Here is a 56,015-nt window from a genome sequence, read left to right as displayed (position 1 = left end):
GGCATCACGATCTCCTCCCTGGCCCTCGGCTGGGTCGGCGAACCGGCCCTGGCGCATCTCATTGTTCCGGCACTGCATTTCCTGCCAGATCCGGTCGGGACCACGGCCGCCCACACCATCGCGGTGGTCATCTCCTTCGTCCTCATCACGGCGATGCACATCGTGCTGGGCGAGCTCGCCCCGAAGAGCCTGGCGCTCCAGCGCAGCGAGCGCACGGCCCTCGCGGTGGTGCGGCCCCTGGGCGTCTTCCTCTTCGTCTTCCGCCCGGCGATCCTCTTCCTGAACGGCCTCGGCAACGGCGTCGTCCGGATGTTCGGCCTGCAGACGGGCCACGGCGAGGGCTCGCTGCACTCCACCGCCGAACTGAACCTCCTGGTCCAGGCGAGCCAGGAGGCCGGCCTGATCCGCGAGGCGCAGCAGGAGGCGGTGCAGCGCATCTTCTCCATCGGCGAGCGCCGCGTGCGCGATATCATGACCCCGCGCCACGAGGTCGAATGGGTCGATGCCGACGAGGAGCCGGAGGCCATCCTGACCTCCGTGCGCGCCTGCGACCACGCCCAATTGGTGGTGAGCCGCAGCGAAGTCGACGAGATCGTCGGCGTCGTGCGCAAGCAGGACCTGCTCAACCAGCTGCTCGACGGCAAGCCCGTCAACGTCCTGGCCGTGACCCAGCCCCCGATCGTCGTGCACGAGAGCATGTCGATCCTCGCCGTGCTGGAGACCTTCCAGGCCAAGCCCGTGCGGATGGCGGTGGTGGTCGACGAGTACGGCAGCCTGGAAGGAATCGTCACGCAGACCGATCTCCTGGAGGCGATCGCCGGAAACATCCCCGAAGTCGGCGACGAGCCGAACGTGGTCGAGCGCGAGGACGGCTCGCTCCTCATCGACGGCATGATGCCGGCCTCGCAGGCCTTCGACCGCCTCGCCTTCGCCGAGCATCCGGATTCCGACGACTTCACCACGCTCGCCGGCTTCGTGATCTTCCGCCTCGGCCGGATCCCGGGCACCGGCGACCACTTCGAGTCGCATGGCTGGCGCTTCGAGGTCGTCGACATGGACGGCCGCCGCATCGACAAGGTTCTGGCGACGCCCCTGTCCTGAGGGCCCAGCGGGTTCGGGGGATGGCTGCGCACGATCGACGGCAGCGCGCCCTTGGCGGATCGCGTTGACGCCCACGGGGGCCGGGAGGCCGCGCCGAATGCGGTTTCCAGGGCACCTTCGAGAACCTCGCCGCTCGCGGGAGCGACGGGCATGCGCGCGTTCGGGATCATAGGACGACGCAGGAATGGCGAGTCGTCCCCCTCACGCACCACGCGAAATGGAGGGCGAGGGCGTCCCGCAAGCACCGGATCTGGAGGTCCGCTGGGGGGACCAACCGATGACCCGCGGCCTGCGAGGTTCAACCGGCCACGCCGACCTCCAGCCGGGCAGTCACGGCGCTTCTGCCGAGCCCATGACACGTCCTGCGCCCCGCTCCTCCTCGGGAGAGCCGACGCTCGAAGGCGCCGGCGAGGGCGCTCTACAGCGGCTCGATCGGAGGGCTACGGACGCGCTGACCGGTGCAGGGCGGGGGCCTCATGGCAAACGCCGCACCGGAGCTGCAGCGGTTACAGGATCGCACGACACAAGCGTCTCGCTGACGCGCACGCGCTCGACCGATGTGGAGCGAAGGGTGCAAGCCCGCAAACATACTCCTCCAGCACTCCGGATGGGACGGGTTGCGAGGCGAGCGCTGGCTCAAGACATCGGCACGTCACGCAAGCAAGCGGACCGGATAACAACACGAGCGGCGCGGACCGGGCGGACACCCGATCAGCGCCCCATCGCCGGTGCAGACCATGTCGAAATCGGTCTGCACGCACCTTGGCGCGTGCAGACCTGTTCCAAACTCAGGCGTCGACTTTCTTGCGCGGGCCGCGACGCTTCTTTTCGGCCTGCGGAGCCTCGGCGGCCTCCTCCTCGGGCGGCGGAGCGGACACGGTCTCCTCCGGCGCGCTCTTGGCTACACCCTTCCGGCGCTGTTGACCGAGGCCGAGGGCTCGGGCCAACTCGGAACGCTGCTCCGAGTAACTTGCCGAGGTCATCGGATAGTCGGGCGCGAGGCCCCACTTGGCCCGATACTGCTCAGGCGTCAGGCCACGCAGGGTGAGGTGGCGACGCAGCGTCTTGTACTGCTTTCCGTCCTCGAAGCTGATCAGATAGTCCGCCGTGATCGAGCGGCGGATCTCCTGGGGAGTCGCCTTCGGCGGACCCGCCTCGGCTGCCGGCGTGCCACTGGCGGTTACGCCACGGATCGCCTCATGCACATCACTGAGCAGCTTAGGAAGCTCCGCGCTCTGTACATGATTATTGCTGACGTAGGCCGAGACGATGTCGGCGGCCAGGGTGATGAGTCGAGCTGCGTCGTTGTCTGTTTCGGTCATGTCTCGTAGCCAATCTATATAAGAGCCGATGTTGTCTTGGAGCGTAGGCTCAGATCTTTTTGCAAGCAAGATGTTACATCACAGAATGAGCGATTTTTCATCCTGTCCGTGTGGATCATTTATCAATTTTTCGCGTATCGCCTGCACACTTTGAAGCAGTCGCGTTCCAGTTGCCCAACAAGACCATCACGGATCGAGCAGGAGCGGAAATTTACGCATGATCCGAGAGACGATGCTGGAACAAACCATTCCGTCAGCGCAACAGGATCGGGCTTAGACCGAATCCGTCCCTCAAAGAACGCTCGGCATTGTTGACGCGTGCGCAAACGGCGGTTTCACCCTACGCGGACAGACGGAAATCCGCGCCTCATCGAGAGCATCGACTGCTGTTCCGACGGTCTCCCACAAGATTCGGACCGACCATCGGACATAACGTTGCGTTCGATAGAACACTTTTACGGTGTTCGCAATGAATGGAGGAGAGTTCGTACAGCATCAGCCAGAAATGCTTGGGGAAGGCCGTGCCGGCATCTGACCAGAGATCGTCGGTGAGGAAGGTGGGTCGCCATTTTCTGGTTTGCCCATAGTTCTTCTTCACGAACGCCGCAGCGATCTCGCGTGGATGAGAACCTGTCTGTGATCAGGGTAAAGTGTTGTCGATCGAGGCTTTGGTACAGCGTCGGCCCGCGCAGCACAGCTACGGCGTTCGGCACGCGAATCCGGTGTCGACGCGGCACACGCATCCCGTGTCGGGTACGACCTTCTCGACGTGTACCATCCCTACCCGAGAGAGCGCCCCCAGCGAACGGGGCAGGGGTGCGCTCCGAGGCGTTCAGTCGAGCCCAAGCATCAGGGTGATGTTCTGTACGGCTGCCCCCGATGCCCCCTTACCGAGATTGTCGAGGCGAGCAACGAGGACGGCTTGTCCATACGCGTCTTTGCCGAAGACCCGCAATTCGAGCCGGTCGGTGTCGTTCAGGGCTTCCGGCTCGATCCGCTCATCTTGGTCGGCGGGGATCACCCGGACGAGATCCTGCCCCGCGTAATAGGCACGAAGGGCGGTCTCCAGATCCGTGACATTCGGTGAGCCCGGCAGGGTATCGAGGTGCAGCGGCACGCTCACCAGCATGCCCTGCCGAAAGTTCCCCACCGACGGGATGAAGATCGGCCGCCGCGTCAAACCGGAATAAGCCTGGGTCTCGGGCAGATGCTTGTGGCCGAGACCCAGGCCGTACAGCAGGAAGGGCTCCCCCTGTCCCGCCTCGTAGGTCTCGATCATCGCCTTGCCGCCACCACTGTAGCCGCTGACCGCGTTGATGCTGATCGGGAAATTCGCGGGGATCAGACCGGCTTCCACCAGGGGGCGGAGCAGAGCGATCGCGCCGGTCGGGTAGCAGCCGGGATTGGCCACGCGGCGGGCTTCCCGGATCGCCTGCGCCTGGAGGGGCTCGAGTTCGGCGAAGCCATAGACCCAGGCCGGATCGACCCGATGGGCCGTGCTGGCGTCGAGAATGCGGGGCCCGCCGCCCGGCAACGTGTCGGCCAGGGCAACGGTCTCCTTTGCGGCGGCATCGGGGAGGCACAGCACAACGAGATCGACCGCCTGCAGAAGGTCGCGCTTCACCGCGACGTCCTTGCGGCTTTCGTGCGGAATGCTCTTCAGGGCGATGCGGCCGTCGCGCTCGAGGCGCTCGCGAATTCCGAGACCGGTGGTCCCTGCCTCGCCGTCGATGAAGACCGTGGGCTTCCGCCCGACACCGTTCTCGCTCATGGACACCTGATATCCTTTTCGTCGAGTCGACGAAGACGCATCCTGCATCGACCCGTATGCGCCACGTGGCCGGGACGCTTCGTCAAGTCAATGTCTTCGCGACACTCGAAGAAGGGCGGATGACGGGCGATCAAGCCTGTGTATCGTTTCCCCTTGCCTGGAACGGCGCCGTCGACTGGCCTGTTATGGGCCAAAGGAACCATCAATCGAGGAACAGCGAATGTCGGCCAGCGCGGAGAAGAGTGATCCCAAGCTCTGGGAGAAGGTGAAGAACGAGGTCACGGCATCCGACAAGGGCGGAAAACCCGGACAATGGTCGGCACGCAAGGCGCAGGCTGCGACCAAGGCCTACAAGGATGCCGGCGGCGGCTACAAGGGTAAGAAGTCGGACGACAACCACTTGAAGCAGTGGACCGAGGAAGAGTGGGACACCAAGTCCGGCAAGAAAAGCGGCGAGACGGGGGAGCGCTACCTGCCCAAGAAGGCGCGCGATTCGGTGTCCAAGTCCGAATACGACCGGTCGTCGAAGAAGAAGCGTGCCGATTCGGCCAAGGGGAAGCAGTTCTCGAAGCAGCCCGCCGACGTCGCGAAGAAGACCGCCGCAGCGCGTAAATCCCAATCCGGTAAGACCAAGGCGGACCTCATGAAGGCGGCACGGGAAAAGGACATTCCGGGACGCTCGAAGATGTCGAAGAGCGAACTCGAGCGCGCCCTTCACGCCTGATCCATCAGACGACCAGCGTTCCCCAGGACGGTTGCCACACGTTCTGCGGGTCGATCACAACGATCTCACGATCGCTCTCGTTCGCGACATGGACGGCGATGCCGAAGGCTTGGGCGATCGGAAGCGCGCCGGTGGTGCTGAAGAGGCGGCCGTCGGCGAGCTTCACTTCCCCCGTCGTCGCGCCGTCCGCCTGTGCGAGACAGAGGGTCACTGAGGAGGCGTCAGGCTCGGTCACGCGTCGGAAGGGCTTGGCCATGGGGACTCGTCTTTCGGAGGCTCAAAAAGGAAAGGGCGGCCGAAGCCGCCCTGACCAGACATATCTCAAAGGAAGCGCTTAGCGCTTCGAGAACTGGAAGCTGCGGCGGGCCTTCTTGCGGCCGTACTTCTTGCGCTCGACCACGCGGCTGTCGCGGGTGAGGAAGCCCTCACGCTTCAGCGGCGAACGCAGCTCCGGCTCGTAGTACGTCAGCGCCTTAGAGAGGCCGTGGCGCACGGCGCCGGCCTGGCCCGACAGACCGCCGCCATGCACCGAAACGGTGATGTCGTACTGGTCGACGCGGTTCGCGATCTGCAGGGGCTGGCGCAGGATCATGCGCAGCACCGGACGGGCGAAGTAGGTCTCGACGGCGCGACCGTTGACGACGACCTTGCCGGTGCCCGGCTTGATCCAGACGCGGGCGACCGCGTCCTTGCGCTTGCCCGTGGCGTAGGCGCGGCCCTGGGCGTCGAGCTTCTGAACGTGGACCGGGGCGGCGTTCTCCGGCGACTCGACGTTCGCGCGGTTCAGGTCGGAAAGGGACTGAAGGGTCGCCATGATCAAGCGCTCACGTTCTTGCGGTTGAGGCTGCCGACGTCGAGCGCCTGCGGCTGCTGGGCGGTGTGGGGATGCTCGGAGCCCTTGTAGACCCGGAGGTTGCCCATGATCTGACGGAAGAGCGGGCCGCGCGGGAGCATGCGCTCGACGGCCTTCTCCACGACGCGCTCGGGGAAGCGACCGTCGAGGATGAACTTGGCCGTGCGCTCCTTGATGCCGCCCGGGTAGCCGGTGTGGTGGTAGTACACCTTCTGCTCGCGCTTGCGGCCGGTGAACTTCACCTTCTCGGCGTTGATGACGATGACGTTGTCGCCGCAATCGACGTGGGGCGTGTACGCAGGCTTATGCTTGCCGCGCAGGCGCATGGCGACGATGGAGGCGAGCCGGCCGACGACCAAGCCCTCTGCATCGACGATGATCCACTTCTTGTCGACGTCGGCGGGCTTCAGAGAAAAGGTCTTCATCCCGTGGCGTTCCGTATGGTGTCTGGACAAAACGATGCGCCGTCGCGTGCGGGACGCGACGGCGTTGGCGGCTGCATTAGGCCCCCAACTGCGTTTCGTCAAGACGGACAGGCTCTCTTCCACGCCAGTGAAACGCCGAAAGGTGCGATCTTTCAAGCCTTTCGAGCACGAGGTATCTGGTTACCGCATGACGATCCGCTGATCGCGGGGATCTCGTCTCGTGACCCTCAAGGCCTCACGGAAGGCCCTTGAGCGAGCAATTCGTCGTCAGGAAGACGCGGCGTCTGTCACGTGAACGCACCCTGCACGCACAGACGAGCGAACGTGCAGGGCAACCGACTGGGCCGGGTAATTTGCGAGATCAGCGGTCCGCCTTGTCCCCGGCCAGGGTCAGTTCGATGTAGCGCACGGTGGTCGGACGCACGAGGTCGCGAACCTTACGCGCCATCGCCTCTTCTTCCCGCAGGGATTGCTGGAATCCCGTGAGCGCCGTCTGCTCTCCGGCGGCCTCCGCAATGGCGAGGAGCGACTCGTAGGCCGCGATCTCGAAGTTCTCGAAGGCATGGTTCGCGAAAGCGTTCTTCAGGATCTCGTCCTGGGCGGGCATATGCCCGAGCGCCATCATGTTTCCGACGAAGCCGAGCACACCCTCCTTGAGGCTCGAGGGACTTTCGGAAAGGCTGTGCAGGGCTTCCTCCAGGCGGGTCCGCTGACCGTGCGTCTCCTCGATATGACGGCGCAGGGCCGCCTCCATCTCGGGGTAGCGCTGCAAGCGCTCGACCTGCCGCTCCATGATCTGAAGCGCCTGCATCTCGAGTGCATGCGTGTTCTTCAGAGCCGTGACATAGATTTCGCGCGTCTCAATAGCCACGTTTCTCGTCTCCTGATCGGTAGCGAAGGCGTTCGCCGTCGTTACGAGAAGATCTCCATCGCGGCTCATGTTCCGGCGCAACCTGCGACATCTGTGGGTGCCGCCGCCGCGACATGCCAGCATCGAGGAGCGCCACGTTCGCAAACCGCTGACCCGCATCGACGCGGAGATGTGGCCACGCTCAGCCTCGCTGCAGCCGCTCCAGTTCCGCCTCCGCGGCCAGCGCCCGCGCCTTCCACGCATCGCGCTCGGCCTCGGTGGCGCGCGCCGCGGTCTCGGCACGCTGAGCGCGCGCCGCCTGGGTCGCGGCCAGGGCCTGAGCCCGTTCGCGGGCGCGGGTCTCGCCCGCCATCTGCACCTTCAGGTCGCGGGGCGTGGCCATCGCGGCATTCCTTCATTCCGGTCCGTGGGGCTGCCTTCCCGCGCCGGTACGCCGGGGTCAAGGTCCGCGCCGCAATCTCAGATGGTCGTCGAGAAGGTAGACCCGGCCCAACAGGAGTCGGCGTCGACCCGGGAGATCCCGAGGATCGGCCCCTCCGCCGCAGAAAGCCACGGCAACAGAAGCCGCCCGAGACCGGGCCGGTCAGGCTTGCCCCCGTCGCAGGCGAGCGAGGCCGATCGCAGCATGGCGAGCCCCCGACTCAGAGACCGGATCCCCTTAGGACGGTTCGGGAGCATGAGGCGCTTCAGGCGAAGGGGTCCTATCGTCTCGGGACCAGCTGCACATCCGAGGTGCTGTCCCGTCGCCGCATCGTGCGCGAGCCGGCCAGCCCCGCAAACCACATCGGCCATCCGGGGCCGGCGCGGCTGCGAGGGGGCCAGGGGATCCTGATGCGACCCTTATGAAACGACGCCTCGTTGCCGCTCGAACCCTCACGCGCCGCGACGCAAATTCCTCCTGCGATCCGACACCGGGATCGTGCGAACCCACGAGCCATCCATGCCCCGTCCCCGTCCGGTCACGCCCGTCAGCCCGATCTCGGGCCCCGACACGCCACGCTTCGTCATCGGCCAAGACGGGCGGGGGTGCTGGGTGGCCATCGAAGTCCATGGCCGGGCCGGCGGCCTGTTCCGCACCTGCCAGGCCGCGCTGCACTACGCGGTGGAGGCGACGGCGCATCGACCGAATGCCGTCATGATCGCGGCGGAGCGCGTCGACCTTCGGATCTGAGGGAGCGAACGGCGTTCGGACTGGCTCTCAACCGCCGGCCCCGAGCCCATTCCGGCGCAGGGCAGCATGCAATCCCGGCACGTCACGGGCGGTGCGCAGGGCCACCGCGACGTCCGGATCGCGCAGCCGCCGGGCGATGCAGGCCAGCGCAGTCACCGAGACGTCCCGGGGGTCCGCCGGCAGGAGCAGGAGCGCGACGAGGTCCACGGGACACCCATCAATGGCCTCGAAGTCGAGGGGATCGCGCAGGCGGGCCAGGAGCCCGAAGGGTCGGTCCAGGCCGTCGAGGCGCGCATGCGGCAGGGCGATGCCGTCGCCGATCCCGGTGGAGCCGAGGCTCTCGCGCGCCGCCAGGGCCGCGCGGATCGGCGCCGCCTCGCGCCCGAGGGCGAGCGCCGCCCGGCGCGCCAGGTCGTCGAGGAGCGCCGCCTTCCCGGCCGTTCGCAGACCGCAGATGACGCGGTCCGCGGGCAAGAGATCGTCGACGGTCATCGGATTGGTCCGCCCCCATCGTCGGGCGCGCGCAGGCGGTAGCCGACGCCGGTCTCGGTGAGGAGGATCCGAGGGCGCTCGGGATCGGCCTCGAGCTTCTGACGGAGTTGGCGCATGTAGACCCGGAGATATTGCGGGTCGGACGAGGTCGAGACCGCGTTCATCAGCTGGGCGTGGGTCAGGGCCTTTCCGGCATGCTGTACTAAAACCCGCAGGAAATCGTATTCCCGCGGCGTCAGCTTCACCTCCGCGCCGCGGACGCGGACGATGCGGCGCACGAGGTCCACGCTGAGGCCGTCGATCTCGAACAGGGCGCGCTCGCCCTGTACCGCCAGCTGATGACGCAGGGCCGCCCGCAGGCGTGCCAGGAGTTCACCCATGCCGAAGGGCTTGGTGACGTAGTCGTCCGCGCCGAGGTCGAGGGCCTCGACCTTGCCCGGCTCGTCGTCGCGGCTCGACAGAACCACCACCGGGAGGTCGCGATGATCCTCGCGGATGCGACGAAGAAGATCATGCCCGCGCATATCCGGCAGGCCGAGGTCCAGAATGATCAGGTCGATCGTCTCGCGGGCCAGGATCTCAAGAGCGACGCGCGCGTTCGGCGCCTCGAGGATCGTGTAGCCCTGCGTTGCCAGCCCCATTCGCAGGAGTTTGCGGATGGGCGGCTCGTCATCGACCACGAGAACGGCGGGGCTCATGCGGCGAGGTCCGAGGCGGTGGCGCTCGTGGCGGGCACCGGGAAGAGGAGGGTGAAGACGGCGCCGCTGCGGTCTTGCCGGTTGCCCGCCGTGAGCGTCCCGCCCATCGCCTCCACGAAGCCACGGGCGATGGCGAGGCCGAGTCCGGTCCCGGCCCGCACGCTGTCGCCCTTCCGAGCGCGATAGAACTTGTCGAACACCCGCTCCCGCTCCGCCTCCGGCAGGCCGTCGCCCGCGTCGATGACCTGAAGGCGGACCTGGGACGGCCCGCCGGACGGGCCGGAGACGATCTGCGCCGTCACCGTGACGGTCGAGCCGTCCGGGGCGTACTTCGCAGCGTTGTCGAGGAGGTTGACCAAGACCTGTTCGAACAGGACCGGGTCGAGGCGAAGGGCCGGGAGATCCGGTGCGAGGTCAAGGACGACCCGGTGCTCGGCCAGGATCGCGCCCAGGCGGCGCAGGGCGGTGTCGACGATCTCCGCCACGTCCTGTGCGGTCAGGTTCGCCGCGACCGCGCCGGCCTCGAGCCGGGTCATGTCGAGGAGATTGACGATGAACCGGTTCAGCCGCTCGGATTCGGCGATGATCGTCGCCAGAAGGTCGCCCTTCGCGTCCCGGCCGAGATCGGCGTCGAGGTCGCGCAGGGTCGTGGCGGCCCCGAGAACCGAGGACAGGGGTGTCCGCAGGTCATGGGAGATCGAAGTCAGCAGGGCCTGGCGCAACCGGTCGGTCTCGGCATCGCGTTCGGCCCGCGCCAGATCCTCCACAAGACGGACCCGTTCGATGGCGAGGGCGCCCATGTCGGCGAGGGCATCGAACAGCCGTCGATCCTCGGGCGTCAGGATCGGTCCGCTGCCGTCCGCGTCGAGGCCGATCACCCCGATGGGGCCGCGACCTGTTCGCGTCGGTATGAAAATACGACGGGCCCCCGGAAGCGTATCGGCACCGCGTCCCGCCGGCCGATCGTTTGCGAAAGCCCACTGCGCCGCGGCCAGATCCGCGGCGTCGAGGCGGTCCTCGGGGGGATACCCGGCCCGGACCGTCACCGTGTCGCCCTCGGGCAGCAGCAGCACGACCCGTACGTGCAGCATCGCGGCGATCTGCGCGGAGGTCGCCCAGAGAACGTCGTCGAGGGTTCCGCAGGCGGAAAGCTTGCGGCTGAAGCCGTAGAGACGCTCCGTCGCCCGCGCCCGGCGCTGGCTGACCACCGCCACCGCCCGAGCCCGGGCGGCGAGGTTCGAGACCAGCACGGCAACCAGGGTGAACAGCAGGAACGCGGCCACGTTGGTCGGGTCGGCGATGGTCAGCGTGTAGACCGGCGGCAGGAAGAAGAAGTTGTAGGCCAGCGACGCGGCGACCACGGCGGACAGCGCCGGCCCCAGGCCGAAGCGCGCCGCGACCGCCACTACCGCAGTCAACAGGAACAGGTCCGCGTTCTCGACCCCGAGGTAGGGCTGCAGCCCGAGGGCAAGGCCGAGGCCGGCGAGGATAGCCAGGGCGGCGAAACCGTAGCCGGCGCCGTCAAGGGCGGGTCGGACCGGAGCCGTCGCCACCCTCTTGGGGGAGACGGGCGCCGGCAGCGTCTCACCGGGCACGACGTGGATGCTGATGGCGCCGCTGCGGCGCACGAGATCGTGGACCACCGAGCCGTTGAAGAGTTCGAACAGCCAGGACCGCGTCGCCTTGCCGACGACGATGTGATTGACGTTGGCGCCCCGGGCATAGGCCAGGAGGTCGTCGGCGACGCGCCGGCTCCCCGGCAGGGTCACGGCGTCGCCGCCCAGCCGATCGGCGAGGCGCAGGGCGTCGGCGACCCGATCGCGGTCCGCTTCGCTGAGGCCGAGGCTCCGCGCGCCCTCCACCGTGACGGCAGTCCACGGCGCGTGCAAGCGATCGGCCAGACGCTTAGTGTAACGGACGAGGCCGGCTGAGCGCGGATCCTCGCTCACGCAGACCATGACCCGCTCCCCGGCACTCCAGGGTCCCGCGATGGCATGAGCCTGCATGTGGCTGAGGAGTTCGTCGTCGACCCGATCGGCGGTCCGCCGCAGGGCGAGTTCGCGCAGAGCGGTCAGGTTGCCGCGGGAAAAGTAGTGGCGTAGGGCACGCTCCGCATTGGCGGGCACGTAGACCTTGCCGGCCTTCAGGCGCTCGATCAGGTCGTCGGGATTGAGGTCGACCACCTCGATGTCGTCGGCCCGGTCGAGGATGCCGTCCGGCACCGTCTCGCGCACCCGGATGCGCGTGATCTGCGCGACGACATCGTTCAGACTCTCGACGTGCTGAATGTTGAGGGTCGTGTGCACGTCGATGCCGGCGGCGAGCAATTCCTCGACATCCTGGTAGCGCTTGGGATGGCGCGAGCCCGGCGCATTGGTGTGGGCGAGTTCGTCGACTAGCGCCAGGGCCGGCCGCCGCGCCAGCAGGGCGTCGAGGTCCATCTCCTCGATGACGCTGTCATGGTAGGGGACCCGCCGGCGCGGAACGACCTCGAAGCCCTCGATCAGGACCTCGGTCTCGCTGCGGCCGTGGGTCTCCACGACGCCGATCACCACGTCGGTCCCGGCCTTGAGGCGAGCCCGGCCGATCGTGAGCATCTCGTAGGTTTTGCCGACCCCGGGAGCTGCGCCGAGGAAGACCTTGAGGCGGCCCCGTCCCGTCTCGTCCCGGCGCGCGCGGTCGAGCAAGGCCTCCGGCGAGGGACGCTGGCGCTCGCGGACATCCTCACTCATGGAAAGTCCCTCATCCCACGTGTCCTCCGGCGCGGATTATTGCCGAAGGCGCGCGTCCAAAGCGAGGTTCAGCGCCAGGACATTCACGCGCGGCTCGCCGAGGACCCCGAAGGTCCGGCCTTCGACCTGCGCGGCGACGAGGTCGCGCACCCGGTCCTCGCTGACGCCTCGCGCACGGGCCACGCGTGCCACCTGGAACAGGGCAGCCTCGGGGGACAGGTCGGGATCGAGCCCGGAACCGCTGGCGGTGACGAGATCCACCGGCACCGTCACGCCGGGGTTCTCGGCCCTCAGGGCGTCGAGGTCGCCCTTCACGCGCTCGGCCAGGGCGGCGCTGGTCGGTCCAAGGTTGGAGCCGGCCGAGTTGGAGGCGTTGTAGGGCGACGGCACGGTCTTGGCTGCATCGGCCGGATCGGGGGCCACCGTCGCCGAGGGGCGCCCGTGGAAGTAGCGCGGGCTGGTGAAGGATTGGCCGATCAGGCTGGAGCCGATAATCGTGCCGTCGCGACGGATCAGGCTGCCGGCGGCCTTGGCGGGGAAGATCGCCGCGGCGAGGCCGGTCATGGCCAGGGGATAGGCGAGGCCGGTGATCGCCGTCAGTACGACGAAGAGGGCGAGAGCGGGACGCAGGGAGGCGAGCATGGAGACAACTCTGGTTCGGACAGGAAGGGGGGGGGTCAGGCGAGGTGCAGAGCGTTCACGGCGAGGTCGATCACCTTGATGCCAACGAACGGCACCAGGATGCCGCCGAGGCCGTAGATCAGCAGGTTGCGCCGCAGGAGCGCGGCGGCTCCCACCGCCCGATACGAGACGCCTCGGAGGGCGAGCGGGATCAGCGCCACGATGATCAGTGCATTGAAAATGATCGCCGACAGGATCGCGCTCTGGGGCGAAGCGAGCCCCATGACGTTCAGGGCCTGAAGCTGCGGGTAGAGCGTCAGGAACATCGCCGGGATGATGGCGAAGTACTTTGCCACGTCGTTGGCGATGGAGAACGTGGTTAGGGCCCCGCGGGTCATCAGGAGCTGCTTGCCGATCCCGACGATCTCGATGAGCTTGGTCGGGTCTGAATCGAGATCGACCATGTTCCCGGCCTCACGCGCCGCCACCGTGCCGGTGTTCATGGCGACGCCGACATCGGCCTGGGCCAGGGCGGGCGCGTCGTTGGTGCCGTCGCCGCACATGGCCACGAGCTTGCCGTCCGCCTGCTCCCGCCGGATCAGCGCGAGCTTATCCTCCGGCGTGGCCTGCGCCAGGAAATCGTCGACGCCGGCCTCTGCCGCGATGGCCGCCGCAGTCATGGGGTTGTCGCCGGTAATCATCACCGTGCGGATGCCCATGCGGCGAAGTTCGGCGAAGCGCTCGCGGATGCCACCCTTCACGATGTCCTTCAGGAACACGACGCCGAGCAGCTGCCCGTCGCGGGCGACCGCCAGGGGCGTGCCGCCGGCCTTCGCGATGGTCTCCGCGATGGCCCTGATCTCCACCACGGCCTGCGAGTCCTCGACCGGTCGATAGGCGAGCGCCGCATTCGCGCCGCGGGACGCGATCGGCTGTACTCCCAGAGAGGCGATCACCGCCTCGACCGCACCCTTGCGGATCGACCGTCCGTCGAGGTCGACCCCGGACATCCGCGACTGGGCCGTGAACGGCACGAAGGTGGCGTTCAGGACTGCCATGTCGCGGGCTCGGATGCCGTAGCGGTCCTTGGCCAGCACCACGATCGAGCGGCCCTCGGGCGTCTCGTCGGCAAGCGAGGCGAGTTGTGCCGCGTCGGCGAGATCGTGCTCGTCCACCCCGCCAACCGGCCGGAATTCGGTCGCCTGACGGTTGCCGAGGGTGATGGTGCCGGTTTTGTCGAGCAGGAGGGTGTCGACGTCACCGGCGGCCTCGACCGCGCGGCCCGACATGGCGAGGACGTTGAAGCGAACGAGGCGATCCATGCCGGCGATGCCGATGGCCGACAGGAGCGCACCGATGGTGGTTGGGATAAGAGTCACGAACAGGGCGACGAGGACGATCAGGGGGATCGCCCCGCCGGCGTAGTTCGCAAAGCTCGGGATCGAGGCGACCGCGAACACGAAGACGAGGGTCAGGCCGGCGAGCAGGATGTTGAGGGCGATCTCGTTCGGGGTCTTCTGGCGGGACGCGCCCTCGACAAGAGCGATCATGCGGTCGACGAAGGTCGAGCCGGCCGCCGCCGTGATGCGGACCCGGATCGCGTCGGACAGGACCTGGGTTCCGCCCGTCACCGCCGACCGGTCCCCGCCGGATTCCCGGATCACCGGTGCGGACTCGCCGGTGATGGCCGCCTCGTTGACGGAGGCGACACCCGCGATGACCTCACCGTCGGACGGGATCAGGTCGCCAGCCTCCACCAGCACCACGTCGCCGACCTTCAGGGCGGTCCCGGGCACCGAGTCCCAGGCATCGCCCGGACCGGTGAGGCGCTTGGCGGTCATCTCGGTGCGGGTCCGGCGCAGGCTGTCGGCCTGCGCCTTGCCGCGGCCCTCGGCCAAGGCCTCGGCGAAGTTGGCGAAGATCAGCGTGAACCAGAGCCAGAGGATGATCTGGCCGGAGAAGCCGAGCCCGGACGCGCCGGTCGCGAGATCGCGGACGAACAGGACGGTGGTCAAGACCGCGACGACCTCGACCACGAACATCACGGGATTGCGGATCATGATCCGGGGATCGAGTTTGCGGATCGAGCCGACGACGGCCGGGCCGACGAGGGCGGCGCTGAAGAGGGACGTGGAGGAGCGAGACATGATGGGGGGTCCACGAAGGGGCGCGGGACGGCCGGGCGCGACGCGCCGGGTCCGTGGCTGGTCAGGGTGCGAGGGCACGGCGCGTGAACTCGGCGGCGAGCACCAGGGCGAGGGCGCCCAGGAGGGTGACACCGAGCACCGCCAGGATCAGGTCCGAGAGCCGGGGCGGCCGGGCCCCGGGAATTGGGTGAGGCTGGCGGGTACCGGATCGGAGCCCGTGAAGGTGGTGGCGCCGGACCCGGCGCGGTGGAAGGGCGGGGCGCACCGCTCAGCCGCCCGTCGCGAAGGTCAGGCCTGCGGTGCCCGCCAGGTGCTCGACGATCGGGCCGAGAGCCAGGGACGGGAAGAACGTCAGGCCGCCGACGATCAGGATCACGCCGACCAGCATGCCGATGAAAAGCCCCCCATGGGTCGGCAGGGTTCCGGCGGAAGCCGGCACGGTCTTCTTGGCGGCGAGGGCGCCTGCGATGGCGAGGGCGGGGATGATCACGAAGAACCGCCCCACCAGCATGCCGATCGCCAGCGTCGTGTTGTAGAACGGCGTGTTGCCGCTGAGGCCGCCGAAGGCCGAGCCGTTGTTGGCCGCGGCGGACGTGAAGGCGTAGAGGATCTCCGAGAATCCGTGCGGCCCGGCATTGGCGGGGCCGGCGAGGCCGGCGGCCACCACGGTGGCGAGGCCGGTGAATCCCAGCATCATCAGAGGCAGGCACAGGATGGCGAGCATGGCCATCTTCACCTCCCGCGCCTCGATCTTCTTGCCAAGATACTCGGGGGTCCGGCCGACCATGAGCCCGGCGACGAAGATCGCCACGATGACGAAGACAAGCATGCCGTAGAGGCCGGCGCCGACGCCGCCGACGATGATCTCGCCGAGCTGCATGTTGATCATCGGGATCAGGCCGCCGAGGGCGGTGAAGCTGTCGTGCATCGCGTTGACCGCGCCGCAGGAGGCGGCGGTGGTCACCACCGCGAACAGCGCCGAGGCGACGATGCCGAAGCGTAGCTCCTTGCCCTCCATGTTGCCGCCCGCGAGCCCGAGCCCATTCAGCACGGAGCTGCCCGCGGCCTCGCTGGCGTACGTGACGAGGACGCCGGCGAGAAACAGCACGCCCATGGCGCCGAGAATCGCCCAACCCTGCCGCTCGTCGCCGACCATGCGGCCGAAGACGTTGGTCATCGCTGCGCCGAGGACGAAGATCGAGACGATCTGGATGAAGTTGGACAGCGCGGTCGGGTTCTCGAAGGGATGAGCCGCGTTGGCGTTGAAGAACCCCCCGCCGTTGGTGCCGAGCATCTTGATCGCGACTTGGCTCGCCACGGGCCCGATTGCGATCGTCTGGGTGGCGCCTTCGAGCGTCGTGGCCTCGATGGAGGCGCCCAGGGTCTGGGGGATGCCCTGTGAGACCAGGAACAGGGAGTAGACCACGCAGATCGGCAGCAGCACGTAGAGGGTGCAGCGGGTCAGATCGACCCAGAACGAGCCAACCGTCCGGGCCGAAGCTCGCGCGAAGCCCCGAACGAGAGCGACCGCGAGGGCAATGCCGGTGGCGGCCGAGAGGAAGTTCTGGTGGGTCAGCCCGAGCATCTGCGACAGGTAGGAGAGGGTGCTCTCGCCGCCGTAGTTCTGCCAGTTGGTATTCGTCACGAAGCTCGCCGCGGTGTTGAAGGCGAGATCCGGCGCCACGGCCCCTTGTCCGGCCGGGTTCAGAGGCAGGACGTCCTGCAGGCGCAGGAGCCCGTAGAGCATGGCGAAGCCGAGGGCGTGGAACGTCAGCATGGCGAGCCCGTAGCTGAGCCAGCTCTGCTCGCCCCGTGCGTCGATGCCGGCCAGGCGATAGAGTCCGGTCTCGACGGGCCGGAGAACGGGCGAGAGAAGGGTACGCTCGCCTTGGAACACGCGGGTCATGTACCCGCCGAGCGGCCTGACGAGCGCCAGCACGATCGCGCAGAACAGCGCGACCTGAATCCAGCCGTTGATGGTCATGGAGGTGGTCCTTGGGAATTCGTCCGGAGGGCGCGTCAGAACCGCTCGGGGCGCACGAGGGCGTAGGTGAGGTAGCCGAGCAGCCCCAGGGTCACGAGGGCGCCGAGGGTGAGGTCGAGGGTCATGAGGGGGATGCTCCCGTCAGCGCGCTCAGAGGCGTTCGCACAGCAGGGCGTACCCGGCGGCGAGACCGAAGAAGGCGAGTCCTGTGGCCAGGAAGGCGATGTCGAGCATGAGGGGTCCGATCCTGTGCGGCGGATCGGCCCGGGTCGTCACGACCGATCACGCTCGCCCGGAGCATGGACGGGAACCGCATTAGGGTTCGAGTGAGCGCGCCACGCGATTTTATAAGGATGGCATGAGGATCGGAGCGCGCGGCGTCGGCGGCTCGAACCCTCGCGAACGGGTCGCTGCCGAGCCGCTGGTATACACGAGGGTCGTCGTCGAGGTCGCGCCGAAAACCCGTCCCCGTCGGCGGCGTTTCATATCCCGCGCCGCTCCCGCGCGGGATGAACAGAAAAATAGCCGGTCGGCCTCATCGAACGGAGAAGGGCAGCTGATACGGGCGTCCGAACGGGACGCCGTTGTTCACGGTCTGGACGGGCGAGAGGAAGCCCGTTCCGTCGCGGCGGTTGTTGCGGGTGTCGACCACGGAGAGCGGCCGCTCGACCCATTCCATCACCGAGACGTCGCCCGGCGCACCGACCTGCAGCGTCCCGAGCTTCGCGTCCCGGTCGATCACCCGGGCGGGTGCCGCGGTCGCCATCGCGATGACCTGTTCCAGGCTGAAGCCCAGGGGCAGGAACTTGCTCATCACCAGGGGCAGGAACGGCATGCCCGGCGTATTGCCGGAGACGACGTGCAGATCCGACGAGATCGTATCGGGCGGAGCTCCCTGCGCGATGGCCGCCTCCGCCACGGTGAAATCGAAGGAACCGCCACCGTGGCCGATGTCGAACACGACGCCGCGCTGCTTTGCGGCCAGGGCCGCCGGGAGGAGCTTGCCATCCTGGACGATGTTGGTGAACTGCCCAGCCATGTTGGGCGCGCCCGAGTAGCAGTGCGTGAGGATGTCGCCCGGCCGCAGCAGGTCGAGGATGCGGCTCATCAGGTCGGCAGTCTCGACGCCGCCGATATGCGCCATCACCTTGGCGGGTCGTCCCGATAGCTCACAGGCCTGGATCGCCCGGCGCAGGGGCTCGGCGCCATGCTTGAAGATGACGTTCTCCGACATTCGCACCTTGGCGCCGAGGACGAAGTCCGGGTTCTCCGCGATGGCCAGCGCGCAGGCGTCCACCTGGGCGTTGTCGATGGTGTAGAGTTCCGCGACGGGGAAGGCCGACAGTCCGTGATTGGCGATGTGCACGAAGGCGAACATCCGCGTCCGGGTCTGCGCGGCGATGTGTCGGCGCAGGGCGGCGATGGTGTTGGCGCCCGCGTCTCCGGCGGAGACCACCGTCGTCACCCCGGAGAACGGGACCGTCTCATCGGCCGGGATGCCGATCGCCGAGCCATAGGGAAAGGTGTGGGCGTGGAGGTCGACGAGGCCGGGCAGCACGAGCTTGCCGGTAGCGTCGATCGTCTGCTTGGCCCGATCCGTCGGCAGATCCGCCGCGAGGGCGGCGATCCGTCCGTGACGGATACCGATGTCGCGCTTTCCGCGCAGGGACTGGCTCGGATCGATCACCTCGCCACCCCGTATCACGAGGTCGAAAGGACCGCCCGGGTCCGGTTCCGCCGAGGCCCCGGTCGTGGCCACGAGGCTTGTCGCGGCCGCCCCAGCGAGCCACGCCCGGCGGGTCACCGCGTCCATGTGGTCGCTCCGTGGAGGCGGGGGCAGGGCTGGGGACGCGGAGGGCGGGACCGCCGATGCCGGTCCTGTGGGGCGGGCGGCGCTTGGCACCACGACATCGCTTCTGATCCCTGACCGCGGCGCTCGTTGATTGGCTCCGACGCTCCGGATGCTAGAGGCTGACGGGCACGCTCGGCAATGCTTTTCGAAGATGGGCGTGCGTCGACGGCGGGAAATGGGTGGGGCGAGGTTCGTCCCCTGGACGACCGGCACGCGTTCCGCAGACACCGCATCCCGATGACGGGTCGCTGAGGCGCGAGCCGCCGCACGAACACTTCGGCAACTCTTTGTGCCGGTCCGATCCACCAAGGAATTGCGTCAAACTAACCGTCGCGATCGACCTGCAGAAAATCGATCGGCGGCCCCTGCGTCTCATCGAAGACGCCGGCCGTGAGGCACCGGCCGTAGACGCATCCCGTGTCGAGGTTGGTGCGGTAGGGTTGCCGGTCGGGCATCCCCTCCAGTTGCGGCGTGTGTCCGTGAACCACGTGCTTCCCGAAGTCGAAGGCCGCGCCGAGAAACGGCTCTCGGATCCAGAGGCGGTTCCACATATCGGGATCGACGCCGGTTCGCCCGGGGCGAAAGCCGGCGTGGACGAAGTAGTGCGCGGCGTCCTCATGGACGGTGGGCAGGTATGAGAGCCAGGTCAGCACGTCGGGCGGAAACGCTTCCGGGCCGGTAATCCCAAAGGAGCGGAGGGTCTGCCGGCCGCCGTTGCTCAGCCAGGTGGAGGCTCCGTGCGGGTCGCGATAGGCCTCCAGCATCATCTGCTCGTGGTTGCCCATCAGGCAGGTGAGGGCACTCGGTGCGTCGCGCTGAAGGTGCCTGAGAATCTCGATCACCCGGGCGCTCTCGGGACCCCGATCCACGTAGTCGCCCAGGCAGACGATGCGGGCCGGACGCCCGGCCCGGTGCAGGTTGATCTGCTCCAACAGACGGAGCAACGCATCGGCGCAGCCGTGAATATCGCCGATCGCGTAGGTGAGGACGTTCATGCGAAGTCCGGTGACAGCGTTGGGAGCATCCCCGTCGCATGGCAGGAAACGGATGCGCTGAACATCCTTGCGTTGGGCCGGCTCCGGAGCCAACGCCGCGTTCAAGGGTCACGGGCCACGCGAATGTGAAGGCTGGGTCCTAACGGAAGATCTGGATCATCGCCGGGGTCAGGATGACGACGAACAGCACCGGAAGGAAGAACAGGATCATCGGCACCGTCAGCTTCGGCGGCAGGGCGGCGGCCTTCTTCTCCGCCTCGTTCATCCGCATGTCGCGGCTTTCCTGGGACAGCACGCGCAAGGCCTGGCCGACGGGCGTTCCGTAGCGCTCGGCCTGGATCAGTGCCGTCGTCACCGCCTTGATCTGATCGAGACCGATGCGGTTGGCGAGGTTTTCAAAGGCGATGCGCCGATCCGGCAGGTAGGAGAGCTCGGCGGTCAGGACCGCGAGTTCCTCGGCGAGCACGATGGATTGCCCGACCACCTCGGTGCTGACGCGCCGGAACGCGTGTTCGACGGACATGCCGGACTCGACGCAGATCAGCGTGAGGTCGAGGGCATCCGGCCAGGCGGCCCGGATCTCGGTCTGCCGCTTGCTGGCGCGGTTGTGGAGGTACAACTCCGGGGCCTTGATGCCGAACAGGAGCACGCCGATGACGATCATCGTGCGGATGGCAAACGGCTGATCCAGGACACCGAGCACGAAGAGGTAGAAGATCGCCACCAGAGCCAGAACGATCGGCGTCACCAGGCGGAAGAACAGGAATCCCGTCTCGGCCCCCGGCGACCGATAGCCCGCCATCATCAGCTGCTTGCGGGCGGTCTCCGTCCCGAGCCAACGGCTGAGATTGAACTGCTCCACCACCCGTTTCATGTAGGCCTTGGGGGCGACCCGGAGCGTCGCCTTGGAGCTCATGCGCTCGCGTTCGCGGCGCCGGATCTCCTCCCGCTCCTCGCCGATCAGCTTCATGCGCTTCCCGAGGCGGTCGGGCTCCAGCATCGGCTGGAGCAGCGCGAAGGCGGTCGCAGCCGCCGCGATGGCGGCGAGGGCGGTGCCGAGGAAGCGCGGCTCGGTGACCTTGGCGGCGATGAGATCCAGCATGCGGTGTCTCCGTACGATCCGACCGGACGAGGATTCGAACTTGATACCGGGTAGGCATCGACGAATCAGACGTCGAAGCTGATCATCTTCTTCATCGTGAAGACCCCGAGCGACATCCAGATCGCGGAACACACCAGGGCAAGTTTCCCGATATCGGTCCGCCAGAGCAGGGAGATGTAATCCGGGCTCGACAGGTAGGTCAGGAGGGCGACGATGAAGGGAAGCGCCGCGATGATGCCGCCGGACGCCTTCGCCTCCATGCTCATCGCCTGGATCTTCCCGGCCATCTTCTTGCGTTCGCGCAGAACCCGGGACAGGTTGGCGAGGGCCTCGGACAGATTGCCGCCGGACTTCGCCTGGATGCTGATCACGATGGCGAAGAAGTTGACGTCCGACACGGGCACGCGCTCGTGCATCTTCATCAGGGCTTCGCCGAGGGACAGGCCGAGAGTCTGGGACTCGACCACCTGACGAAACTCGCTGCGGATCGGCTCCTCGGCCTCCCGCGAGATGATCCGGAAGCAGTCACCCACCGGGATACCCGCACGCACACCACGGGTGATGATGTCGATCGCCGTCGGCAATTCGTTGATGAACGCCTTGATCCGCCGCTTGCGCAGATACGTGATGAGCCAGAGAGGCAGCCCGAAGCCGCCGGCGAAGACCGCGCCCAACCCCGCGAGGGGATTGCCGGTCGCGATCAGGATCACCAGGCCGAACACCACCGCCATCACTGCCGCGACGGCGAAATATTGCTTGCGCGACCAGGACAGGCCGGCGCGGGCCAGCTTCAGCTCCAGCGTGACCTTGGTACCTTCGCGCTTCGCCTCGACGTCCTTGAGGCTCTTGGCGACCTGCTCGCGGCGATTGACGGTCGCGACCCGGTTTCCCGGCGCCGTCACGACGCTCACGGTGCGACGGCGTTCGGCGGACCGCTTCTCTCCCGAGAGGTAGGGAAAGACGAAGACGTAGGCGAGGCCCCCGGCCGTGAGCGCGAGGAGACCGGAGGCGAGGGCCAGGCCGCCGGCGTTCACAGCCCACTCCCGCCGGCGCTGGCCGCATCGAGGGCCGCCGCGAGCGCTTCGTCCTCGCCGTAGTAGCGCGCGCGCTCCCAGAACCGGGGGCGGCCAATACCCGTGGATCGATGGCGCCCGATGAGCTTGCCGTTCGCGTCCTCGCCGAGCACGTCGTACAGGAAGAGATCCTGGGTGATGATGACGTCGCCCTCGAGTCCCATCACCTCGGTGATGTGGGTGATCCGGCGCGACCCGTCGCGCAGGCGGGTGGCCTGCACGATGACGTCGATGGAGCCGCAGATCATTTCGCGCAGCGTCCGCGACGGCAGACTGAAACCGCCCATGGTGATCATCGACTCGATACGGGCCAGGGCTTCGCGCGGGGAGTTCGCGTGGAGCGTCCCCATCGAGCCGTCGTGACCGGTGTTCATGGCCTGCAGGAGATCGAAGGCCTCCGGGCCGCGGACCTCGCCGACGATGATCCGCTCGGGCCGCATGCGGAGGCAGTTCTTGACGAGGTCGCGCATGGTGACCTGCCCGGACCCCTCCATGTTGGGAGGCCGGGTTTCGAGGCGCACCACGTGCGCCTGCTGGAGCTGCAGTTCCGCCGCGTCCTCGCAGGTGATGATGCGCTCGTCGGCGTCGATGTAGCGGGTCAGGCAGTTCAGCAGCGTGGTCTTGCCGGATCCGGTGCCTCCCGAGATGACTACGTTGCAGCGCACGCGGCCGATGATCTGCAGGATGCGGGCGCCTTCCGGCGAGATCGCTCCGAAGGTCACCAACTGGTCGAGGGTCAGCTTGTCCTTCTTGAACTTGCGGATCGTCAGCACGGGCCCGTCGATGGCCAGCGGGGGCGCGATGATGTTGACGCGCGACCCGTCCGGAAGACGGGCGTCGCAGATCGGCGAGGCTTCGTCGACCCGCCGGCCGACCTGGCTCACGATCCGCTGGCAGATGTTCATCAGTTGCTGGTTGTCGCGGAAGCGGACGTTGGTCAGCTGGATCTTGCCGCCGACTTCGATGAAGGCGCGGCTGGCGCCGTTCACCATGATGTCGGCGATGTCGTCGCGGGCCAGCAGCGGCTCTAGCGGGCCGTAGCCGAGCACGTCGTTGCAGATGTCGTCGAGCAGCTCTTCCTGCTCGGCGATCGACAGGACGATGTTCTTAAGGCCGATGATTTCCGAAACGATGTCGCGGATTTCCTCGCGCGCCGATTCCGCGTCGAGACGCGAAAGCTGGGACAGATCGATTGCCTCGATCAATGCCCCGAAGATCATGCTCTTGGTGCGGAAGTAGTCCTCGGACTTGGCCGACTCCGTGACGGGCGCGGGCTCGGGCCGGCGGGGCGCCTCCGCGCGGGGGCGCAGGGCGGAATCGTCGTGGACCGGCAGCGAAACTTCCGGCTTGTCGACCACGGCCGCCGGACGCGGCGCCTGCACCGCTGCGCTGCCGGATCGTCTACCGAACATGGTGCAGCCTCCTGGCGATCAGGTCACGGGGAGCAGGCCGGAGCATCACGACGCCTTGCGACGGGCGAGCTTGGAGAGCAGCGGCTCGAACAGGTTCGGGCGCGCCCGGCGCAGTTCGGCGCGGCCGGTGATGGAGGCGGCGAGCGACGAATAGATCTCGGCCGCCTTCGCGTTGGCCTGCACCTCGCCGATCATCTGCCCGTTGTTGGCGGCGGTCCCAAACAGCGCGGCATCGAAGGGAATCGCGGCCGTGATCGTGGTGTCGAGGGACTTGGCGAACTCGGCCGCGGCGATCTCGGGACGCTTGGGCACCCCGACGCCGTTGAGGATGATGCGGGGCTTGCGATCATTCGGGCGGTTCTGCTGCAGAAGCGTCAGAAGATTCTTCGTGTTGCGCAGGGCGGCGAGCTCGGGACTTGCGACGATCAGGATCTCGTCCGCGCTGATCATGAGCCGTCGCGACCAGGCGGTCCACTGGTGCGGCACGTCGAGGACGACGCATGGCACGGCGGCCCGCAACAGGTCGAGCAGATGGTCGAAGGCCGGCTCGGCGAGATCGGTGGTGCGGTCCAGGGTGGCGGGGGCCGCGAGCAGGGAGAGATTGTCGCTGCACTTCGACAGGAGCCGGTCGAGGAGATTCGAATCCAGGCGATCCGGCGCGAACACAGCCTCCGCGATGCCCTGGGGCGGATCCTGATTGAAGTTCAGGCTCGCGGTCCCGAAGGCGATATCGAGGTCGGCGATGACCGTCGCGGTGTCCTGCTCCCGGCCGATCGTCCAGGCCAGGTTGTGCGCGAGGGTGGAGACGCCGACCCCCCCCTTCGCGCCGACGACGGCGACGGTGCGGCCGACCGGCTTGGCGCCCGGCGCCGTGAACAGGTCCGAAATCGCCTGGATGAGATCGATCGGGCGCACCGGCGCCATCAGGTACTCGCTGACGCCTCGCTGGATGAACTGCCGGTAGAGCGCGACGTCGTTGACATGCCCGATGACGACGACCTTCGTTCCCTCGTCGCAGACCTCGGCCAGCGAATCGAGGCATTCGAGCGGGCGCGACTTCGCCCCCTGGGTCTCGATGACGATGACGTTCGGCGTGGGAGCATGCCGATACGCTTCGACCGCCGCCGCGCCGCCGCCCATCTGAACCTTGATGTGCGCCTTCTGCAGGCGCCGATCCGCGCCGGCCGACTCGATCAGCGCTGCGCTCTCCTGCGTCTCGCAGAACGCCTGAATCGTGATCCGCGGCACGGGAGCGATGATGCGCTCGGACGTCTCGTTCAGATCCGTCATGGAGGGAATTCCGGTTCAGGTTGCCGCCGATGCGGGAGCGAAGATGGGGCACGTCGCGGGCGAGACGGTGCGCCCGCCCGACGCGGTTATTGGGAGACCTGCGCCTTGATCGAGGTCTTCCCATCCTGACGCCATTCGATTGACGGATCCTTGCCGTCGCGGATCTTGCCGATGTCGTTCGTGCGCCGGATCGTATCGATCCGACCTTCCGGGCGGGCGCGGACGAGATCGACGGGATCCGCGATCTGCGCGGCGACGTTCGACTGCGTCGCGCAGCCGAAGTTCCAGTAGGCCTCGTTGCGGCCGCTGAAGGCCGGATCTCCGACGCCCAGATCCTGGGGCCAGGTTCCGCACTGGCTCCCGCCCCTGGCCTCCATGCGCTGGAAGCTGAGCCGGAGGGGCGCCGCAAGGTTCGGATTGGCCACCGCATAACGGGCGACCACCACCTGGCGGTCGGAGACGCCGCCGTTCAGGCTCATGCGATGCAGGGCCGCGGCCGTCCGTTCCACCGCGGCCGCTGTCCGGGGCGTGCCGCCGGCGGGAACGTCGAGGGCCAGCGTCCCGCGCCCGTAGCGCCGGAATTCCAGCAGGAACGCGTCGACGTCGGCGGCCTGACGCGGATCGAGATGGCCCGTGCCCGTGACGAACACGTCGAGGGTGCGCACGCCCTCGGCGAGGGCGAGGGGATGCCGCGCGCGGTAGTCGGCCGGATAGAGCGAGCCGGTGGTCACGACGGGATCGGCTCGGCAGGCCCCGAGCAGGGCGGCGACGCCGGCCACGGCCACGAGGGCCAGGGGGGTGCGGAGGGGAGAGGTGGACATCGGGGGAGGGTCCTGCAGAGGCCGGGGCCGGAGCGCCTGGATCGGTCGGGAGAGCGCCGGACTAATCGGTGATGAAGCCGACGCGGCCGCGATAGGCGCTGCCGAGGGGACTGGCGCCGGCGACGCCGTAGAGGCGGTTGAAGCGCCCGAGCAGGATGGCCTGCGCATCCTGCGCATCGACGAAACCGTCATCCGGGCGGGAGACCTGGCGCGGCTCCATCGGCTTGGCGATGTAGGGCGTGACCATGATCATCAGCTCGGTTTCCTGCCGCTGATAATCGCGCGACCGGAAGAGCGCGCCGATGATCGGCAGGTTGATCAGGCCGGGCAAGCCGGTGATCGCCGCCTTGTTGCGCTGCTGGATCAGGCCGGCGGTCATCATCGTCGCGCCGGAAGCGAGCTCGATCGTGGTCTCCGACTTGCGGACGGTGAAGCCCGGCACGGCCGTGGTGGTGCCGGTGAAGTTCAGGTTCAAGGCGTTCTGCTGGTCGATCTCGGTGACCTGGGTGCCCACGCGCACCGAGATCTTGTTCTCCGCCAGCACCACAGGCGTGAAGTTGAGGCTGACGCCGTAATCCTTGTAGCTGACGCTCGGAACGCAGGTTTGGATCGTGCTGGTGCCGACGGAGGTACAGCTCAGGTTCGACGGGACCGGGATCTGCCCGCCGGCCGTGAAGGTCGCCGATTCGCCGGAGATCGCCGTCAGGGTCGGCTCGGCCAGAACACGGGAGACGCCGGCCTGCTCGAAGGCCCGCAGGGTGGCCGTGAGGTTCGCTCCGCCCGGCCCGTTGATCGTTCCGGACAGGAGGTTGCCGGTGGGGAACGAGCCGCCGTTCAGGGCGAGCGGCGCCGTGTTGACGAGGTTCAGGCCGGACCAGCCGCCGCTGAGATTGACGCCGAACTGCTTCAGGACCGTGCGCGACACCTCCACCACGGTGACGCGCAGCATGACCTGATCCTTGCCGCGGATCGTCAGGTTGTTGATGACGGCGCCGCGCGCCGCGGCGCCGGCGGCCGAGATCCCCACGAAGGCATTGGCGATGTCGAGGGCCTGGGCCGCCTCGGACGCCGAGTTGACGGTCCCGGTCAGCACGACCGAATCCCCGGCGGCGCGCACGTCGAAGCGTCCCCCGGCGATGCTCTGGTTCAGGGTCTGGCGAAGCACGTTGAGGTCGCGCGCCACCGTGACGTCGAGGGCCGTGATCTGCCGGCCCTCGGCATCCATGATGAAGATCGACGTGGCCCCGTTCTCCATGCCGATGATGAACACCTTCCGGGTCGAGCGGACGACCGCGTTGGCGACCTTCGGATTGGCGACGAAGACCTCCTTGGCGTCGCGCGGCAGATCGATCACCAGGGAGCGTCCCATGGTGAGATCGATCCGGCGCGAGGTCGCCGCCTCGTTGGTCCCGACCGCGAGGATCGGCGCCGCCGTCAGTCCGCCGGAGGGCTGGCCGTAGCTCGGATTGACCATCGCGTTGGGCAGGATGCCGGCGAGGAGGCAAGCCAGCAGTGGGGTGCGGCGCGCCGCCGGCCAGGGGGAGAGGGTCATCGACGTGTCCTCAGTCATGGTGCGTGTGCTTCCCTCAGCGTCGCGATTGCTGCTTCGCGACGCCGAACCGCACCACGGTCAGGGCCGTCTCCGGACGACCCTCGAGAATGGGCTCGCCCGCGCGCCCGCTATCCACGAGGCTCCGCAGGGAGAGCGAGAGTTGACCGACTTTCTGGGCGAGCGTGACGGTCTCGGCCTGGGCCGGCGTCAGGGCCAACGTCGCCGTCTGGCCGGTGGCGACGGTGTTGCCGTTCTTCTCCTGGAGGATCTGCCCGATCGCCAGGACGCGCACGTCCTGGAGCAACGTCTCCGAGACCTGTACCTCCGCGCTCCCGCGCGAGGATTCCTCGTCCCGATAGGTCCGGAGCACGTCCACGTGGTCGTTGGGGAGGATGAAGCCGCCTGCCGTGCTGCTGCCGATCGCGTCGATGGTGATGGCGACGGCGCGCATGCCGGCGGGCAGGATCGCGGCCATGAAGCCGCCGTCGGAGCGGGCGAGCTTCTGCGGCCGGATCGGTTCACCGGCGAGGAAACTCGACCGGGCGATCGACCCGACGATCTCCTCCATGCCGCGGGGCGAATTGGTGCGGGTGATGTAGCCGCTGGTGACGGCATCGTTGGGCCAGGGCTGCCAACGAAGGTCCGGTGCCTGGATGTTCTGGCCCATCGGCAATTCGGCGGCGGCGACGAGCACGTCCGTCATCGGCACGACGGGAGGCGGAACGATGGCGGCCGGCTGCACGACCGGCCTGTCCTCCCCACTGATCAACAACGCCGCGCCACCACCTGCCACGAGGGCTATGGCAAGGACGGCCAGTCTGGCTGGTTTCATCGCCGAACTCGAACCTGCGACGGCACATCGCCGTGTCGGTTCAGATTGGCCTGGCATTCCTCAAATTACGGTTAACAAGGAGTAATCGGTTCGACGCATTGCCGAACCGAGGAGCAATGCCGTTCAGACCGCGACCAGGCGAAGCCAGATGGCCGTGTCGGGCAGCACGAGGAGCGCCGAGAGGGCGAGGGCGATGCCGTAGGGCACGCCGGTCTTCGCATCGTGCAGGTGAAGCACGAAGGGAAGGCGGGCGATCGTGGGCGGGAGCGGCTGCTGGCGCAACGCGAGGAGCGTCAGGGTCAGTGCGCCGCCGGCGAGCGAGGCGATGAGGAGGTAGCCGGCCAGCTGGTCGAAGCCGATCCACAGGGCCGTCGCGGCCGCGAGCTTCGCGTCGCCGCCACCGATGAAGCCGAAGGCGAAGAGCGTGAAGGTCACGACGAGGGTCGCGGCGCCGGCGCCGAGGTGCCCGGCGAGATCGTCCCAGCCCAGGCCGGTGGCGACGGCGAAGACCGCGAAGCCGACGACCAGTGCCACCGAGACGGTGTTGGGGATCAACATCGTCAGGAGGTCCCTGACGGCGGCGTAGGCCATGAGAAACGGAAACACGACGAGGAGGCTGACGCTGGCCATGTCGTTCTCGGTCCTGTCTCTTGCGGGCGCAACATTTTGCGGGCGCGGGTCTCTCGCGGGCGGAAGGCCCTGGGGAACCCCGGCCTTGCCCCATGATCCCGGACCGGGATTAAGAGTCCGTGCCGCGAAACCCGAAAGGGCGCACGCCACGCGCGCGAACGATCCCGCAGATCCGAAACGGAGCGAGGAGCATCGCGGACATCCCGCAATACTCCTCGAAACCGGCAAAATCGGAAGATCTACAGCGAACCGCTCGGCCACCGGGGCCGCAGCCGCGAGACCGTCCCGGGTGCGCGGACCGCGATTACGAGCTCTTGAGGTTGTTCGCCACGGTGGTGAGAGTCGCACGCAGGTTCGTGCCGACCGTTGTCAGAACGGTGACGACGGCGACGGCGATCAGAGACGCGATCAGGCCGTACTCGATCGCGGTCGCGCCGGACTCGTCGGCCACGAAACGCTTGAACATGGTGGTCATGGCAAAACTCCCCTGGAAAGGCATGTGCCGTTCACGCTGTAGGCGTCTCAATCGGCGACAGGTGGAGTGTGCCCCGGCGCCGTTGCCATTGGGTTAAATCGGTCGCCGAAACCCGGGCGGAGGAAACCGCTTCGTGATGTGGTGAAGGGTTGGTTAAAAGCCGCACGCCGCCCTCGTCAGCGGAGCTTGGGGCTCGATCCGAGACTTCTGGTGATCGAACGCGTCGACTTCACGCCCCCCGCATTCACGGGCGGTTCCGATGGGGGTCTCTTATCACTGGTCGGACAACGTGATTATCGGTTCGTTTACCGTACTGGTGTCTCTTGGTCGTCGAGCTTCGGCCGGTGGGTGCGTCCCGATGCACCGAGATCAATCACGATCTGCGTCGTGCCGTGCGGTCCAGTGAGCGTCCGATGCACTCCCCAACCAATCCGTCCCACATCCCTCTCCGGATCCTGACGGCGCTTCTCCTGGCCGGGTACGCCGTCTTCGGATGCGGGTCGGTGCGCGCTCAGGCACCGGACGCGCCGCCGACCATCGTGGCGGTCACGGTCGACAACGCCAAGGTCATGCGCCTGCCCGAGAAGACCCAGACCGTCATCGTCGGCAATCCGATGATCGCCGACGTCGCCCTCCAGCGTAACGGCATCCTGATCCTGACCGGGAAGAGCTTCGGCAGCACCAACCTGATCGCCCTCGACGCCGCCGGCCACATGCTGGCGGAATCCACGATCAGCGTGCAGGCGCCGCAGGCGGCCGTCATCACGGTTCAGCGCGGTCTCGAGCGCGAATCCTATTCGTGCACGCCGAATTGCCAGCCCTCGATCCAGCTCGGCGATGCGAACAAGTTCTATGGAGAAGTCAGCAGTCAGGCTGAGAACCGCCGCGCCTTGGCTACCGCTGGCGCCGGACCCACGAATCGCTAGCCCGTTCGCGTGCCGGGAGCCGCGAAGTCCGCTCCCCGGACCTCAACGGACCGGTGTATGCCGCTCGCCGGTCTCGGGCGCCGAGGCCAGGCGAAACCCGTCCAGCCCCTCGACCGTGGCCGCGAGGCCCGCGCGCCGGTCGGCGACGTAGCGCAGCGCGCCGGCGACCACCCGCTCGGAATAGGGTTTCGCGATGACCCCGACCGCGCCGGCGAAATCGTCGGGGATGCGCTTGGCGTTCGCGGTCATGAACACGACCGTGGTGTGAGGATCGGCGCTGAGGGCGCGGGCTACCTCGACGCCGGTGGGGCCGTCGATCAGGTGGATGTCCACGAACGCCACGTCGGGGGAGGTCGCCTGCCCCAGGGCGATCGCGTCCGCTGAATTCCCCGCGACGCCGACCGTGATGTGGCCGAGGTCATCGAGCAGGCATTCCAGTTCGAGGGCGATCAGGACCTCATCCTCGACCACGAGGATCCGCAGGGGCGTCTCGGTCATGGGGAAGCCCATTCGGGCCCCGGCGCCCGATCCGTGATGGGACTCTGGAGGGAGATCGCGTCGAGGGGAACGAGGATCTCGACGCGGGTGCCCGGTGCGACGTCGCTCCAGGCGATCACCCCGCGAAGCTGCCGCACAACCATCTCCACCAGGGAGCGACCGAAGCCGGCCGGATTCGGCGTGCCACCGGCCAAACCGACGCCGTCGTCCTCGATCAGCATGCGCAGGCCGTCGTCGCTGCGCTGCGCGCTGATCGTGATGCGCCCGGGCCTGCTGTCCGGGAATGCGTGCCGGACGGCGTTGGTCGCCAGTTCGTGCAACATCAGCGCCAGGGGCGCCGCCATCGCGGCCGATACGGCGATCGAGTCGATCTCCGCACTGACGGCCGTCCGGTCCGTGTCGAGCCCCGCCACCAGCTCCGAGACGAAGTCGTCGGCGAACTCGCGCAGGTCGAACCGCGTGACGTCGCCGGTGGAGTAGAGCATCCGGTGCACCGTCGAGAGGGCGCCGATGCGCTCCGCCATGCCCTGCAGGGCATCCTTGGCCTCTCCGCGCGGGGTGCGCCGCGCCTTGAGAAGCATCAGCGAGGAGATGACTTGGAGGTTGTTCTTGACCCGATGGTCGACCTCGTGGAGGAGCGCGGTCTTCTGCTCGAGTGCGGCGCGAAGGTGGGCGGTCTGCTCCCCGACCCGTCGTTCGAGCTCGTCGTGCGCGTCCTTCATCGCGACTTCGGTCCGGTACTTGCCGGTCATGTCGGCCTGCGCCGAATAGAAATGCACGATCTGCCCCGTCTCATCGTGCACCGGGGCGACCGTCATGCCGTTCCAAAACGAGGTCCCGTCCTTCCGGTAATTGACCAGCTCGATCTCGATGGGTCGCCCGGCGATCACCGCGTCGCGCAACCGACGCACGGCCCGCGGATCGGTCTCGGGTCCCTGCAGCATGCGGCAGTTCCGACCCGAAATCTCCTCCCAGGCGTAGCCGGTCAGGCTCAGGAAGGCCTCGTTCGCCCAGACGATCGGGTTGTCGTGCTGGCGCGGGTCGGTGAGGACCATGGGCGTCGGACTCGCGGTGAACGCCGCCACGAATGCGCCTGCGCTGATGCCGAGGCCGCGTGCTCCGGTGCCCGGCGTTTCCCTATGCGTCATGATCGGCTTCAGCCAAGACGAGACACCCGAAATGTTGACCTGAACGTTGGCCCGTCGCCGGTCCACTCGGGCGCGACCACAGACTTGAACTGCCGGGAAACCCCGCCGTCAACACCTGGATCGAGGAACCTCTTGGAGGCGATCGGGCCGCTAACAGGAAGATGCGAGACCTCGCGTTAAGATTTCGGAAGGCATGCTGCCGATGGTAAGCGATGCGCCACGGCACGCGGGCCCGGCGACAGCCCCGTGCCGGGGCGGCGCGGAGGCCTGCTATGGTCTGCGGGCATCAAGCCTTTCGGCCCCCAGGAGTTCCATGCCATGGCCCAAAGCGACGCGCTGGAGATCCCGAGCCGCCGCCTCCGACTGAGGGACATCGTCGAGGATCCCCGGATCCTCCTGATGCTCGCCCTGGGCTTCTCGTCGGGATTGCCGCTGCTGCTGGTCCTCGGGACCTTCTCGACGCGCCTCGCCTACTCGGACGTCGACATCAAATCGATCGGCCTGTTCAGCTATCTGGCGCTCCCCTACAGCCTGAAGTTCTTCTGGGCCCCGATCATCGACCGGTTCGACGTGCCGGTGCTGAGCCGGGCGCTGGGCCGCCGCCGGGCCTGGATGATCGCGACCCAGTGCGCGGTCGCCCTGTCGCTGAGCCTCATGGCCTTCGCCGATCCCGGCACCAGCCTGGCGCTTCTCGGCCTCGGTGCGTTCCTCGTCGCCTTCTGCGCCGCGACGCAGGACGTGGTCATCGACGGCTGGCGCATCGACGCCGCCGGCACGGACCTGCAGGGGGTGATGGCCGCCACCTCGAACCTCGGCTACCGCCTCGCCCTGATGTCGGCCGGCGCCGGAGCCCTCTTCATCGCCAGCGCCTATGGCTGGAACGTCGCCTACCTGTCGATGGCGGCCCTGATGGCCGTCGGCATGGTGGCCGCGCTGCTCGCCCCGGCCTACGACCGCGCGATCACCGACGCGACGCCGGCCGCCCCGGCGAGGACCTGGACCTTCCGGGGCGCGGTGCTGGAGCCCCTCACCGAACTGCACACGCGGCTCGGCGCCCGCCTCTGGGCGATCCTGCTCCTCGTCGCCCTCTATCGCCTGCCGGACTTCATCTCCGGCGTGATGGCGAGCCCCCTCTACCGGGAGGTGGGGTTCAGCCTCGTGGAGATCGGAGCCGTCTCGAAGCTCTACGGCATCTGGGTCGGCATCGCGGGCGCCTTCGTGGGCGGCTGGGCCATGACGCGCTTCGGCCTGTTCCCCACTCTCGTGGTCGGCGCCTTCCTGGGTGCGGCCTCGAACCTCGCTTTCTCATGGCTGTCCTTCGGCGGACCGGAGGTCTGGCGTCTCACGGCGACGATCTCGATCGACAACTTCTGCGGCTCCTTCGCCGGGATGGCCCTGATCGCCTACATGTCGAGCCTGACCGCGCCCGGCTTCGCGGCGACGCAGTACGCACTCTTCTCCTCGCTCTATGCGCTGCCGGGCAAGCTCGTGGCCGGAACCTCCGGCTTCGTCGTGGCGGCCTACGGATATCCGGTCTTCTTCGCCTTCACGGCGGCGGTCGGCATCCCGGTGGTCGTCCTCTGCCTGCTGGTCGGCCGGGCGGGCGGGCGAAAGGCGTCCGCCGCCGAAGCGACCGCGACGGACCCGGTCCGCCCCGAAGCGGCCGCGGGCGACGAGATCGGCGGGAACCATCCGCGGGGCCCCGGCCTTGCTTCCACCGGCCAGGACCACCCTGGCGCAGGCCGGCCCGCGAAACCCCACCCGGCACACGGATGAGACAGCAGACGTGAGCAACATCAAACTCGTCGACGACACCACCACCGCCCCGGCCGTGAGCCCCGGCATTCCCGGCCTGAGCGAGGCCGATCGCGCGGCTTTGCGGCGCGCCGTCGAGGCGCTGGAGAAGCCCGGCCTCGCGGCGCGGCTCTCGGCCGTGGCCGGCGCGCCCCTGGACATGATCGGACGGGCCCTGCCGGCGCAGGTCACCGACGCGGTGTCGCAGGCGACGGAGAGCGCCATGCGCGCCTCGCTCAAAATCGCCCTGGCGACGCTGCCGGAGGGGCGCGCGATCGCGGTTCCGGCCGATCCGCTTCTCGCCGGTCCGGCCGACACGGATTCCGCGACGGTCCGCACGACCACGCGCCTGGCGAAGTACCTGCCCTCCAGCGCCTTCGGCCACAAGGCGATGGCCGCCGTCTCCGGTGCCCTCGGGGGCGCCTTCGGCCTCGCGACGCTCGCGATCGAACTGCCGGTCTCCACCACCCTGATGCTGCGCTCGATCGCGCAGATCGCCCGGGAGGAGGGCGAGGACCTCAGCGATCCCGAGAATGCCCTGGCCTGCGTGCAGGTCTTCGCCCTGGGCGGTCGCGAGGCGGCGGGCAGCGCGCTCACCGAGAGCGGCTACTTCGCCGTGCGCGCGGCCCTGGCCAAGACGATGGTCGAGGCGGCGCGCTATGCCGGCAACCGCGCCCTCCTCGACGAGGCCGCGCCGGCCCTGATCCGCTTCTCGACGCAGATCGCGGCCCGCTTCGGCCTGGTCGTCTCCCAGAAGGTGGCGGCGCAGGCCGTCCCCATCCTGGGAGCCGTCGGTGGGGCGGCGGTGAACGCCGCCTTCATGGACCACTTCCAGTCCACCGCCCGGGCGCATTTCACCGTGCGGCGGCTGGAGCGGCTCTACGGGGCGGAGCCGGTCCGGGCCGCCTACGAATCCGAGAAGGCGATGCTCGGCCTCTGAAGCCACGCGCCCGCGCGGGCCTCCTCGCAATCAGGCTTTCGGATAGCGGCGCGCGAGGAGGTCGTGGACGAGGCGGGCGGTCTGCACCTCGCCCCCCTCCGGCCGACCGGGTTTGGTGGACGGGTTCCAGCCATACAGGTCGAAATGGACGTGCGCCCGGGTGCCGGGGGCGAAGCGGCGCAGGAACAGGGCCGCCGTGATCGCCCCGGCGAAGGGGCCGCCGGAGACGTTGTTCAGGTCGGCGACCTTCGAATCGAGCAGGCGCGCATAGGGCTTGTGCAGGGGCAGGCGCCAGACCGGATCCGCGACGGCGATTCCGGCCTCGGACACCGCCGCGGCCAGGGCCTCGTCCTCGGTGAAGAAGGCCGGAAGGTCGGGTCCGAGCGCGACCCGTGCCGCCCCCGTCAGGGTGGCGAAGTCGAAGAGCAGGTCCGGTGCGTCGGCATCCGCCAGGGCGAGGGCGTCGGCGAGCATCAGCCGCCCCTCGGCATCGGTGTTGCCGATCTCGACGGTGAGCCCGGCCCGGCTGCGGATCACGTCGCCCGGACGGAAGGCGCTGCCCGAGATGGCGTTCTCCACGGCCGGCACGATCAGGCGCAGGCGCAGGTTCAGCCCCGAGCCCATGACCATGTCGGCGACCGCCAGGGCGGCGGCGGCACCGCCCATGTCCTTCTTCATCAGCAGCATGCCGCTGGACGGTTTGATGTCGAGTCCGCCGGTGTCGAAGGCGACGCCCTTGCCGACCAGGGTCACGCGGGGCGCGTCCGTCGGTCCCCAGGCGAGGTCGATGAGGCGCGGGGCCCGCGGCGAGGCCGCCCCGACCGTGTGGACGAGGGGAAACGCCACGGCGAGGTCTTCCCCGGTCACGACCGAGACGGTGGCGCCGTGGCGCTCGGCGACCGCGCGCACCGCGGCCTCGATCTCGGCCGGCCCCAGGTCGTTCGCCGGCGTGTTCACGAGGTCCCGGCCCCGCGCCACGGCCTCGGCGATGCGGGTGACGGCCGCACCGTCGACCCCGTCCGGCACGACGAGGGCCGGGCGCTCGGAGCCGGCCTCGCGGTAGCGTGCGAAGCGATAGCTCCCGAGGAGCCAGGCGAGGGAAGCGGCGCCGGCATCGAACCCGTCCGCAGGAACGAGGCGATAGGTGCCGGGCGGCAGGGCGCCGGGGAGCTTGCCGGCGATCAGCGGATCGCTGCGATCGCCCAGGCCGAACAGGATCTGCCCCAGCCGACCGTCGGCCGCCGGGAGGAGGGCGATCCGCCCGGCCTTCGGCACGAACTCGGTCGCGCGGGCATAGGCCGCCTGCGGGGCCGGCAGCGCCGCCTCGAGCCGGGGCCAGGTCTCCGGAGTCACGCTCAGGATCGGGATCGCGTCGCCCGGATCGGCAACGAGGCGGGACAGGGTCTGGGTCATGGCGCTCGCGAGGGCAGGGGCGGGAGATTAACGGCGGGTTAGGGTTAACGCTCTATCACCGGGGCAACGGGAGCGCGAAGCGCTCGCCGGAGCAAATCCTAGGCCCCTGCGGGCCGTCGTGGAGCGCGTCATGGTCCGGCCGCTGGTCAACTTCTCCCGGGTGCGCCCGATGCCCGTCCTGGCGGCGGCGCTCATCGCGGCCCTCACCGCCGGTTGCCAGTCCCGGTCGCCGGAAACGACCGGCTCCATCGGGGGGATCTCCCTTCCGGGTTTCGGCCGCTCCCCGAGCCCCGCCGTCATCAGCCGACGGGAGGTCGAGGCCCTCGGCGAGAAGTACGCCGCCGACTCGAACGACCTGTCGCTGGCCCTGCGCTACGCCCAAGCCCTGCGCGCCACGAACCAGAAGACCCAGGCCGTCGCGGTCCTGCAGCAGGCGGCCCTGCGCAACCCGAAGAACAACACCGTCCTGGCTGCCTACGGCAAGAGCCTGTCCGAGGTCGGTCGATTCCAGGAGGCGGCCGACGTCCTTCAGAACGCCCACACGCCGGCGCGTCCCGACTGGCGCGTCCTCTCCGCCCAGGGCGCGGTGGCAGACCAGCTCAACGACCATACCCGGGCCCAGGGCTTCTACGAGGCGGCGCTGAAGATCCAGCCGGACGATCCCGTCATCCTGTCGAACCTCGGACTTTCCTACGCCCTCGGCCGCCAGCTGCCGCAGGCCGAGGCGACCCTGCGGCGGGCCTCCGAACAGCCCCGCGCCGACGCACGGGTACGCCAGAACCTCGCCCTGGTGCTCGGGCTGCAGGGCAAGTTCGCCGAGGCGGACGCCGTCTCCCGCCAGGATCTCTCACCCGAGGAAGCGGCGGCCAACACCGCGGCGCTGCGGGCCTTCGTGGCGCAGCCAAACAGCTGGAAGGCGCTGAAGGCCGCGGATGCCCGCAGCGCCCGGCCGATGCGCCCGGTCGCCTCTGGCCCGGCGGAATGAGGCCGTCTGCCCCCGATGGGGCGGGTGACTTGAGGTTAACCGCAGGTTAAGGCCCACGGCCTAGTTACAAGATGGACAGGACGCGGAGCGACGCCAGCCCGCGGCTGTGCCCCCGGAAGAGGAGAGCGCGTGCGTTGGGGGACTGATCGCTGGCGCTTCTATCGGCTGATCGGACGCGAAGTCGCGCGCTCGGTGCGCGACACCTATGCCCGGGTGACCGGCCGACCCGATATTCTGGCCCGCGCCCGGGTCACAGCGCTCGTCATCGCACCGCACGACCTACGCACCAGCGACGCGACCTTCGCCGACGACATCTATGCCGGCCTGTTCGTCTTCGCCGGGCGCTCCCTGTCTGTGAGCGGTCGCTCGCCCTTCGACTACGCACCGCCCTCTCCGGAATGGGCCGACATCCTCTACGGCTTCGGCTGGCTGCGCCACCTGCGCGCGGCCGATACGGCCCTGGCCCGCGCCAATGCCCGCGCCTTCGTGGCCGATTTCATCGCCGGCCGGGGCGACGCGGCCCTCGCCCGGCCGACGCCGGTCGCCGCCCGCCGGCTGATCTCGTTCCTGTGCCAGTCGCCCCTCGTCCTGGAGGGGGCCGACCACGCCTTCTACCAGGCCTTCCTGAAGGCCCTCGGCAAAACGGCCCGCGACCTCGAGAGCGACCTGCGCCGGAGCATCGCCCCGCAGAACCGCCTGCTGGCGGCGGTGGCGCTCTGCTACGCGGGCCTGTGCTGCGACGGCATCCAGGCGATCCTGCGCCGCTCGACCCGCATCCTGGTGCGGGAACTCGAGCGACAGATCCTGCGCGACGGCGGCCATCGCAGCCGCGATCCGCGGTTCGCCATGGAACTGCTCCTCGACCTGCTGCCCCTGCGCCAAAGCTTCCTGTCGCGCAGCATCGACCCGCCGGAAGCGCTCCTGCACGCCATCGACCGCATGCTGCCGCTCCTGCGCCTGCTCCGGCACCCCGATGCGTCGCTGAGCCACTTCAACGGCATGGGCGCCACGGCGGCCGACCACCTCGCCACCCTGCTGGTCTACGACGGCGCCCTGGCCCAACCGATGATGCACGCGCCGAATTCCGGCTACGAGCGCCTGGAGGGCGGGCGGGTCCTCGTCGTCGCCGATGTCGGCGCGCCGCCGCCGCTGCCCGATTCCATCAACGCCGGGGCAGGGTGCCTGTCCTTCGAGATGTCGAGCGGCCCCCAGCGCATCGTCGTCAATTGCGGCCTGCCCGCGAGCGGTCCCGAGCTGCGCCGTCTCGCCCGCAGCACCGCCGCCCATTCCACCGCGACGGTCGGCGACACCTCGTCCTGCCGCTTCCTCGTGGGGGGCGGGGCCTGGTACGAGCGCTGGGCCGTGACCTGGCTCTCGCACCGGATCGGCCCCGTGATCCTGCGCGGCCCGCGCGACGTGAAGTCCGAGCGGACGACGGAGGAGGGCGCCACCATCCTGGCGGCGCGCCACGACGGCTATGCGGGCGATCTCGGCATCGTCCACGAACGACGCTGGCGCCTGGCGAGCAACGGCAACGTCCTTGAAGGCGAGGACGCCTTCCTGCGCCCGCCGGCCGGCAAGCGGGGCAAGGCCCGGCATCGGCCGCAGGAGGTGGCGGTGCGCTTCCACCTCCATCCGGCGATCGCCGCGCGCGGTCTCGACGACGGCCGCCTCGAACTGACCTCGCCGATCGGCGAGATCTGGCATTTCGGTGCCGAGGGCGTGCCCGTGGCCCTGGAGGAGAGCGTCTACTTCGCGGGGATCACCGGCGCCCGGCGCACCGACCAGATCGTGCTCTACCTGCCGGTCGCGGACGACACCCGCATCCGTTGGGGCTTCGCCCGGGTTCCGGCGCGCCAGGGCTGAGGGGACGACTGGCCGCAGCGCACAATTTCATGGTAGGCGCCGCTCAGTTTCTCGTCGCTTGCCTCCGGACGCAACGCCATGTCGCATGACCAGGTGCGGGTCACCCGCGCACTCCTCTCCGTCTCGGACAAGGACGGCCTCGTCGCGTTCGCCACCGCCCTCGACCGCCTCGGCATCGCGCTCGTGTCCACGGGCGGGACGCACAAGGCTCTGCGCGAGGCCGGACTCCCGGTCACCGAGGTCGCCGACCTGACCGGCTTTCCCGAGATGATGGACGGGCGGGTGAAGACCCTGCATCCCGGCGTCCACGGGGGCCTGCTGGCGGTGCGTGACAACCCCGAGCATCAGGCCGCCCTGGCGGCGCACGGGATCCGCGCCATCGATCTCCTGGTGGTCAACCTCTACCCGTTCGAGGCGACCGTGGCGAAGGGCGCCGCCTACGACGACTGCGTGGAGAACATCGACATCGGCGGCCCGGCAATGATCCGCGCCGCCTCGAAGAACCACGCCGACGTCGCGGTCGTGGTGGACGTCGCGGACTACGCCGATCTCCTCGCCGAGCTGGAGGCGAATGCCGGCAGCCTGCACGCGCAGACCCGCCGCCGCCTCGCCCAGAAGGCCTACGCCCGCACGGCGACCTACGATGCGGCCATTGCCAACTGGCTCGCCGGCCAGATCGAAAGCGCGGCGACGCCCACCTATCGGGCTTTCGGCGGCAGCCTCGCCCAGCCCCTGCGCTACGGTGAGAATCCCCACCAGAGCGCGGCCTTCTACCGGTCTCCCGGCCTGCCGCGCCCGGGCGTCGCCACGGCGCGCCAGCTCCAGGGGAAGGACCTGTCCTACAACAACCTCAACGACACCGACGCGGCCTACGAATGCGTGGCCGAATTCGACCCGGCGCGCTCGGCGGCGGTGGCGATCATCAAGCATGCCAATCCCTGCGGCGTGGCCGAGGGCGCGAGCCTCGTCGAAGCCTACGAGCGTGCCCTCAGTTGCGATCCGACATCCGCCTTCGGCGGCATCGTCGCCCTGAACCGCCCCCTGGATGCCGAGGCCGCGCGCCGGATCGTCGAGATCTTCACCGAAGTGATCATCGCACCGGACGCCACCGCGGAGGCGATCGCGATCGTCGCGGGCAAGAAGAACCTGCGCCTCCTCCTGGCCGACGGCCTGCCCGACCCGCGCGGGGCCGGCGAGACCATGAAGACCCTCGCGGGCGGCCTCCTGGTCCAGGCCCGCGACGCCGCGGTGGTCGACGACATGCCGCTGACAGTCGTCACGCAGCGCGCGCCGTCGGAGCGCGAATACGCCGACCTGCGCTTCGCCTACCGGGTCGCGAAGCACGTCAAGTCGAACGCCATCGTGTATGCGCGCGACGGCGCGACGGTCGGCATCGGAGCCGGACAGATGTCGCGGGTGGATTCCGCGCGCATCGCCGCCTGGAAGGCCGCCGAGGGCGCCAAGCGCCTCGGCGCGATCGAGAGCCTGGCCAAGGGCTCGGTGGTCGCGTCCGACGCCTTCTTCCCCTTCGCCGATGGGCTGATCGCGGCGGCGGAAGCCGGCGCCACGGCGGTGATCCAGCCGGGCGGCTCGATGCGCGACGCCGACGTGATCAAGGCCGCCGACGCGGCGGGTCTCGCCATGGTGTTCACCGGCCACCGCCATTTCCGGCACTGACGCCTCGCCCGGGCGGCTGGGAACGGCTACGCTTCTTCGAGTCCACGAGGCCCGATCCCATGACTCATACCCACCAATCCAGCCGCCGCGACGAGCGCCGCGCGGCGGGTAAGCGCCTGCGCGAGCAGGTTTCGCGGGAGTCGCACGCCGACTGGCGGCCCGCACCGCAGCGCGATCCCCTCGCGATCCTCGAGGCCGGGGAAACCGGCCGGCTCGCCGAGCTCGTACCCCTGCGCCGCGAGCGGATGCGGGCCGACCCGTTCGCCTTCCTGCGCGGGGCCGCCGCCGTGATGGCGGCGGACCTCGAGGGCGTACCGGTGCCGGGCATCCCGGTTCAGGCCTGCGGCGACTGCCACATCGGCAATTTCGGCGTCTACCGCAGCCCCGAGGGGCAGACGCTGTTCGACATCAACGATTTCGACGAGACCCTGTGGAACGTCGACTTCACCGTCGACGTGAAGCGCCTCGCCGCCAGCATCGCCCTGGCCGCCCTGCCGCACGGCGCGGACAAGGCGCGGCGGGCGGCACGGGCCGGCGTCCGGGCCTATCGCGAACATATGCGCGAGCTCGCGGCTCTCTCGCCCCTGGCGATCTGGCACAGCCGGATCGACCTCGACCACGAGGTCGGGCGCCTCGGCGACGGCGACCTCTGCCGGCGCCTCCTGTCCGAGGCCGGGACCGAGAATACCGATGGCCTCAGCCGCGGCGACGTGCCCACCCTCGCGGTGGCCCCGCACGAGACCGACCCGGTGGAGTGGCGCATCGCCGACAAGGCGCCGATCATCTTCCACGAGGGGCCCCGCGGCCTCACCGAGGCGGTGCGCGACGCGGCGGCGGCCCTGCTCGCCTACCCGCACAGCCTCACCGCCGACCGCTGGACCCTCCTCTCGCGCTACGCGCAGCGCGACGTGGCCTTCAAGGTCGTCGGCATCGGCTCGGTGGGGCTGGTCTGCGCCGTCGGGATCTACAGCGACGCGGACGGCGCCCCGCTGTTCCTGCAGATCAAGGAAGCCCGCCCGTCCGTGATCGGCCAGCTCGCGCTAAAGCCCTTCAGCGTCGCCTCGGAGGGCCAGCGGGTCATCGACGGCCAGCGGATCATGCAGGCGGCGAGCGATCTCTTCCTCGGCACGACGGTCTCCGACGCGAGCGGCCGCTGCTACTACGTGCGCCAGCTGAAGAACCGGAAGCTGTCGGCGGTGGCGGAGATCCTCGCCGAGAGCGGCGCCAAGCCCTACGCCCGGCTCTGCGGCACGACCCTCGCCCGCGCCCATGCCCGCTCGGGCGATGCCGCGATGATCGCCGGCTATCTCGGCAAGGGGTCCGCCTTCGACGAGGCGGTCGCCGACTTCGCCATGGCGTATGCCCGCCAGAGCATCGCCGACCACGCCCTGCTGGTCACCGACTTCCTGACGACGCCCGAGCCTCAAGCCACCTGAAACGAAAAGGGCCCCGCCTCGCGGCGGGGCCCCTCGGGGGAGAGCCGGCCTCAGCGGACCGGGTTCTCGTCGTAGGTGAAGATGTCGCGGTCCTTGGTCTCCGGGATGAAGAGGAGGCCGATGACGAAGGTCATCGCCGCGATCGCGATCGGGTACCACAGGCCGTTATAGATGTTGCCGGTCTGGGCGACGATGGCGAAGGAGGTGGCCGGCAGCAGGCCACCGAACCAGCCATTGCCGATGTGATAGGGCAGCGACATCGAGGTGTAGCGGATGCGGGTCGGGAACAGCTCCACCAGGGCCGCCGCGATCGGGCCGTAGACCATCGTCACGTAGAGGACGAGGATCGTCAGGATGCCGATGACGATGAGCTTCTGGCCCGTGAAGATGTCGATCGGGTTGGCGACCTTCACGATGGTGGCGTTGCCGGCGGGCGCCGGGTAGCCGGCGGCGGTCAGGGCGGCCGGAACCGACTTGGCGAAGGCCGGGTCGGCGACGGGGAAGTCCTTGCCCGCGATGGTCACGATGGTCGGCGCGCCCGCGGCGACCGGCTCGGTGGTGTAGTTCACGGCCGAACGGGCGAGCAGCGCCTTCGCGACGTCGCACTCCTTGGTGAACTTGGCCGTGCCCACCGGATTGAACTGGAACGAGCACTCGTCCGGGTTGGTCTTGACCACCACCGGCACCGTGGACTGCGCCTGGTAAAGCGCCGGGTTGGCGTTGGCGGTGAGCTGCTCGAACAGCGGGAAGTAGGTCAGCGCCGCGATCAGGCAGCCGCCGAGGATCACCGGCTTGCGCCCGATCTTGTCGGAAAGCGCGCCGAAGAACAGGAAGCCGCCGGTGGCGAGAAGCAGCGACCAGGCGATCAGCACGTTGGCGGTGAACTGGTCGACCTTGAGAATGCTCTGGAGGAAGAACAGGGCGTAGAACTGACCGGCGTACCAGACCACGGCCTGACCCGCGGTGAGGCCGAGGAGCGCGAGCAGCGCCCACTTGGCGTTGCGCCACTGGCCGAAGGCCTCCGAGAGCGGCGCCTTCGAGTGGGTGCCCTCTTCCTTCATCTTCTTGAAGGCCGGGCTCTCGTTCATCTGCAGGCGAATCCAGACGGAGATGCCGAGCAGCACGCAGGAGACGAGGAACGGGATGCGCCAGCCCCAGGCCTGGAAGGCCGTGATGGTGGTCTGGGTGCCGTCGGCGGCCGTGGTGACGGTGGGCGCGTAGGCGCCGTTCACGTAGCCCTGCGTCGACAGGATGATGACCAGCGAGAGCAGCAGGCCCAGCGTCGCCGTCGTCTGGATGAAGGCGGTGTAGAAGCCGCGGCGGCCGCGGGGCGCGTGCTCGGCCACGTAGACGGCGGCGCCACCGTACTCGCCGCCCAGAGCCAGGCCCTGCAGCATGCGTAGCGCCAGCAGCGTCACCGGGGCGACCCAGCCGATGCCGTAGCCGTTCAGGGTGTCGTAGGAGGGCAGCAGGCCGACGCAGAAGGTCGAGATGCCCATGATGAGGATGGTGATGAGGAAGGTGTGCTTGCGCCCGACCATATCGCCGAGCCGGCCGAACACCAGGGCGCCGAAGGGCCGGACCAGGAAGCCCGCCGCGAAGGCCAGCAGCGCAAAAATGTTCCGCGTCGCTTCCGGGTAGGCCGAGAAGAACTGCGCTCCGATGATCGTCGCGAGCGATCCATAAAGGTAGAAATCGTACCACTCGAAGACGGTACCGAGGGAAGAGGCGAGGATGACTTTCTTCTCGCCGGCGCTCATCGGCCGCGTGGCCGAATCGCTGACGGGAATTGCGCTGGACGCAACCATGGGACGTTTCTCCAAGTCTTGTTTTGCCCAGGCGTAGTCCGCCCGTGACGTGTTGGACCCTGCGGCGACCGCAGCATTGCGGCAAAAGCTGCCCGGACTGTTCAGCCCGCGGCTCGCCTGAGCCTAAGTCTGAGGACCCGCGGCTCGATGCTAGGCCATGCCACGTTTTCGCCCAAGTCCCCCGACGACCGCGAGAGATCGAATCCAGATATTTTTTTAGCCGTCCGCGAAGTTTTTTTGTCTTTGGCCGGGATTAAAGTCAGGCCAGGAAACGAAGAGGGGCGCGACTCGCGTCGCGCCCCTCTTCGAGTGGCCTTCGTTTGCGTCAGCGGCGGCTAGTGCGCGTGGGCGCCGTCGGCACCGATTCCCGTCTCGGAGCGAACGAACTGCGCGTCGAACAGTGCGCGCTCGGCTTTCGCCCGCCGGGTGTTGTCGAGCTTCGAGACGAGGAAGATCGTCAGGAAGGCCAGCGGCATCGAGAACAGGGCCGGGTTGTCGTAGGGGAAGATCGCCACGGGATTGCCGAAGGTCGTCACCCAGACTGCCTTCGACAGCACCACCATCCCGACCGCCGCGACGAGGCCGACGAGGCCGCCGATAAGGGCACCCCAGGTGGTGGTGCCCTTCCACAGGATCGACATGGTCAGGACCGGGAAGTTGCAGCTGGCCGCCACCGAGAAGGCGAGGCCGACCATGAAGGCGACGTTCTGGTTCTCGAAGACGTAGCCGAGATAGATCGCCACGATGCCGATGACGACGGCGGCGATCTTGGAGAGCCGGACCTCCGCCGCCTCGTTGGTGCGCCCGCGGGCGATCACCTGAGCGTAAAGGTCGTGGCTGACCGCCGAGGCGCCGGCGAGCGTCAGGCCCGCCACCACCGCCAGGATGGTCGCGAAGGCCACGGCCGAGATGAAGCCCAGGAAGTACGGGCCGCCCACTGCGTTGGCGAGGTTCACCGCCACCATGTTGGTGCCGCCGATCATGCCCTTGAGCTTGTCGAAGGCGCCGGCCGCGTCGAGGGAGAAGTAGGCCGGGTCGGACATCAGCAGGGCGATACCGCCGAAACCGATGATGAAGGTGAGGATGTAGAAGTAGCCGATCAGGCCGGTGGCATAGAACACCGACTTGCGGGCCGCCTGGGCGTCCGACACCGTGAAGAAGCGCATCAGGATGTGCGGCAGGCCGGCCGTGCCGAACATCAGGCCGACACCCAGCGAGATCGCCTCGATCGGATTGTTGACGAGGCCGCCCGGCGCCATAATCGCGTCACCCTTGGGGTGGGTGGCGACGGCAGCGGCGAACAGGGTCTCGGGGTTGAAGCCGTACTTGTACAGCACGGCGCCGGCCATGAAGGTCGCCCCGCCGAGGAGCAGGCAGGCCTTGATCACCTGCACCCAGGTGGTCGCCTTCATGCCGCCGAAGGCCACGTAGACGATCATCAGCACGCCGACGATGATGACCGCGTAGAGGTAGGGCAGGCCGAACAGGAGCTGGATCAGCTTCCCCGCGCCGACCATCTGGGCGATCAGGTAGAACGCCACCACCACCAGCGTGCCGGTGGCCGAGATGATGCGGATCGAGGTCTGGTCGAGGCGGAAGGAGGCGACGTCCGCGAAGGTGAACTTGCCGAGGTTGCGCAGGCGCTCCGCGATCAGGAACAGCACAATCGGCCAGCCGACGAGGAAGCCGGTTGAGTAGATCAGGCCGTCGAAGCCCGAGGTGTAGACCAGGCCCGAGATGCCCAGGAACGAGGCGGCGGACATGTAGTCGCCCGCGATGGCCAGGGAGTTGGTGCCGGCCGAGATGCCGCCGCCGGCGGCATAGAAATCGGCCGCCGACTTGGTGCCTTTGGCGGCCTTGTAGGTGATGCCGAGGGTGAACAGCACGAAGAACGCGAACATGCCGATGGCCGGCCAGTTCGTCGCCGACTGCTTGACCGCGCCGAGATCGGGGCCCGCGGCGTAGGCCGCCGTCACGGCCAGGGCCGCCAGAGCGGAGCCGAGGACGAGGGGATGCTTCGCACGGATCATCGGCCGAGATCCCGCTTGAGGGCGGCGGTCAGCTGGTCGAAGCGGCCGTTGGCGCGCTGGACGTAGATGCCGGTGAGGATGAAGGCGAGCACGATCACGGCGACGCCGAGGACGAGGCCCAGGGAGGCGGTGCCGCCGCCGATCTTGACGGCGAGCAGCGCCTTGTCGAAGGCGATCAAGCCGATGAAGCCGAAATAGATCAGCAGCATGATGATGGTGAGGGTCCAGCCGAAGCGTGTCCGCTCGTGGACCAGTTCCTTGAAGTGCGGGCTCTGCGCGATCCGCGCAGTCTCCAGATCGGCCATGACGGTTTTCTCCCAGGGATCCGCCTCTTGTCAGGGCGGCTTCCGGATTGAAGGCGTGTGAATTGTCGGCGCAGCAAATTGCGCGGACACGGGGTTGCCGTATCCGCGCGATCGAAGGGAACGGGGCGCTCAGTGCGTCCGGTTCTGACGATTCTCGATGAGGTCGTCGACCACCGCCGGCTCGGCGAGCGTCGAGGTGTCACCCAGCGAGGAGAACTCGTCCTCGGCGATCTTGCGCAAGATGCGGCGCATGATCTTGCCCGAGCGGGTTTTCGGCAGGCCCGGCGCGAACTGGATCAGATCCGGCGAGGCGATCGGACCGATCTCCTTGCGGACCCAGGTCACGAGTTCCTTGCGCAGTTCCTCCGAGCCCTCCTCGCCCTCCATCAGGGTGACGTAGGCGTAGATGCCCTGGCCCTTGAGATTGTGGGGATACCCGACGACCGCGGCCTCTGAGACCTTCGGGTGCGCGACGAGGGAGGATTCCACCTCCGCCGTGCCCATCCGGTGGCCCGAGACGTTGATGACGTCGTCGACGCGGCCGGTAATCCAGTAATAGCCCTCAGCGTCGCGGCGGCATCCGTCGCCGGTGAAGTAGTTGCCCGGATAGGTCGAGAAGTAAGTCTGCTCGAACCGCTCGTGGTCACCGTAGACCGTACGCATCTGGCCGGGCCAGGAATCCTTGATGCAGAGGTTGCCCTCGCATGGCCCGTCCAGCGTCTTGCCCTCGGCATCGACCACGATGGGCTGGACACCGAAGAACGGCCGCGTCGCCGAGCCCGGCTTCAGCTTGGTCGCGCCCGGCAGGGGCGTGATCAGGATGCCGCCGGTCTCGGTCTGCCACCAGGTGTCGACGATGGGGCAGCGGGAATCGCCCACGACCTTGTAGTACCAGTCCCAGGCCTCCGGATTGATCGGTTCGCCGACCGAGCCGAGGACGCGCAGGGACGCGCGGGAGGTCTTCTTCACCGGGCCTTCGCCACCGCCCATGAGCGAGCGGATCGCCGTCGGGGCGGTGTAGAAGATATTGACCTTATGCTTGTCGACCACCTCCCAGAAGCGGGAGTTCGACGGATAGGTCGGGATCCCCTCGAACATCAGGGTCGTGGCGCCGTTCGCGAGGGGCCCGTAGACGATGTAGGAGTGACCCGTGACCCAGCCGACATCGGCCGTGCACCAATAGACCTCGCCCTCGCGGTAATCGAAGACGTACTGGTGCGTCATCGAGGCGTAGACGAGGTAGCCGCCAGTGGTGTGGACGACGCCCTTCGGCTGACCGGTCGACCCCGAAGTGTAGAGGATGAAGAGCGGGTGCTCGGCCTCCACCGGCTCGGCCGGGCATTCGTCGGTGACCTGGGCGGCGGCCTCGTCGTAATAGACGTCGCGGCCGGGCTCCATGGCGATCGACGACCCGGTGCGGCGCACCACGACCACGTGGTCGACGCTGTCCTGGGGCAGGCGCGCGATGGCGGCATCCACATTGGCCTTGAGCGGCACCTTGCGGCCGCCGCGCAGGCCCTCGTCCGCCGTGATGACCATCTTCGAGGCGCAGCCCTCGATACGCCCGGCCAGCGAATCCGGCGAGAAGCCGCCGAACACGATGGAGTGGATGGCGCCGAGGCGGGCGCAGGCGAGCATCGCGTAGGCGGCCTCGGGGATCATCGGCAGGTAAATCGTGACCCGGTCGCCCTTGGACACGCCACGATTGCGCAGGACGTTGGCCATCTTGCCGACTTCAGAATGAAGCTGGCGATAGGTGATGTGCTTAGACTCGCTCGGGTCGTCGCCTTCCCAGATGATCGCGACCTGATCGCCCCGCGACGCGAGGTGGCGGTCGATGCAATTGTAAGCGACGTTCGTCCGCCCGTCCTCGAACCACTTGATCGAGATGTGACCGGGCTCGAAACTCGTGTTCTTCACTTTCGTGAAGGGTGTCATCCAGTCGATGCGCTTGCCGTGCTCGCTCCAGAACCGCTCTGGATCGGCGACAGAGGCCTCGTACATGGCCAGGTACTTCGCGTTGTCGACGTGGGCGCCCTCGCTCCACGTCGAACGCACTTCGACCACCTTCTCGTCCATCGCGTTGTCCCTATCGGTGCCCGATCGTATCGCGACTGTTCACGCAGCCGGGTCTTCCAAATACCGTCATAGGCTCAACGAGATATTCCCCGCAAGCACCCATATGGCGCGGTGCGGGACAGGACCGGTCTTTTGTCTGAACACTCGTCAGTTGCACCCAATGCAGATGCCGGTCTCGACCTTCTTGTCGATGGCGCGCTGCTTGCGGGTGGTGTCCGACACGCGATCCTCTTCGGGGGCGGCCGCCCGGCCTGGAGGCTTGGTCACGCCGGTCGAAGTGATATTCCGGAACTGGCCGGCCGATCCCAGATTCGGCTCGGTGCCACTCTGTTGGGCCAGGGCCACCCCCGGCAGACCGATCGCCAGACCGGCGATCAACGTCAACGCACGCATCTTCGTCTCCATGGCAGGGGAGGGCTCCCCTCCGCTGTGAATCCAACGCGCGCTGCGTGGGCCGGTTGCAGCGACCCCGGCCCGGTGTCAGGCCCGCTTCGTCGCCCCCGGCACAGGGAAGAGCATCTCCACCAGGGTTCCCTCGTCCTTCCGGCTGGAGATGCGGAAGCGACCGTGATTGGCCTCGGTCAGGGCCTTGGTCAGCGGCAGCCCGAGTCCGGTACCGCGGGATGGTTCGACCCGGGAGCCCGACCGGAAGGGATGCAGGGCGCCCTCCATCTCGGCCGCCGTCATCCCGACCCCGGTATCGCGGATGCGCAGGGCAATCTCCCCGCGATCCGCGAGCGACGTCGACACGATGACCTGTCCGCCGGCCTCGGTCAGCGCGATGGCGTTCGCGATGACGTTCATGGTCGCCTGGCGCACGAAACGCTCGTCGGCCGAGAGAACCGGCAGGTCGGTGGAGAAGCTGGTGCGCAGGACGATGCGCCGGCGGACGGCCTCCGGGTGGAGGAGGGTGACGCAGTGCGTCACCACATCGTTCAGCGCGATGTCCGCGACGACGCGGTCGATCTTCCTGGCCTCGATCCGCGCCAGGTCCAGTAGATCCGTGAGGAGATCCAGCAGGCGCGCGCCCGAGGCGTGCACCTCCCGGAGGGATACGCGGTAACGCTCCGACCCCGCGGGACCGACGGTCTCGTCGACGAGGCCCCCGAGCGAATCGAGCATCTGCTTGACCGGCGCCTGAAGGGTCTGAGCGACCTGAGCCAGGAGCTCGGCCTGCTGCGGGATCGCCTCCCGTGCCGCGATCGAACTCCGCAGGTCGGCCCCGCTCCGGTCGGCGGCTGCGGCCTCATCGCGGATCACGGCGCAGACACGTTCCTCCGCGTCCCCCGAGAGCGGCAGCACCTTCACCCGAAGGCGCCGTCCCGTGCCGCGCACCGCCACCGGCACCTCGTCCCGCACCATTGAGCCCGGCTCGGCATGCAGGCGTGCCAGCAGATCGACGGCATGCTCCGAGGCGAACAGGCCAAGGAAGCTCGCGCCCACCACCTCGCGCGGATCGAGCCCGAAGGTCTCGGCGGTCCGGCGGTTCAGGGAGAGGATGCGGGCCTGGTGGTCGAGCAGCACGATGCCGTCCTCCAGCGCATCGAGGACCGCGCGGGCATCCACGCTATGGCGGGCGGCGAAATCCTGGGCGATCGCGGTCGCCGTCGCGGCGCGGGCTTCCTCGCTCGGCTCGGCATCGCGGGCGAGCAGGAGGTGGGCCGGTCGGCCGGCCCAATCGAGGGCGGAATGCTCGATCAGGACGCTGACCCGTCCGCCGTCCCGGGTCGTCAGCACCAAGGGTGCCTCACCCGCCGGTCGGGCCTGGGGATCGAGGCCACCGAACAGGTGTCCGATCCCACCGGCCGCCGTCAGATCCTCTCGCGTCGCGTACCCGACGAGGCGGAGGAGGGTCTGGTTGGCAAACAGCACGGTGTCGTCGCGATAGACCAAGACGCCGGAGGGGATGCGCTCCAGGGTCGCCACCATGGAGGCGTCGGGCGACAGGTCTTCGGCCGACCGCGCGAACGGAACCGGAAACGGCATCACCGCGCAGGGAAGGCTGGGCTCGGCCTCCCTGTCCGAACGCTCGTCGCCCGCGAACCGGGCACCGAGGGCCCGTGCGATCTCGCGGAACGCCGCGTGCTCGTGGCTCGAGAGATGCGGATCGCCGGAATCGACCGCCGGCTCGACCGGCACATCGGCCTCGGTATGCGAGGCCGCGGGCGCGTCGGGCACGACCGCGTCCGCGGTCGTCGCCTGGGCGGGCGCCGCCGCGACCGTCGGTGCCGGCAGCGCCGCGACGAAACCCGTGATCGAGCGGATCTGCCCGAAGCCTCGACATCCCGATCCGGCCCGGCTCTTCGGAGCGCCGGACATTTCGAGATCGCAGAGGGCGCCATCCGCCGCGATCAACGTCAGCGGGATCGCCCGGAAGGTCCGCCCAAGATCGAGGGCGGCGAGAAGGCCGCCGGCATCGCGCAGGATGTCCGCATCCGCCAGCGCCTGCCAGCTCCGCCCCTCAAGGCGCCGGCGCAAGCCCGGTCCGGCCGTCGACGAAACCTGGAGGATCGTCCCCGCCGCGTCGCTTTCCCAGGTGAAGCGCTGCCGGGCGACGATCGGCTCCCCCGTCTCCACGACGGGTTCGCTCGCGACCGGCGCGCCCGCGTGCTCCGCCGCGTCCGGCTCGGCAATCGCAGCCGTGTCGACGGCCGGCACACCGGGTGCGCGGCGCCCGCGGAGACCCTGCAGACGCATCGGGAGCGGCGAGTTCGCGAGGAGCACGACCGCGTCGCGCGACTCGGTGAGGGCAATGCGCATCACGCTGACCAGGACCGGCGGTGCCAGGCGCCGGGCATCGAGATGCAGGCGCATGAGCACCGGCTGGTCCTTTCGCAGGCGAGCCTGCGCGATCTGCTCGCCGAGCCTGAGCCCCGCGTCGACGCGGCCGTCCGCTCCGCTGATGCCGTCCCGGAGATTGGCGGCCCGCGGCGACGCGTGCAGGATGCGCGTCCCGTCCGCATCAAGGATCAGAACCGCCGTCTTCGAATCGCTCAGGCTGGGGCCGAGACGCGAATCATCCGCGCATCGACGCAGAGCCGCCTGAATCGCCCCGTCGTCATTTCTGCCAGGCCCTGAGGCTCCACTCTCGAACATCCGCACCTGTTTCGCGTGACGAATCTTGGAACGTGACGTCCTTTTACCGCGTCACCGCCTCTCCATAAGCCACGAGAGGGGCCGCCGCACGTTTACCTGTTGTCAACCTTAATGCGCCCGAGCAGGGTGGCATAGGGCCGGCGCTGTGCTATTGTGCAGTGCACAACGCGCCATCAACAACGAGATCGAGGAGAGGATAATGAACAGCACCCCGAATTACGAGGTTCCCGCCGAGATGCGCGATTTCGCCGAGAAGAGCGTCGATCAGGCCCGCAAGGCGTTCGACACCTTCATCAGCGCCGCCCGCCGCACCGCCGACACCGTGCAGGGCTCCGCCGAGATGGCGCGCACCAACGCCCAGGACGTGTCCGCCCGCGGCTTCGAATTCGCCGAGCAGAACGTGACGGCGGCGTTCGACCTCGCCCAGAAGCTCGTCCGTTCCCGCGACCTGCAGGAAGCGATGCAGCATCAGGCCGAGTTCGTTCGCAGCCAGTTCGCCGCCATCCAGGCCCAGGCCAAGGAATTCGGCGGCCTCGCCCAGTCGGCGATGCAGCAGAGCGCCGAGAAGGCCAAGGGCGCCATGCAGGAGGGCGCCGAGCACGCCCGCAGGGCGATGGAGCAGGGTTCCGAAGCCGCTCGCAAGGCCGGCAGCGATGCCGAGCAGGCCATGCGGAACGCCACCAACTCCTAAATCTCGCTCCGCGAAGCCCTCGCGGCTTCCGCCTCGCAGCCCGCTTCGCCCTTCGGCCAAGCGGGCTGTTCGCGTTCGAGCCCGGGCGAGCAGAGCGGCACCGGCTGCGATGCGAACCGTCGCGAACACGACTTGCCCGCCACGGGCGGGTCTCCTAACCCTGTCGCCGCGCTTGCCCGAGTGTTCCGGGCCGGCGCTGTCAACGAGGGCGTATGACCATGCGACGTATCTCCCGAGGCAGTCTGATCCTCACGGTCCTCGCCGGGCTTTTCGCGGCACAGGGCGCCAGCGCGCAATATGATGACGACGGCTACGACAGGCCGCCGCCGCGCCGCGCCTATGACGAGCGCCGCCTGCCGCCCCGTCGCGAGGTCGGCCTGAACTGCGATGCGGTGCAGTCGGGCCTGACCGGCTACCAGCCCTATTCCTGCCCGCTGCCGGGTCCGCGCCCCCTCGGTGCGCGCTGCTTCTGCGACATGCCGATCGCGCCCTTCAGCCCACCGCAGACCGCGGTCGGGCGCGTGGTCCCGTGAGCGGTCGACGATCCGACGCCCGGAACGCCGAAGGCCGCGTCATCCTTCCGGATGGCGCGGCCTTCGCGTGATCGTCCCTGTCGCGAAAAATCAGTTCAGAACGACGACCTTGGCTCCGACCTTCACACGCTCGTAGAGGTCGGTGACGTCCTCGTTGGTCATCCGGATGCAGCCCGACGACACGGCCTGACCGATGGTATCCGGCTCGTTGGAGCCGTGAATGCGGTATTCGGTGTTGCCGATATACATGGCGCGGGCGCCCAGGGGGTTCTCGACGCCACCTGCCATGTAACGCGGCAGGTCGGGGCGACGGGCGATCATCGCGGCCGGGGGCGTCCACGACGGCCATTCCTTCTTCGCCGTCACCGTCTTGACGCCCGACCAGGTGAAGCCCGGACGGCCGACGCCGACGCCGTAGCGGATCGCTTCGCCATTCGGCATCACGAAGTAGAGGCGCCGCTCGGCCGTGGAGACCACGATCGTGCCCGGCTTGTAGTTGCCGTCGAAGGCCACGATCTCGCGCGGGATCGGGGCGACCTGCGCCTGGGGCGCCGCCTGGTAGCCCTGGCCGGCGGTGGCCGGGTAGCCGTACGGATCGTCGGTCGCACGGCCGTAGCCGTAGGCCGGATCGGACGCGTAGTAATCCTCGCCGGCATTCGTGCCGAACGGATCATAGGGAGCCGCCACAACAGGGCTCGTGGAGAGAACGCAGACACCGAGTAGGCCTGCGAGGGCAGTCGCCAAGGTCTTCATGTTGGGTCCCTTACCTATGCCGTAACCTTTGCTATACAAGCGTAAGCATGGGGAGTGGTTCCACGGCCCGCGAGGATTCCGTCATTTTTGCGGCGCCCCCGGTTTTAATCCGTTCCTTCTGCCGCGTGCTGGACGGCGGCGACGTCGCGCTTCACCAGGGACTGCATGGCGGTGAAGACCCGACCGGCCAAGGCGGGATCGCCGGAACGATCGGCCAGGGCACACCCCAGCGGTCGCGCAGCCAGCCCTACGGGATATGGGAACCACCCTCCGCCCGGCGCCTGTCGACGCCGCCCGATCCACGAAGGCAACCCTGATCGAGGCGGCCGTGCCGTCATCGGCCACCACGTCGCCGTTCAGGGCCTGGAAGCTCTGCCCGCCGAGGGTGAAGCGGATCAGGATCACGTCGCCGGGCCAGAGGCCGCGGGCCCGCGGGAGGTGATCGGGGCGGGAGTCCGGCACCCGCGAGACGTCGTGGCGGATCGCCTCTTCTGCATTGCACGTGGACCGGAGGTTCGTGCAGATTGGCGCGCTGACCTTGACGCTCTTCTCGGAGGTGACCGCATTCCCCCGCGTTGGTCCTCAGGGCGGCCTGGGTGAAGGCCGCATCAGAGGTTTGCGGCGAGCGCGGCCCCATTCGTTTGGGAAGCCCATGGCCACCTGGGCCGCGCAGTCCTCCGCCGACCAGTGCCGCAGCCGCGTGATGTGGCGGGTGGCCTCCGCCCTCCGGCGCGAAGGTAACGAGGCCGGTGGAGAGCGGTTTGGCCGAGGGGTCCCGGGCTGGGACAGAGGCGTTCGTGGAGACGATCCGGGGGTTCTTCATCGGTTCGAGGTTGAAGCCGGCGCTGGGAATCTCGCGCCGTCCGGGCCCCGCATGACGAATCATGACGAATCGAGTCGCGCCGCCCGGCTCCAGGTCGGTCTCCGCCGCCGCCACAAACGGCTTGCGGGCAAACCAGCGCCCGATCGCGTCCCGCTCGGTCCAGCAGCGACAGAGGACGGTGGGCGAGAGAGGGTCAGCGCTTCGGCTGGTTCATCGCCCAGAGCACCCCGAAGGGGTCGCGCAGCTGGCCGTAGCGATCCCCCAGAACATGTCGGCCGGCGGCGTCACGGCGGTCGCGCCGGCCGCGACGGCATGGGCGTAGCGCGCGTCGATGTCGTCGACCATCAGCATCAGGGAGAAGGCCTGCGGCGGCTGGAGCGCGTGCCCGTACTCGGGAAACGCGTCGCTCAGCCTCAGCGACGCCCCGTTGACGTGGAGATGCACATGCATCGTCCGTCCCTGGTCGTCGACGGGCAACGCGGCAGCGATCTCCGCCCCAAAGGCCCGGACGTAGAACTCCGCCGCCTTCATCGCGCCCGCCACGGTCAGGTAGGCCACGAGGCCCCCCTTTACAGGGGCCGGTCCTTCGAGTTGATTCGCGCTGCTCATCGGGATGCTCTCCGCGCCGGCCGCCGACGCGCGTCCGCTCCCGGCGGGGCCGCCCTCGACGATGGATCGGCATCCCACAGGACCGGCCGGACTTTTTCAAGCGGCCGCCCGCGCGAAGCCTCGAAAGGACCGACCCGGCGCGGTACACGTCGACCCTCCCCGTGCGCCGGAAGCCGGGGCCTCGCCCCCGCGGCCGAAAGGCTTGACCCCGGGCGGGACCCATGCCTTTTACGGGCGACGGCACCCCCGACTCCGTAGCTCAGCTGGATAGAGCAGCCGCCTTCTAAGCGGCAGGTCGTTGGTTCGAGCCCAACCGGGGTCGCCACTTCGCGCTTAATCTTGTTGAATTTACCCTCCTTTTTGTTCGGACTGTCCAACCGAGAATCGGACTGGCCCGAAGCTGGGACCTGCGTCCGCACGAATTCGATGTGGCCGATGCAGCCCTCGGCAAGCCGTTTCTAGCGGGCTTTCTTCATGTAAAGCTTGGACATGTCGGTGGTGCGCCAACCGAAGACCGCCATCATCGGATTAGTCGTGGAGCCGTTCTCGGCGGCCAGCGTGGCGCCCGCCTTCCGCAGCCCACCGGGTGAGCAATGCGGTTAGCTGTCGTTTTTGAAGAGGTTGTTCAGCCTTTGCCAGGATATCTTTCGTCTGAGGGCGGCGTGGGCTCGGCTGGTGTTGGACTGGTCGATTCAGGGGCTCATGGCCCAGGACAATCGCTTGAAGGGTTTGGATTCCGATATTGCGGTTTACGTGATTCCTAAGGCGCCTCTCTGGGGTGAGGCGTTGGATGTCAGGCCGGGCGTTGTTGGACCTTTTTTCGGCGTTGGAAGATCCGCGCCAGAGCTGGAAGGTGGTCTATCCGCTGCCTGAGATCATGCTTCTGGTCCTGTGTGCGACCCTAGCGGCGGCTGAGGATTTCGTCGAGGTCCGGCGCTGGGGTCGGGAGAAGCTGAATTTCGTGCGCACTATGCTGCCATTTGCCCAGGGCATCCCGCCACACGACACCCTGAACGACGTGCTGAATGCTCTCGATCCTGGCCTGTTCTCGGCGTACTTCACCAGCTGGATCGAGGCCCTGCGGGAGAGCGAGCCGGACATCGTGACCATCGACGGCAAGAGTGCGCGCCGCGCCCGTGCCAAGAGGGGCCATTCCCTTCACGTCGTCTCGGCCTAGGCCACGCGCCAGCGCCTGGTGCTCGGCCAGGAGGCGGCGGACGAGAAGGCCAACGAGATCGTCGCGATCCCATTTTGGACTTGCACCGCAAAAGTGGAGAGCTCTGTTCCCGAAGGAGGAGGGTTCCGATGGCAAGCGGAAGCAGACCTTTAGCCCCGAGCTTCGCGCCGAGGAGGTGCGGTTGGCCCAGACGAGTGGGCGGTCCCGCCGGGAGATCGCCGCCGATCTCGGTGCGGGGCTCTCGAGGCTGCGCAACTGGATCGACGGCCGGCGTGAGCGGGGTGATGGACCACCCACCGGCCGACCGGCAGGAGGACATGGCCGCCGAGCTTAAGCGCCTGCGGCGTGAGAACGAGGTGCTGCGCCGGGAACGGGATATCCTGAAGCGGGCCACCGCTTTTTTTACTAGGCCGGCAAAGCTGGCTGTCTGGTAGGTTTAGTTCTGGGGGCGCCATTTTGGAGGCGCGGGATGTCGCGAAGGC

Annotated in this window: 50 protein-coding genes, 1 tRNA gene and 4 pseudogenes (1 of these 55 running past the window's edge); 16 read left to right on the top strand and 39 right to left on the bottom strand. The window is 68.3% G+C overall.

Annotation, left to right across the window (positions count from 1 at the left end; all coding sequences use genetic code 11):
* On the top strand, positions 1-1,101 hold the 3' portion of the coding sequence (locus AC6EUL_RS18115; protein WP_499871755.1) for a hemolysin family protein. The gene continues 192 nt to the left of window position 1, outside the view; only the last 1,101 of its 1,293 coding nucleotides appear in the window; the start codon falls outside the window, past its left edge; it ends in the stop codon at positions 1,099-1,101.
* Positions 1,102-1,889: 788 nt separating this feature from the next.
* On the opposite strand, the gene AC6EUL_RS18110 is transcribed toward AC6EUL_RS18115, so the two are convergent.
* Positions 1,890-2,423, bottom strand: a complete 534-nt coding sequence (locus AC6EUL_RS18110) for a Ros/MucR family transcriptional regulator (protein WP_499871753.1) — start codon at positions 2,421-2,423, stop codon at positions 1,890-1,892.
* An 832-nt stretch (positions 2,424-3,255) separates the two neighbouring features.
* Positions 3,256-4,194 (bottom strand): N-acetyl-gamma-glutamyl-phosphate reductase, encoded by a 939-nt coding sequence (gene argC / locus AC6EUL_RS18105; RefSeq protein WP_499871751.1) that lies wholly within the window; start codon positions 4,192-4,194, stop codon positions 3,256-3,258.
* Positions 4,195-4,414: 220 nt separating this feature from the next.
* Between argC and AC6EUL_RS18100 the strand changes: the two genes are divergently transcribed.
* A complete protein-coding gene (locus tag AC6EUL_RS18100; RefSeq protein ID WP_056274408.1) occupies positions 4,415-4,918 on the top strand; it encodes a hypothetical protein in 504 nt (167 codons plus the stop codon).
* A gap of 4 nt (positions 4,919-4,922) precedes the next feature.
* Here the strand turns inward: AC6EUL_RS18100 and AC6EUL_RS18095 are convergent, their stop codons facing one another.
* The 5 genes from AC6EUL_RS18095 to AC6EUL_RS18075 form a co-directional block, all read right to left on the bottom strand.
* Positions 4,923-5,174 (bottom strand): hypothetical protein, encoded by a 252-nt coding sequence (locus AC6EUL_RS18095; RefSeq protein ID WP_499871748.1) that lies wholly within the window; start codon positions 5,172-5,174, stop codon positions 4,923-4,925.
* Between the two features lie 78 nt (positions 5,175-5,252).
* The gene (rpsI, locus tag AC6EUL_RS18090; protein ID WP_056222465.1) at positions 5,253-5,732 is read right to left on the bottom strand and encodes a 30S ribosomal protein S9; all 480 of its coding nucleotides are present in this window, start codon (positions 5,730-5,732) and stop codon (positions 5,253-5,255) included.
* Positions 5,733-5,734: 2 nt separating this feature from the next.
* The gene (gene rplM, locus AC6EUL_RS18085; protein ID WP_056184577.1) at positions 5,735-6,196 is read right to left on the bottom strand and encodes a 50S ribosomal protein L13; all 462 of its coding nucleotides are present in this window, start codon (positions 6,194-6,196) and stop codon (positions 5,735-5,737) included.
* Between the two features lie 361 nt (positions 6,197-6,557).
* Positions 6,558-7,067 (bottom strand): ferritin-like domain-containing protein, encoded by a 510-nt coding sequence (locus AC6EUL_RS18080; RefSeq protein ID WP_499871791.1) that lies wholly within the window; start codon positions 7,065-7,067, stop codon positions 6,558-6,560.
* 181 nt (positions 7,068-7,248) lie between these two features.
* The gene (locus AC6EUL_RS18075) at positions 7,249-7,449 is read right to left on the bottom strand and encodes a hypothetical protein (RefSeq protein WP_056222462.1); all 201 of its coding nucleotides are present in this window, start codon (positions 7,447-7,449) and stop codon (positions 7,249-7,251) included.
* A 558-nt stretch (positions 7,450-8,007) separates the two neighbouring features.
* On the opposite strand from AC6EUL_RS18075, the gene AC6EUL_RS18070 reads away from it, so the two are divergent.
* A complete protein-coding gene (locus AC6EUL_RS18070; protein ID WP_499871745.1) occupies positions 8,008-8,238 on the top strand; it encodes a hypothetical protein in 231 nt (76 codons plus the stop codon).
* A gap of 27 nt (positions 8,239-8,265) precedes the next feature.
* Here AC6EUL_RS18070 and AC6EUL_RS18065 read toward each other — a convergent pair whose 3' ends face one another.
* The 20 genes from AC6EUL_RS18065 to AC6EUL_RS17970 form a co-directional block, all read right to left on the bottom strand.
* Positions 8,266-8,730, bottom strand: coding sequence for a PTS sugar transporter subunit IIA (locus AC6EUL_RS18065; RefSeq protein ID WP_056492747.1), 465 nt, complete (start codon positions 8,728-8,730; stop codon positions 8,266-8,268).
* A complete protein-coding gene (locus AC6EUL_RS18060; protein WP_499871742.1) occupies positions 8,727-9,428 on the bottom strand; it encodes a response regulator in 702 nt (233 codons plus the stop codon). The genes AC6EUL_RS18065 and AC6EUL_RS18060 overlap by 4 nt, the downstream gene beginning before the upstream one ends.
* Positions 9,425-12,160 carry a DUF4118 domain-containing protein gene (locus AC6EUL_RS18055; protein ID WP_499871740.1) on the bottom strand — a complete coding sequence of 912 codons (2,736 nt, stop codon included), beginning with the start codon at positions 12,158-12,160 and terminating at the stop codon, positions 9,425-9,427. Before AC6EUL_RS18055 ends, AC6EUL_RS18060 begins: the two co-directional genes overlap by 4 nt.
* Positions 12,161-12,196: 36 nt before the next feature.
* Entirely contained in the window at positions 12,197-12,802 is a 606-nt protein-coding gene (locus AC6EUL_RS18050; RefSeq protein ID WP_499871738.1) for a K(+)-transporting ATPase subunit C, read from the bottom strand.
* A 35-nt stretch (positions 12,803-12,837) separates the two neighbouring features.
* Positions 12,838-14,928, bottom strand: coding sequence for a potassium-transporting ATPase subunit KdpB (kdpB, locus tag AC6EUL_RS18045; protein ID WP_499871737.1), 2,091 nt, complete (start codon positions 14,926-14,928; stop codon positions 12,838-12,840).
* Between the two features lie 61 nt (positions 14,929-14,989).
* Entirely contained in the window at positions 14,990-15,193 is a 204-nt protein-coding gene (locus AC6EUL_RS18040; protein ID WP_056222440.1) for a hypothetical protein, read from the bottom strand.
* Between the two features lie 3 nt (positions 15,194-15,196).
* Complete coding sequence (gene kdpA, locus AC6EUL_RS18035; RefSeq protein WP_499871734.1) at positions 15,197-16,912, bottom strand: potassium-transporting ATPase subunit KdpA; 1,716 nt, start codon at positions 16,910-16,912, stop codon at positions 15,197-15,199.
* A gap of 35 nt (positions 16,913-16,947) precedes the next feature.
* The gene (locus AC6EUL_RS18030) at positions 16,948-17,037 is read right to left on the bottom strand and encodes a K(+)-transporting ATPase subunit F (RefSeq protein ID WP_036267122.1); all 90 of its coding nucleotides are present in this window, start codon (positions 17,035-17,037) and stop codon (positions 16,948-16,950) included.
* Between the two features lie 25 nt (positions 17,038-17,062).
* On the bottom strand, positions 17,063-17,188 hold the full coding sequence (locus AC6EUL_RS18025; protein WP_274534757.1) for a hypothetical protein: 126 nt from the start codon (positions 17,186-17,188) through the stop codon (positions 17,063-17,065).
* 259 nt (positions 17,189-17,447) lie between these two features.
* Entirely contained in the window at positions 17,448-18,725 is a 1,278-nt protein-coding gene (locus AC6EUL_RS18020) for an amidohydrolase family protein (protein ID WP_499871731.1), read from the bottom strand.
* A gap of 362 nt (positions 18,726-19,087) precedes the next feature.
* A complete protein-coding gene (locus tag AC6EUL_RS18015) occupies positions 19,088-19,759 on the bottom strand; it encodes a metallophosphoesterase family protein (RefSeq protein WP_499871790.1) in 672 nt (223 codons plus the stop codon).
* Positions 19,760-19,898: 139 nt separating this feature from the next.
* Entirely contained in the window at positions 19,899-20,861 is a 963-nt protein-coding gene (locus AC6EUL_RS18010; RefSeq protein WP_056222428.1) for a type II secretion system F family protein, read from the bottom strand.
* Positions 20,862-20,926: 65 nt separating this feature from the next.
* On the bottom strand, positions 20,927-21,895 hold the full coding sequence (locus AC6EUL_RS18005) for a type II secretion system F family protein (protein WP_056274451.1): 969 nt from the start codon (positions 21,893-21,895) through the stop codon (positions 20,927-20,929).
* Entirely contained in the window at positions 21,892-23,346 is a 1,455-nt protein-coding gene (locus AC6EUL_RS18000) for a TadA family conjugal transfer-associated ATPase (RefSeq protein WP_056222422.1), read from the bottom strand. The genes AC6EUL_RS18005 and AC6EUL_RS18000 overlap by 4 nt, the downstream gene beginning before the upstream one ends.
* Before the next feature lie 45 nt (positions 23,347-23,391).
* Positions 23,392-24,636: a CpaE/TadZ family protein gene (locus AC6EUL_RS17995; protein WP_056222418.1), complete on the bottom strand. Its 1,245-nt coding sequence runs from the start codon at positions 24,634-24,636 to the stop codon at positions 23,392-23,394.
* An 86-nt stretch (positions 24,637-24,722) separates the two neighbouring features.
* Complete coding sequence (locus AC6EUL_RS17990) at positions 24,723-25,457, bottom strand: CpaD family pilus assembly protein (RefSeq protein ID WP_056351303.1); 735 nt, start codon at positions 25,455-25,457, stop codon at positions 24,723-24,725.
* A 61-nt stretch (positions 25,458-25,518) separates the two neighbouring features.
* The gene (locus AC6EUL_RS17985) at positions 25,519-27,009 is read right to left on the bottom strand and encodes a type II and III secretion system protein family protein (protein WP_056351305.1); all 1,491 of its coding nucleotides are present in this window, start codon (positions 27,007-27,009) and stop codon (positions 25,519-25,521) included.
* Between the two features lie 34 nt (positions 27,010-27,043).
* Positions 27,044-27,841, bottom strand: coding sequence for a Flp pilus assembly protein CpaB (gene cpaB, locus AC6EUL_RS17980; RefSeq protein ID WP_056222406.1), 798 nt, complete (start codon positions 27,839-27,841; stop codon positions 27,044-27,046).
* A gap of 123 nt (positions 27,842-27,964) precedes the next feature.
* Positions 27,965-28,471 carry an A24 family peptidase gene (locus tag AC6EUL_RS17975; RefSeq protein WP_056274464.1) on the bottom strand — a complete coding sequence of 169 codons (507 nt, stop codon included), beginning with the start codon at positions 28,469-28,471 and terminating at the stop codon, positions 27,965-27,967.
* A gap of 304 nt (positions 28,472-28,775) precedes the next feature.
* On the bottom strand, positions 28,776-28,946 hold the full coding sequence (locus tag AC6EUL_RS17970; RefSeq protein ID WP_056222398.1) for a Flp family type IVb pilin: 171 nt from the start codon (positions 28,944-28,946) through the stop codon (positions 28,776-28,778).
* Positions 28,947-29,359: 413 nt separating this feature from the next.
* Here AC6EUL_RS17970 and AC6EUL_RS17965 point away from each other — a divergent pair, with 413 nt between their 5' ends.
* The gene (locus AC6EUL_RS17965; RefSeq protein ID WP_082501303.1) at positions 29,360-29,872 is read left to right on the top strand and encodes a pilus assembly protein N-terminal domain-containing protein; all 513 of its coding nucleotides are present in this window, start codon (positions 29,360-29,362) and stop codon (positions 29,870-29,872) included.
* Between the two features lie 42 nt (positions 29,873-29,914).
* Here AC6EUL_RS17965 and AC6EUL_RS17960 read toward each other — a convergent pair whose 3' ends face one another.
* Positions 29,915-30,370 (bottom strand): response regulator, encoded by a 456-nt coding sequence (locus AC6EUL_RS17960; RefSeq protein ID WP_082487410.1) that lies wholly within the window; start codon positions 30,368-30,370, stop codon positions 29,915-29,917.
* On the bottom strand, positions 30,367-31,518 hold the full coding sequence (locus AC6EUL_RS17955; protein WP_499871724.1) for a histidine kinase dimerization/phosphoacceptor domain -containing protein: 1,152 nt from the start codon (positions 31,516-31,518) through the stop codon (positions 30,367-30,369). Before AC6EUL_RS17955 ends, AC6EUL_RS17960 begins: the two co-directional genes overlap by 4 nt.
* A 318-nt stretch (positions 31,519-31,836) precedes the next feature.
* Here AC6EUL_RS17955 and AC6EUL_RS17950 point away from each other — a divergent pair, with 318 nt between their 5' ends.
* Both AC6EUL_RS17950 and AC6EUL_RS17945 read left to right on the top strand, forming a co-directional pair.
* Complete coding sequence (locus AC6EUL_RS17950; RefSeq protein WP_499871722.1) at positions 31,837-33,294, top strand: AmpG family muropeptide MFS transporter; 1,458 nt, start codon at positions 31,837-31,839, stop codon at positions 33,292-33,294.
* 10 nt (positions 33,295-33,304) lie between these two features.
* Positions 33,305-34,252: an EcsC family protein gene (locus AC6EUL_RS17945; protein WP_499871720.1), complete on the top strand. Its 948-nt coding sequence runs from the start codon at positions 33,305-33,307 to the stop codon at positions 34,250-34,252.
* A gap of 30 nt (positions 34,253-34,282) precedes the next feature.
* On the opposite strand, the gene AC6EUL_RS17940 is transcribed toward AC6EUL_RS17945, so the two are convergent.
* Positions 34,283-35,665, bottom strand: coding sequence for a leucyl aminopeptidase family protein (locus AC6EUL_RS17940; protein WP_499871718.1), 1,383 nt, complete (start codon positions 35,663-35,665; stop codon positions 34,283-34,285).
* 130 nt (positions 35,666-35,795) lie between these two features.
* On the opposite strand from AC6EUL_RS17940, the gene AC6EUL_RS17935 reads away from it, so the two are divergent.
* The 4 genes from AC6EUL_RS17935 (at position 35,796) to AC6EUL_RS17920 (ending at position 41,629) form a co-directional block, all read left to right on the top strand.
* Complete coding sequence (locus tag AC6EUL_RS17935) at positions 35,796-36,650, top strand: tetratricopeptide repeat protein (RefSeq protein ID WP_499871716.1); 855 nt, start codon at positions 35,796-35,798, stop codon at positions 36,648-36,650.
* Between the two features lie 129 nt (positions 36,651-36,779).
* A complete protein-coding gene (locus AC6EUL_RS17930; RefSeq protein WP_056274481.1) occupies positions 36,780-38,516 on the top strand; it encodes a heparinase II/III family protein in 1,737 nt (578 codons plus the stop codon).
* 78 nt (positions 38,517-38,594) lie between these two features.
* Positions 38,595-40,193: a bifunctional phosphoribosylaminoimidazolecarboxamide formyltransferase/IMP cyclohydrolase gene (purH, locus tag AC6EUL_RS17925; protein WP_499871713.1), complete on the top strand. Its 1,599-nt coding sequence runs from the start codon at positions 38,595-38,597 to the stop codon at positions 40,191-40,193.
* A gap of 59 nt (positions 40,194-40,252) precedes the next feature.
* Complete coding sequence (locus tag AC6EUL_RS17920) at positions 40,253-41,629, top strand: DUF2252 domain-containing protein (RefSeq protein WP_499871711.1); 1,377 nt, start codon at positions 40,253-40,255, stop codon at positions 41,627-41,629.
* Between the two features lie 50 nt (positions 41,630-41,679).
* Here the strand turns inward: AC6EUL_RS17920 and AC6EUL_RS17915 are convergent, their stop codons facing one another.
* The 6 genes from AC6EUL_RS17915 to AC6EUL_RS17890 all read right to left on the bottom strand — a co-directional run bounded on the left by AC6EUL_RS17915 (position 41,680) and on the right by AC6EUL_RS17890 (position 50,665).
* Entirely contained in the window at positions 41,680-43,437 is a 1,758-nt protein-coding gene (locus AC6EUL_RS17915) for an MFS transporter (protein WP_056274489.1), read from the bottom strand.
* A gap of 335 nt (positions 43,438-43,772) precedes the next feature.
* A complete protein-coding gene (locus tag AC6EUL_RS17910; RefSeq protein WP_499871709.1) occupies positions 43,773-45,467 on the bottom strand; it encodes a cation acetate symporter in 1,695 nt (564 codons plus the stop codon).
* Positions 45,464-45,772 (bottom strand): DUF485 domain-containing protein, encoded by a 309-nt coding sequence (locus AC6EUL_RS17905; protein ID WP_056222348.1) that lies wholly within the window; start codon positions 45,770-45,772, stop codon positions 45,464-45,466. Before AC6EUL_RS17905 ends, AC6EUL_RS17910 begins: the two co-directional genes overlap by 4 nt.
* Before the next feature lie 129 nt (positions 45,773-45,901).
* The gene (gene acs / locus AC6EUL_RS17900) at positions 45,902-47,851 is read right to left on the bottom strand and encodes an acetate--CoA ligase (RefSeq protein ID WP_499871706.1); all 1,950 of its coding nucleotides are present in this window, start codon (positions 47,849-47,851) and stop codon (positions 45,902-45,904) included.
* A 147-nt stretch (positions 47,852-47,998) separates the two neighbouring features.
* Positions 47,999-48,256 carry a hypothetical protein gene (locus AC6EUL_RS17895; protein WP_499871704.1) on the bottom strand — a complete coding sequence of 86 codons (258 nt, stop codon included), beginning with the start codon at positions 48,254-48,256 and terminating at the stop codon, positions 47,999-48,001.
* 75 nt (positions 48,257-48,331) lie between these two features.
* On the bottom strand, positions 48,332-50,665 hold the full coding sequence (locus AC6EUL_RS17890; RefSeq protein ID WP_499871702.1) for an ATP-binding protein: 2,334 nt from the start codon (positions 50,663-50,665) through the stop codon (positions 48,332-48,334).
* Here AC6EUL_RS17890 and AC6EUL_RS17885 point away from each other — a divergent pair.
* From AC6EUL_RS17885 to AC6EUL_RS17875, 3 genes are all read left to right on the top strand, one after another.
* Positions 50,654-50,929 carry a hypothetical protein gene (locus tag AC6EUL_RS17885; protein ID WP_499871699.1) on the top strand — a complete coding sequence of 92 codons (276 nt, stop codon included), beginning with the start codon at positions 50,654-50,656 and terminating at the stop codon, positions 50,927-50,929. The genes AC6EUL_RS17890 and AC6EUL_RS17885 overlap by 12 nt on opposite strands.
* A 217-nt stretch (positions 50,930-51,146) precedes the next feature.
* Entirely contained in the window at positions 51,147-51,638 is a 492-nt protein-coding gene (locus AC6EUL_RS17880; RefSeq protein ID WP_499871697.1) for a phasin, read from the top strand.
* Positions 51,639-51,856: 218 nt separating this feature from the next.
* Positions 51,857-52,171, top strand: coding sequence for a hypothetical protein (locus AC6EUL_RS17875; protein WP_056274673.1), 315 nt, complete (start codon positions 51,857-51,859; stop codon positions 52,169-52,171).
* 90 nt (positions 52,172-52,261) lie between these two features.
* Here the strand turns inward: AC6EUL_RS17875 and AC6EUL_RS17870 are convergent, their stop codons facing one another.
* The 3 genes and pseudogenes from AC6EUL_RS17870 to AC6EUL_RS17860 form a co-directional block, all read right to left on the bottom strand.
* The gene (locus AC6EUL_RS17870; protein WP_056274503.1) at positions 52,262-52,924 is read right to left on the bottom strand and encodes a L,D-transpeptidase; all 663 of its coding nucleotides are present in this window, start codon (positions 52,922-52,924) and stop codon (positions 52,262-52,264) included.
* A gap of 334 nt (positions 52,925-53,258) precedes the next feature.
* A pseudogene (locus tag AC6EUL_RS17865) lies at positions 53,259-53,921 on the bottom strand (SRPBCC domain-containing protein); the annotation flags it as partial.
* 19 nt (positions 53,922-53,940) lie between these two features.
* Positions 53,941-54,356 (bottom strand): annotated as a pseudogene (locus tag AC6EUL_RS17860) (VOC family protein).
* Between the two features lie 248 nt (positions 54,357-54,604).
* On the opposite strand from AC6EUL_RS17860, the gene AC6EUL_RS17855 reads away from it, so the two are divergent.
* The 3 genes and pseudogenes from AC6EUL_RS17855 to AC6EUL_RS17845 form a co-directional block, all read left to right on the top strand.
* A tRNA-Arg gene (locus AC6EUL_RS17855) sits at positions 54,605-54,681 on the top strand.
* 465 nt (positions 54,682-55,146) lie between these two features.
* Positions 55,147-55,605, top strand: a pseudogene (locus tag AC6EUL_RS17850) (ISAs1 family transposase); the annotation flags it as partial.
* Between the two features lie 31 nt (positions 55,606-55,636).
* Positions 55,637-55,952 (top strand): annotated as a pseudogene (locus AC6EUL_RS17845) (transposase); the annotation flags it as partial.
* Positions 55,953-56,015: the final 63 nt, after the last annotated feature.

The organism is Methylobacterium sp. 001424705 (genome assembly GCF_059816145.1).
The sequence above is the reverse complement of the archived record's forward strand: the minus strand, read 5'-3'. Positions and strand labels throughout refer to the sequence as shown.

Bases quoted from the DNA above. Each gene is read 5' to 3' on its own strand.
- AC6EUL_RS18100 (WP_056274408.1), top strand. From the start codon at position 4,415: ATGTCGGCCAGCGCGGAGAAGAGTGATCCCAAGCTCTGGGAGAAGGTG.
- kdpB (WP_499871737.1), bottom strand. From the start codon at position 14,928: ATGTCTCGCTCCTCCACGTCCCTCTTCAGCGCCGCCCTCGTCGGCCCG.
- cpaB (WP_056222406.1), bottom strand. From the start codon at position 27,841: ATGAAACCAGCCAGACTGGCCGTCCTTGCCATAGCCCTCGTGGCAGGT.
- AC6EUL_RS17995 (WP_056222418.1), bottom strand. From the start codon at position 24,636: ATGACGGATCTGAACGAGACGTCCGAGCGCATCATCGCTCCCGTGCCG.
- AC6EUL_RS18065 (WP_056492747.1), bottom strand. From the start codon at position 8,730: ATGACCGTCGACGATCTCTTGCCCGCGGACCGCGTCATCTGCGGTCTG.
- AC6EUL_RS17875 (WP_056274673.1), top strand. From the start codon at position 51,857: ATGCGACGTATCTCCCGAGGCAGTCTGATCCTCACGGTCCTCGCCGGG.
- AC6EUL_RS18055 (WP_499871740.1), bottom strand. From the start codon at position 12,160: ATGAGTGAGGATGTCCGCGAGCGCCAGCGTCCCTCGCCGGAGGCCTTG.
- AC6EUL_RS18030 (WP_036267122.1), bottom strand. From the start codon at position 17,037: ATGACCCTCGACCTCACCCTCGGCGCCCTCGTGACCCTGGGGCTGCTC.
- AC6EUL_RS17990 (WP_056351303.1), bottom strand. From the start codon at position 25,457: ATGTCCACCTCTCCCCTCCGCACCCCCCTGGCCCTCGTGGCCGTGGCC.
- AC6EUL_RS17910 (WP_499871709.1), bottom strand. From the start codon at position 45,467: ATGATCCGTGCGAAGCATCCCCTCGTCCTCGGCTCCGCTCTGGCGGCC.
- AC6EUL_RS18075 (WP_056222462.1), bottom strand. From the start codon at position 7,449: ATGGCCACGCCCCGCGACCTGAAGGTGCAGATGGCGGGCGAGACCCGC.
- AC6EUL_RS18015 (WP_499871790.1), bottom strand. From the start codon at position 19,759: ATGAACGTCCTCACCTACGCGATCGGCGATATTCACGGCTGCGCCGAT.
- AC6EUL_RS18000 (WP_056222422.1), bottom strand. From the start codon at position 23,346: ATGTTCGGTAGACGATCCGGCAGCGCAGCGGTGCAGGCGCCGCGTCCG.
- AC6EUL_RS18060 (WP_499871742.1), bottom strand. From the start codon at position 9,428: ATGAGCCCCGCCGTTCTCGTGGTCGATGACGAGCCGCCCATCCGCAAA.
- acs (WP_499871706.1), bottom strand. From the start codon at position 47,851: ATGGACGAGAAGGTGGTCGAAGTGCGTTCGACGTGGAGCGAGGGCGCC.
- AC6EUL_RS17955 (WP_499871724.1), bottom strand. From the start codon at position 31,518: ATGACGCATAGGGAAACGCCGGGCACCGGAGCACGCGGCCTCGGCATC.
- AC6EUL_RS17970 (WP_056222398.1), bottom strand. From the start codon at position 28,946: ATGACCACCATGTTCAAGCGTTTCGTGGCCGACGAGTCCGGCGCGACC.
- kdpA (WP_499871734.1), bottom strand. From the start codon at position 16,912: ATGACCATCAACGGCTGGATTCAGGTCGCGCTGTTCTGCGCGATCGTG.
- AC6EUL_RS17975 (WP_056274464.1), bottom strand. From the start codon at position 28,471: ATGGCCAGCGTCAGCCTCCTCGTCGTGTTTCCGTTTCTCATGGCCTAC.
- argC (WP_499871751.1), bottom strand. From the start codon at position 4,194: ATGAGCGAGAACGGTGTCGGGCGGAAGCCCACGGTCTTCATCGACGGC.
- AC6EUL_RS17935 (WP_499871716.1), top strand. From the start codon at position 35,796: ATGGTCCGGCCGCTGGTCAACTTCTCCCGGGTGCGCCCGATGCCCGTC.
- purH (WP_499871713.1), top strand. From the start codon at position 38,595: ATGTCGCATGACCAGGTGCGGGTCACCCGCGCACTCCTCTCCGTCTCG.
- AC6EUL_RS17890 (WP_499871702.1), bottom strand. From the start codon at position 50,665: ATGCGCCTGCATCTCGATGCCCGGCGCCTGGCACCGCCGGTCCTGGTC.
- AC6EUL_RS17985 (WP_056351305.1), bottom strand. From the start codon at position 27,009: ATGACCCTCTCCCCCTGGCCGGCGGCGCGCCGCACCCCACTGCTGGCT.
- AC6EUL_RS17870 (WP_056274503.1), bottom strand. From the start codon at position 52,924: ATGAAGACCTTGGCGACTGCCCTCGCAGGCCTACTCGGTGTCTGCGTT.
- AC6EUL_RS17960 (WP_082487410.1), bottom strand. From the start codon at position 30,370: ATGACCGAGACGCCCCTGCGGATCCTCGTGGTCGAGGATGAGGTCCTG.
- rpsI (WP_056222465.1), bottom strand. From the start codon at position 5,732: ATGGCGACCCTTCAGTCCCTTTCCGACCTGAACCGCGCGAACGTCGAG.
- AC6EUL_RS18020 (WP_499871731.1), bottom strand. From the start codon at position 18,725: ATGGACGCGGTGACCCGCCGGGCGTGGCTCGCTGGGGCGGCCGCGACA.
- AC6EUL_RS17920 (WP_499871711.1), top strand. From the start codon at position 40,253: ATGACTCATACCCACCAATCCAGCCGCCGCGACGAGCGCCGCGCGGCG.
- AC6EUL_RS17880 (WP_499871697.1), top strand. From the start codon at position 51,147: ATGAACAGCACCCCGAATTACGAGGTTCCCGCCGAGATGCGCGATTTC.
- AC6EUL_RS17905 (WP_056222348.1), bottom strand. From the start codon at position 45,772: ATGGCCGATCTGGAGACTGCGCGGATCGCGCAGAGCCCGCACTTCAAG.
- AC6EUL_RS17950 (WP_499871722.1), top strand. From the start codon at position 31,837: ATGGCCCAAAGCGACGCGCTGGAGATCCCGAGCCGCCGCCTCCGACTG.
- AC6EUL_RS17895 (WP_499871704.1), bottom strand. From the start codon at position 48,256: ATGGAGACGAAGATGCGTGCGTTGACGTTGATCGCCGGTCTGGCGATC.
- AC6EUL_RS18110 (WP_499871753.1), bottom strand. From the start codon at position 2,423: ATGACCGAAACAGACAACGACGCAGCTCGACTCATCACCCTGGCCGCC.
- AC6EUL_RS17915 (WP_056274489.1), bottom strand. From the start codon at position 43,437: ATGGTTGCGTCCAGCGCAATTCCCGTCAGCGATTCGGCCACGCGGCCG.
- AC6EUL_RS18050 (WP_499871738.1), bottom strand. From the start codon at position 12,802: ATGCTCGCCTCCCTGCGTCCCGCTCTCGCCCTCTTCGTCGTACTGACG.
- AC6EUL_RS17885 (WP_499871699.1), top strand. From the start codon at position 50,654: ATGCAGGCGCATGAGCACCGGCTGGTCCTTTCGCAGGCGAGCCTGCGC.
- AC6EUL_RS18070 (WP_499871745.1), top strand. From the start codon at position 8,008: ATGCCCCGTCCCCGTCCGGTCACGCCCGTCAGCCCGATCTCGGGCCCC.
- AC6EUL_RS17965 (WP_082501303.1), top strand. From the start codon at position 29,360: ATGCACTCCCCAACCAATCCGTCCCACATCCCTCTCCGGATCCTGACG.
- AC6EUL_RS18095 (WP_499871748.1), bottom strand. From the start codon at position 5,174: ATGGCCAAGCCCTTCCGACGCGTGACCGAGCCTGACGCCTCCTCAGTG.
- rplM (WP_056184577.1), bottom strand. From the start codon at position 6,196: ATGAAGACCTTTTCTCTGAAGCCCGCCGACGTCGACAAGAAGTGGATC.
- AC6EUL_RS18010 (WP_056222428.1), bottom strand. From the start codon at position 20,861: ATGCTGGATCTCATCGCCGCCAAGGTCACCGAGCCGCGCTTCCTCGGC.
- AC6EUL_RS17940 (WP_499871718.1), bottom strand. From the start codon at position 35,665: ATGACCCAGACCCTGTCCCGCCTCGTTGCCGATCCGGGCGACGCGATC.